This window comes from Vreelandella halophila (genome assembly GCF_009856365.1).
GTDB lineage: Bacteria > Pseudomonadota > Gammaproteobacteria > Pseudomonadales > Oleiphilaceae > Halospina > Halospina utahensis_B.
This window is the reverse complement of the sequence record NZ_WMEX01000004.1, coordinates 1-57671: the sequence shown is the minus strand read 5'-3', so window position 1 is coordinate 57671 and position 57671 is coordinate 1. Positions and strand designations below refer to the sequence as shown.

General features: G+C 62.6%; 44 protein-coding genes and 2 tRNA genes (1 of these 46 running past the window's edge). 21 read left to right on the top strand and 25 right to left on the bottom strand.

Translation table 11 applies throughout. The features are described from left to right. Positions 1-276, top strand: the final stretch of a protein-coding gene (locus GLW01_RS07945) for a sensor domain-containing diguanylate cyclase (protein ID WP_160898728.1). It extends 1026 nt beyond the left edge of the window; only the last 276 of its 1302 coding nucleotides appear in the window; its start codon lies off the left edge, out of view; the stop codon is at positions 274-276. On the opposite strand, the gene pgsA is transcribed toward GLW01_RS07945, so the two are convergent. The 5 genes from pgsA to GLW01_RS07920 form a co-directional block, all read right to left on the bottom strand. Continuing rightward, positions 237-782 carry a CDP-diacylglycerol--glycerol-3-phosphate 3-phosphatidyltransferase gene (pgsA, locus tag GLW01_RS07940; RefSeq protein ID WP_160898727.1) on the bottom strand — a complete coding sequence of 182 codons (546 nt, stop codon included), beginning with the start codon at positions 780-782 and terminating at the stop codon, positions 237-239. The genes GLW01_RS07945 and pgsA overlap by 40 nt on opposite strands. A gap of 3 nt (positions 783-785) precedes the next feature. After that, positions 786-2630, bottom strand: coding sequence for an excinuclease ABC subunit UvrC (gene uvrC / locus GLW01_RS07935; RefSeq protein ID WP_202405628.1), 1845 nt, complete (start codon positions 2628-2630; stop codon positions 786-788). After that, positions 2620-3270, bottom strand: coding sequence for a UvrY/SirA/GacA family response regulator transcription factor (gene uvrY, locus GLW01_RS07930; RefSeq protein ID WP_151439559.1), 651 nt, complete (start codon positions 3268-3270; stop codon positions 2620-2622). The genes uvrC and uvrY overlap by 11 nt, the downstream gene beginning before the upstream one ends. A 24-nt stretch (positions 3271-3294) precedes the next feature. Further along, the gene (locus tag GLW01_RS07925) at positions 3295-3876 is read right to left on the bottom strand and encodes a hypothetical protein (protein WP_160898726.1); all 582 of its coding nucleotides are present in this window, start codon (positions 3874-3876) and stop codon (positions 3295-3297) included. Between the two features lie 125 nt (positions 3877-4001). Next, positions 4002-5288, bottom strand: a complete 1287-nt coding sequence (locus tag GLW01_RS07920) for a lactate 2-monooxygenase (RefSeq protein WP_160898725.1) — start codon at positions 5286-5288, stop codon at positions 4002-4004. Between the two features lie 80 nt (positions 5289-5368). On the opposite strand from GLW01_RS07920, the gene GLW01_RS07915 reads away from it, so the two are divergent. Next, positions 5369-6784, top strand: coding sequence for an alanine/glycine:cation symporter family protein (locus GLW01_RS07915; protein WP_237416531.1), 1416 nt, complete (start codon positions 5369-5371; stop codon positions 6782-6784). Here GLW01_RS07915 and GLW01_RS07910 read toward each other — a convergent pair whose 3' ends face one another. Both GLW01_RS07910 and GLW01_RS07905 read right to left on the bottom strand, forming a co-directional pair. Beyond that, a complete protein-coding gene (locus GLW01_RS07910; protein WP_095616828.1) occupies positions 6785-7537 on the bottom strand; it encodes a sulfite exporter TauE/SafE family protein in 753 nt (250 codons plus the stop codon). Between the two features lie 9 nt (positions 7538-7546). Further along, positions 7547-8677, bottom strand: coding sequence for an aminotransferase class V-fold PLP-dependent enzyme (locus GLW01_RS07905; RefSeq protein WP_160898724.1), 1131 nt, complete (start codon positions 8675-8677; stop codon positions 7547-7549). A 155-nt stretch (positions 8678-8832) separates the two neighbouring features. On the opposite strand from GLW01_RS07905, the gene GLW01_RS07900 reads away from it, so the two are divergent. Both GLW01_RS07900 and GLW01_RS07895 read left to right on the top strand, forming a co-directional pair. Next, a tRNA-Ser gene (locus tag GLW01_RS07900) sits at positions 8833-8922 on the top strand. Between the two features lie 282 nt (positions 8923-9204). After that, positions 9205-10395: an MFS transporter gene (locus GLW01_RS07895; protein ID WP_151439563.1), complete on the top strand. Its 1191-nt coding sequence runs from the start codon at positions 9205-9207 to the stop codon at positions 10393-10395. An 8-nt stretch (positions 10396-10403) separates the two neighbouring features. Here the strand turns inward: GLW01_RS07895 and GLW01_RS07890 are convergent, their stop codons facing one another. Beyond that, positions 10404-10820: a DUF6691 family protein gene (locus GLW01_RS07890; protein ID WP_151439564.1), complete on the bottom strand. Its 417-nt coding sequence runs from the start codon at positions 10818-10820 to the stop codon at positions 10404-10406. After that, positions 10817-11278, bottom strand: coding sequence for a YeeE/YedE family protein (locus tag GLW01_RS07885; protein ID WP_151439565.1), 462 nt, complete (start codon positions 11276-11278; stop codon positions 10817-10819). Before GLW01_RS07885 ends, GLW01_RS07890 begins: the two co-directional genes overlap by 4 nt. A gap of 123 nt (positions 11279-11401) precedes the next feature. On the opposite strand from GLW01_RS07885, the gene GLW01_RS07880 reads away from it, so the two are divergent. Continuing rightward, the gene (locus GLW01_RS07880) at positions 11402-11818 is read left to right on the top strand and encodes a group III truncated hemoglobin (protein WP_237416530.1); all 417 of its coding nucleotides are present in this window, start codon (positions 11402-11404) and stop codon (positions 11816-11818) included. On the opposite strand, the gene GLW01_RS07875 is transcribed toward GLW01_RS07880, so the two are convergent. Continuing rightward, positions 11806-12648: a histone deacetylase family protein gene (locus GLW01_RS07875; protein ID WP_151439566.1), complete on the bottom strand. Its 843-nt coding sequence runs from the start codon at positions 12646-12648 to the stop codon at positions 11806-11808. The two genes, GLW01_RS07880 and GLW01_RS07875, sit on opposite strands and share 13 nt — an antisense overlap. Positions 12649-12787: 139 nt before the next feature. Here GLW01_RS07875 and GLW01_RS07870 point away from each other — a divergent pair, with 139 nt between their 5' ends. Then, a complete protein-coding gene (locus tag GLW01_RS07870) occupies positions 12788-13672 on the top strand; it encodes a LysR family transcriptional regulator (RefSeq protein WP_340162443.1) in 885 nt (294 codons plus the stop codon). A gap of 97 nt (positions 13673-13769) precedes the next feature. Then, entirely contained in the window at positions 13770-14096 is a 327-nt protein-coding gene (locus GLW01_RS07865; RefSeq protein WP_151439568.1) for a DUF7352 domain-containing protein, read from the top strand. Between the two features lie 29 nt (positions 14097-14125). Here the strand turns inward: GLW01_RS07865 and GLW01_RS07860 are convergent, their stop codons facing one another. Then, on the bottom strand, positions 14126-14752 hold the full coding sequence (locus tag GLW01_RS07860) for a YceI family protein (RefSeq protein WP_151439569.1): 627 nt from the start codon (positions 14750-14752) through the stop codon (positions 14126-14128). Further along, positions 14721-15467, bottom strand: coding sequence for a CDP-alcohol phosphatidyltransferase family protein (locus GLW01_RS07855; RefSeq protein ID WP_160898722.1), 747 nt, complete (start codon positions 15465-15467; stop codon positions 14721-14723). Before GLW01_RS07855 ends, GLW01_RS07860 begins: the two co-directional genes overlap by 32 nt. 68 nt (positions 15468-15535) lie before the next feature. Between GLW01_RS07855 and GLW01_RS07850 the strand changes: the two genes are divergently transcribed. Genes GLW01_RS07850 through GLW01_RS07835 form a run of 4 tightly spaced genes read left to right on the top strand, consistent with a single transcriptional unit; the run spans position 15536 to position 19727 of the window. Next, complete coding sequence (locus GLW01_RS07850; RefSeq protein WP_160898721.1) at positions 15536-16537, top strand: zinc-dependent alcohol dehydrogenase; 1002 nt, start codon at positions 15536-15538, stop codon at positions 16535-16537. Positions 16538-16550: 13 nt separating this feature from the next. Then, positions 16551-16949, top strand: a complete 399-nt coding sequence (locus tag GLW01_RS07845) for a 6-pyruvoyl trahydropterin synthase family protein (protein WP_151439572.1) — start codon at positions 16551-16553, stop codon at positions 16947-16949. After that, positions 16936-18840 (top strand): glycosyltransferase, encoded by a 1905-nt coding sequence (locus GLW01_RS07840; RefSeq protein WP_160898720.1) that lies wholly within the window; start codon positions 16936-16938, stop codon positions 18838-18840. Before GLW01_RS07845 ends, GLW01_RS07840 begins: the two co-directional genes overlap by 14 nt. Then, a complete protein-coding gene (locus GLW01_RS07835) occupies positions 18837-19727 on the top strand; it encodes a lysylphosphatidylglycerol synthase transmembrane domain-containing protein (RefSeq protein ID WP_160898719.1) in 891 nt (296 codons plus the stop codon). Before GLW01_RS07840 ends, GLW01_RS07835 begins: the two co-directional genes overlap by 4 nt. Here the strand turns inward: GLW01_RS07835 and GLW01_RS07830 are convergent. Next, a complete protein-coding gene (locus tag GLW01_RS07830; protein WP_160898718.1) occupies positions 19690-20505 on the bottom strand; it encodes a RibD family protein in 816 nt (271 codons plus the stop codon). The genes GLW01_RS07835 and GLW01_RS07830 overlap by 38 nt on opposite strands. 139 nt (positions 20506-20644) lie before the next feature. Here GLW01_RS07830 and GLW01_RS07825 point away from each other — a divergent pair, with 139 nt between their 5' ends. Together GLW01_RS07825 and GLW01_RS07820 are read left to right on the top strand one after the other, a co-directional pair. Further along, positions 20645-21007 (top strand): thiol-disulfide oxidoreductase DCC family protein, encoded by a 363-nt coding sequence (locus GLW01_RS07825; RefSeq protein WP_151439576.1) that lies wholly within the window; start codon positions 20645-20647, stop codon positions 21005-21007. A gap of 20 nt (positions 21008-21027) precedes the next feature. Beyond that, positions 21028-22098, top strand: coding sequence for an MBL fold metallo-hydrolase (locus GLW01_RS07820; protein ID WP_160898717.1), 1071 nt, complete (start codon positions 21028-21030; stop codon positions 22096-22098). A 42-nt stretch (positions 22099-22140) separates the two neighbouring features. Here the strand turns inward: GLW01_RS07820 and GLW01_RS07815 are convergent, their stop codons facing one another. The 5 genes from GLW01_RS07815 to GLW01_RS07795 all read right to left on the bottom strand — a co-directional run bounded on the left by GLW01_RS07815 (position 22141) and on the right by GLW01_RS07795 (position 30754). Next, positions 22141-23811 carry an ectoine synthase gene (locus GLW01_RS07815; RefSeq protein WP_160898716.1) on the bottom strand — a complete coding sequence of 557 codons (1671 nt, stop codon included), beginning with the start codon at positions 23809-23811 and terminating at the stop codon, positions 22141-22143. Positions 23812-23843: 32 nt separating this feature from the next. After that, positions 23844-25865 (bottom strand): CocE/NonD family hydrolase, encoded by a 2022-nt coding sequence (locus GLW01_RS07810; RefSeq protein ID WP_151439579.1) that lies wholly within the window; start codon positions 25863-25865, stop codon positions 23844-23846. A 114-nt stretch (positions 25866-25979) separates the two neighbouring features. Further along, positions 25980-27293, bottom strand: a complete 1314-nt coding sequence (locus GLW01_RS07805; RefSeq protein WP_160898715.1) for a M20 family metallopeptidase — start codon at positions 27291-27293, stop codon at positions 25980-25982. Between the two features lie 48 nt (positions 27294-27341). Continuing rightward, positions 27342-29363 carry a CocE/NonD family hydrolase gene (locus tag GLW01_RS07800; protein ID WP_160898714.1) on the bottom strand — a complete coding sequence of 674 codons (2022 nt, stop codon included), beginning with the start codon at positions 29361-29363 and terminating at the stop codon, positions 27342-27344. A 74-nt stretch (positions 29364-29437) separates the two neighbouring features. Next, positions 29438-30754, bottom strand: a complete 1317-nt coding sequence (locus tag GLW01_RS07795; protein ID WP_160898713.1) for an ATP-grasp domain-containing protein — start codon at positions 30752-30754, stop codon at positions 29438-29440. Positions 30755-30886: 132 nt separating this feature from the next. Here GLW01_RS07795 and GLW01_RS07790 point away from each other — a divergent pair, with 132 nt between their 5' ends. Continuing rightward, complete coding sequence (locus tag GLW01_RS07790; RefSeq protein ID WP_160898712.1) at positions 30887-31921, top strand: D-alanine--D-alanine ligase family protein; 1035 nt, start codon at positions 30887-30889, stop codon at positions 31919-31921. Between the two features lie 29 nt (positions 31922-31950). Here GLW01_RS07790 and GLW01_RS07785 read toward each other — a convergent pair whose 3' ends face one another. The 4 genes from GLW01_RS07785 to GLW01_RS07770 form a co-directional block, all read right to left on the bottom strand. Then, positions 31951-33984 carry a CocE/NonD family hydrolase gene (locus tag GLW01_RS07785; RefSeq protein ID WP_160898711.1) on the bottom strand — a complete coding sequence of 678 codons (2034 nt, stop codon included), beginning with the start codon at positions 33982-33984 and terminating at the stop codon, positions 31951-31953. Between the two features lie 175 nt (positions 33985-34159). Further along, entirely contained in the window at positions 34160-39715 is a 5556-nt protein-coding gene (gene uvrA / locus GLW01_RS07780; protein ID WP_160898710.1) for an excinuclease ABC subunit UvrA, read from the bottom strand. Positions 39716-39791: 76 nt separating this feature from the next. Then, positions 39792-43202, bottom strand: coding sequence for a hypothetical protein (locus GLW01_RS07775; protein ID WP_160898709.1), 3411 nt, complete (start codon positions 43200-43202; stop codon positions 39792-39794). Beyond that, positions 43199-44479, bottom strand: coding sequence for a metallophosphoesterase family protein (locus GLW01_RS07770; protein ID WP_160898708.1), 1281 nt, complete (start codon positions 44477-44479; stop codon positions 43199-43201). Before GLW01_RS07770 ends, GLW01_RS07775 begins: the two co-directional genes overlap by 4 nt. A 295-nt stretch (positions 44480-44774) precedes the next feature. On the opposite strand from GLW01_RS07770, the gene GLW01_RS07765 reads away from it, so the two are divergent. Further along, entirely contained in the window at positions 44775-45551 is a 777-nt protein-coding gene (locus GLW01_RS07765; RefSeq protein WP_160898707.1) for a CLCA_X family protein, read from the top strand. Here the strand turns inward: GLW01_RS07765 and GLW01_RS07760 are convergent. After that, on the bottom strand, positions 45537-47471 hold the full coding sequence (locus GLW01_RS07760; protein WP_160898706.1) for a putative bifunctional diguanylate cyclase/phosphodiesterase: 1935 nt from the start codon (positions 47469-47471) through the stop codon (positions 45537-45539). The two genes, GLW01_RS07765 and GLW01_RS07760, sit on opposite strands and share 15 nt — an antisense overlap. 96 nt (positions 47472-47567) lie before the next feature. On the opposite strand from GLW01_RS07760, the gene GLW01_RS07755 reads away from it, so the two are divergent. After that, positions 47568-48095: a carboxymuconolactone decarboxylase family protein gene (locus tag GLW01_RS07755; RefSeq protein ID WP_151439590.1), complete on the top strand. Its 528-nt coding sequence runs from the start codon at positions 47568-47570 to the stop codon at positions 48093-48095. A 35-nt stretch (positions 48096-48130) separates the two neighbouring features. On the opposite strand, the gene GLW01_RS07750 is transcribed toward GLW01_RS07755, so the two are convergent. Both GLW01_RS07750 and GLW01_RS07745 read right to left on the bottom strand, forming a co-directional pair. Continuing rightward, positions 48131-49558, bottom strand: coding sequence for a peroxidase family protein (locus tag GLW01_RS07750; protein WP_160898705.1), 1428 nt, complete (start codon positions 49556-49558; stop codon positions 48131-48133). Between the two features lie 257 nt (positions 49559-49815). Then, positions 49816-49892, bottom strand: a tRNA-Pro gene (locus GLW01_RS07745). Between the two features lie 160 nt (positions 49893-50052). Here GLW01_RS07745 and GLW01_RS07740 point away from each other — a divergent pair. From GLW01_RS07740 to GLW01_RS07720, 5 genes are all read left to right on the top strand, one after another. Next, positions 50053-51507 (top strand): protein adenylyltransferase SelO, encoded by a 1455-nt coding sequence (locus GLW01_RS07740; RefSeq protein ID WP_160898704.1) that lies wholly within the window; start codon positions 50053-50055, stop codon positions 51505-51507. 226 nt (positions 51508-51733) lie between these two features. Next, a complete protein-coding gene (locus tag GLW01_RS07735) occupies positions 51734-52762 on the top strand; it encodes a helix-turn-helix transcriptional regulator (RefSeq protein ID WP_160898703.1) in 1029 nt (342 codons plus the stop codon). A gap of 304 nt (positions 52763-53066) precedes the next feature. Beyond that, the gene (locus GLW01_RS07730; RefSeq protein WP_160898702.1) at positions 53067-54986 is read left to right on the top strand and encodes a choice-of-anchor D domain-containing protein; all 1920 of its coding nucleotides are present in this window, start codon (positions 53067-53069) and stop codon (positions 54984-54986) included. Between the two features lie 65 nt (positions 54987-55051). Next, the gene (locus GLW01_RS07725; RefSeq protein ID WP_160898701.1) at positions 55052-55990 is read left to right on the top strand and encodes a DUF6160 family protein; all 939 of its coding nucleotides are present in this window, start codon (positions 55052-55054) and stop codon (positions 55988-55990) included. Between the two features lie 748 nt (positions 55991-56738). Beyond that, positions 56739-57473, top strand: a complete 735-nt coding sequence (locus GLW01_RS07720; RefSeq protein WP_160898700.1) for a DUF7662 domain-containing protein — start codon at positions 56739-56741, stop codon at positions 57471-57473. Positions 57474-57671 lie beyond the last annotated feature (198 nt).

The following is a 57671-nucleotide window of genomic DNA, read 5'->3' as shown; positions in this document are numbered from 1 at the left end:
ACCCTGGGCCGCTGGGGCGGTGAGGAATTCTTTGTGATCCTGCCGGATACCGATCTGGAGGGTGCACAACAGGTGGCGGAAACCCTGCGCCAGACCACCGAGACCAGCATCCATGCCGGTGATACCCCGGTAACAGTGAGCATCGGCGTTACCCAGTACGACCACAGCCAGACTCTCAGAGCCTTTATCCAGCATGCGGACGGGCTGTTGTACCGCGCCAAACACTCCGGCCGTAATCAGGTCGCGTTGATCTCCTCCCAGGCGGCTTTCAGGTAGACGCACATTGACCAGAGCGTGAGCGCTGCTGCTATCGCCAGCATCGCAAGCCCGGCCATGGCAACAGGCTCACCGGGCGGATAGGCCAGCAGCATCACAATGGCAACCATCTGAAAGCCCGTCTTGACCTTGCCGACGAGCGAGACGGCCACACTGGCGCGCTTGCCCATTTCCGCCATCCATTCGCGCAATGCCGAGATGACGATCTCACGGCCTATGATCACAATGCCCGGGATGGTCAGGAACAGGGAGCCGTAATCGTGGATCAGCACCGCCAGCGCCCCGGCCACCATGAGCTTGTCCGCCACCGGGTCCAGAAAGGCACCCAGCGGTGTTGACTGGTCCCAGCGCCGGGCCAGGAAACCATCCAGCCAGTCGGTTACCGCCGCCACCGCGAAAATGACGGCGCTCGCCATGTAGGCCCACTGGAACGGCATGAAGAAGACCAGCAGGAACAGCGGGATCATGGCGATCCGCGAAAAGGTGAGGATGTTGGGTAGATTCATGCGCTACTCGTTGTGCAGTGCTGAGTGAATGGATTCGGCCAGGGTCTCACTGATCCCCCGAACCTTGGCAATCTCACCAACGCTGGCCTTACGCAGCTCCTGCAGGCCACCGAAGTAGTTTATCAGGTCCCGGCGCCGGCGCGGCCCCACGCCAGGGATTCCCTCCAGGGTGGAGCTGCTGCGCTTCTTGTCACGTCGCTGCCGGTGGCCGGTGATCGCGAACCGGTGAGCCTCGTCCCGAATGTGCTGGATCAGGTGCAGCGCCGGCGAGTCCGGTGGTACCCGGAAACGGTTCTCGGTCAACGCCTCGATCAACTCTTCCATACCGGCGCGGCGCGCCTCGCCCTTGGCCACGCCGATCAGGGTAATGTCGTCAATTCCCAGTTCATCAAAGACCGTGCGCGCCACATTGAGCTGGCCGAGACCCCCGTCGATGAACACCAGGTCCGGGCGCTTGCCGTCGCCCGCCTTGATGCGGCGATAGCGGCGGCGCAGAACCTGCCCCATGGCCGCATAGTCATCCCCGGCCGTTTCGCCTTCAATATTATAGAGCCGGTAGTCACTCTTCAGGGGTCCATTCTCGTCAAAAACCACGCAGGATGCGACCGTGTTCTCGCCCTGGCTGTGGCTGATGTCGAAGCATTCCATGCGGGCCGGGATCTCGTCCATTTCCAGCAGCTCCCGCAGCGCCAGCAGCCGCCGGTAGACGGTCTCCTTGTTCGATAGATGGCTGCGCAGGGTCTCCTCGGCGTTGGTGCGGGCCATCTGCAGCCATCGCCGGCGCTCATCGCGCACCCGATGGCGCACACGGGTATCCCGGCCGGCCTGGTTGGACAGTGCCTGATCCAGCACTTCCCGGTCCGGAATCTCCTCCGCCACGATGATCTCGCGGGGAATCTCCCTTGGGTTGTCTTCCCCCAGATAGAACTGGCCAATGAAAGCGGTGATGAGCTCGCTCTCCTCCTGGTCCATGGACAGCCGGGGGAAGAAATGCTGGGTGCCAACGATCCGGCCACCGCGCACGGACAGCACCACCACACAGACCACGCCCGCCTCCTGGCTGAGGCCGATCACGTCCAGCTCCGCGCTGCCGCCCTCGATGGCCTGCTGCTCCTGCACGTGGCGCAGGTAATTGATCTGGTCCCGGAACTGGGCCGCCCTTTCAAAATCGAGGCTGGTCGACGCCTGCTCCATGGCGTCCATCAGCTCCTGGATGATCTCCGGGTTCTTACCCTGCAGGAAGAGCCGGGCACGGCGGACATCCTGCTGGTAGTCCTCTGGGGAAATCATGCCCACACAGGGCGCGGTACAGCGGTTGATCTGGTACTGCAGGCAGGGGCGTGTGCGGTTACGGAAGTAGCTTTCGCTGCAGTTGCGGATGCGGAACACCTTCTGGAGGATGTTCAGGCTCTCCCGGACCGCCCCGCCGGACGGAAAGGGACCGAAAAAGGTCCCTTTATCCCGCTTGCTCTTGCCACGCCGGAAGGTGAGCGACGGATAGTCGCTGTGATTCGAGAGGTAGATGTAGGGATAGGACTTGTCGTCGCGCAGCAGGATATTGTACGGCGGGCGCTGCGATTTGATGAGGTTCTGCTCCAGCAGCAGCGCCTCGGTTTCACTGGCGGTGACCGTGACCTGGATGTCAGCGATCCGGCTGACCAGTGACTGGGTCTTGATCGCCTGCCCCTGCTTGCGGAAGTAGCTGGCCAGGCGCTTGCGCAGGTTGGAGGCCTTGCCCACGTAGAGAATGTCGCCATTGGCGTCGTACATCTGGTAGACGCCGGGCTTCTCGGTTACCTGCTTGAGAAAAGCAGCGGAATCAAAAGCTTCAGCGGTTTCAGACTTCATCGGCATCCAGCAGGCCGTATTTCACCGCCTTCAGGGTCAGCTCCACGTCACTGTCGATACCGAGCTTCTCGAAGATCCGGTAGCGGTAGGTGTTCACAGTCTTGGGGCTCACACAGAGTTTGTCCGAGATGACCTGTACCTTCTGGCCCTGCACGATCATGGTGGCGATCTGGAGCTCACGCTCCGAGAGTTCGTCGAAGGCGCTGAACTCCTCCGAGCCCCCGTTGACCCGGCCCAGCGCCATCTTCTGGGCGATCTCCGGGCTGATGTAACGCTGACCGAGCGAGGCACGGCGCACCGCCTGCAGCATCTCCTGAAGATCCGCGCCCTTGGTGATATAGGCATGGGCGCCGCCCTGCATCACCCGCGTCGGGTAGGGATCGTCGGCACAGGCGGTCACGGCAATCACCCGCACGTCGTCATTGATCCGGTGAATCTGCCGCATGGCTTCCAGTCCACCAATGCCGGGCATCCGAAGGTCCATCAGAACCACGTCCGGTGGGTCCTGCCGGACCTGGTCCACGGCTGCTTCACCGGAGTCGGCCTCACCCATGATCTCGATTTCTTCATCGTCCGCCAGCATCCGTGTTATGCCGGTACGCACGAGCTCATGATCATCCACAACCAGAATCCGGATCACGCTGTTTCCTCCCGCTGACTGGATTCAGTCGTTCATCGCGCCACGGATCCGGTCACGATAGGGCCGGACGGCCTCAATGTCCTCCTCGGGCGCATCGGCCATCGCCTTCATCCCTGCCATGGCCTGCTCCATCTGCTGGCGCATGCGCTTGCGCTGCTGCTCGGAGATATTGGGGTTGTTCTCCATCTGCTCCATCATGGCGCCCATTTCCGCCTGCATGTCGCCACGATTGTGCTTTTTCAGCTCCATTGCCGCCATGGCGCGCATAATGCGGTCGCCTGTATCCGCCCAGTCCTCGGGACGCTGGAACCCATGATCGGAGACCGCGGCCGCGAACTCATCGTGCATCTCATGGTCACGCATCTTCTCAACCATCATGCGCATGGGCCGGAATTCGCCCTTGCGCATGGCCTGTTCCTGGATCTCCTGGCCCATGTCCCCGAACATGTCCGTGTTCTCAACCTGCTCGCCCAGGCTTTCCAGATCCTCGAGGCTTGCAAGAAAGCGCTCAATCCGATCATCAGAAAGTGGCTGCGCCATTGCCGGCAGAGCCACCAGAAGCAGCACAAGTGCTGCGCAGAAAGTGTTCAGAGCCCTGATCATCATCCGTTTCTCCCAAAAGGATCCGTGGTGCTGAATTGTGAAACCTAAACCGGAAGACGGCAACAGCACCTGGCCGGATTGTTGGTCACACCCGCCGGCCATAGCGCATCACGGGCAGCCGCCGCGTGTCAGGCCAACCGTTCCGGCGATATCTCCGCTGTGGAGGAACAACCCGCAAGCCCCATGGTCAGCTCGAAATCCGTTTTCAGGTTGCGCAGGACCTCACGCACACCCTCTTCGCCATTGAGCGCCAGCCCGTAGACCCAGGGGCGGCCCAGCCCCACGGCCGTAGCGCCCAGCGCCAGTGCCTTGAATACGTCCGCCCCGCCACGGATGCCGCTGTCGAGAATCACGGGCACGCGGCCCTGCACCGCCTCCACAACGCCGGGCAGCATCTCGAAGCTTGAGACTGCCCCGTCCACCTGACGCCCGCCGTGATTGGAGACGATGACGCCATCCATGCCGTAATCCACTGCCATACGGGCGTCTTCCGGATGCAGGATGCCCTTGAGCAGGATGGGAAGACGGGTATGCTCGCGCAGCATGGCGAGATCGTCCCAGGTCAGCGAGGGCCTTGAGTAGGTGTTGATGAACTCCTGGACCGCCGCCCTCGCCTTGCCGGAGCGAAGTCCCTCCAGAGTACTTCCGGGCCAGGACTGGGCCACGTCCCGGAGGACTTTCAGCGTTTCCATGGTCACTCTTGGCTTGGGGGCAGCGTCACCACCCTCCTGGATCGCCTGTTCGAGGCGCCTCAGAAAGACCGGGTCACTGGTGTACTGGGCAATGCCCTTGCCGCGCAGAAATGGCAGGTAGGCCAGGTCCAGGTCACGGGTGCGCCAGCCCAGCATGGTGGTGTCCAGGGTCACCACAATGGCCTCAGACCCTGCTTCCTCGGCCCGGCTCACCAGACTTTTCACAAGGTCGTCGGACTTGCTCCAGTAGAGCTGGAACCAGCGCGGGCCGTCGCCCATGGCGCCGGCAACATGCTCCATGGGCTGGGAAGCCTGGTTCGAGAAGATCATGGGCACGCCTTCCGAGGCCGCGGCCCGGCCCACAAGCTCATCCCCCTTCGGATCAACCATTTCCATCACACCGATGGGGCTCAGGAGGAAGGGACTGGGCAGGCGCCTTCCAAAGAGCGTTACGCTGGTATCACGCTCGGAGACATCGTTGAGCATGCGCGGCAGGATGCGACGCTGGCCGAATGCTTCACGGTTGCTGTCCATGGTGTGCTCATGCCCGGCGCCACCCGCGATGTAGGCAAACGCCTCCGGCGCAAGCGCCCGCTCCGCGCGCACCTCAAGCTCATCGTAATCCACGGGGACCGTCGGGCGGTCACCACTGAGTCCATTGAGATAGATCTCACGCTGGCGATCCAGGGTCGGACTGACCGTTTCCTTGTTCTTGTCATTCATATAAGGGCTGCTCAGCTGGTATGGTTTCGCGGTAAACCTTCAAAATACCACCTGACCAGCCACCTGCAAGAGGCCCCGTTTTGCTGGAATCCACTGTCGGCTTTCTGAATACCATCTTCTGGAACTACATCCTCGTGTACGGGCTGCTGGGCGTGGGCGTGTTTTTCACGATCCGCCTTGGCTTCCTGCAGTTCGTCAACTTCGGTGAGATGATCCGCGCCATCCGCGGCTCCCGCCAGAGCGACAAGTCCGGCATATCGCCCTTCCAGGCCGTCTGTACGAGTCTTGCCTCGCGCGTGGGCACAGGCAACCTGGCCGGTGTTGCGGTGGCGCTCTACCTGGGCGGTGCCGGCGCTATTTTCTGGATGTGGATGGTGGCGCTGGTCGGCATGGCCACAGGCTATGCCGAGAGCACCCTCGCCCAGCTTTACAAGGTTCGGGATGAGCAGGGCCAGTACCGCGGTGGCCCGGCGTTCTACATGGCCCGTGGTCTGAACGCCCCCTGGGCCGGAGTGATCTTCGCGCTCTGCCTGATCCTGTCCTTCGGGCTGGTGTTCAATGCCGTGCAGTCCAATGCCATCGCCACGGCGGTTGAGGGTGCCTTCGGGATCAACCAGGGTCTGGTCGGCATCATTGTCGCTGTGGTCGCTGGCCTGGTGATCTTCGGCGGACTGCGCTCAATCGCCCGCTTCGCCGAGCTGATCGTGCCCATTATGGCCGGCCTCTACGTTCTCCTGGCCATAGGGATCATGATCATGAACATCTCCGAGGTGCCCGGCATCCTGGCGGGCATCGTCCAGAACGCCTTCGGCTTCGGCGAAGCTGCCGGCGGCGCGGCCGGCTCCATCACCGCCGCCATGCTCAACGGCATCAAGCGTGGCCTGTTCTCCAATGAAGCCGGCATGGGCTCGGCGCCGAACATTGCTGCCACCGCCACACCGGTTCCTCACCACCCCTCGTCCCAGGGGCTGATCCAGGGTTTTGCGGTCTTTGTGGACACAATCGTGATCTGCACCGCCACCGCGGTCATGATCCTGCTTTCGGGGGTTATGGAAGGCGGTGCTGATGTCACCGGGGCGGAGCTCACCCAGGTTGCCATGGAGAGTCATCTCGGTGATCTGGGCGGTGAATTCATCGCCATCGCCATCATGTTCTTCGCATTCACCTCCATTGTCGCCAACTACTCCTACGCCGAGAACGCGCTGGTGTACCTGGGCGCCCAGTCACGCGCCTGGCTCTACGCCCTGCGCGGTGCAGCACTGGCGATGGTGATCTGGGGTGGCTACCAGGCGGTGATCACTGTATTCAACACGGCGGACGCCTCCATGGGCCTGATGGCCACGGTGAACCTCATCGCCATCGTCTTCCTCTCGGGCACCGTGGTGAAGCTGACCAGGGACTATCTCGCCCAGCGGAAGCAGGGGCGGATACCCCACTTCCAGCTCAGTGACTATCCGGAACTCCAGGATCGTGTGGACGGGGAAATCTGGAAGTAATCAGGAGGCCAGCGCCTGCCACAGCAGGCGCAGTGCCAGCAGCGTCAGGATGATGCTGAACAGTCGCTGGAACGTATGATCGCCCATGCGGTGAACCAGGTGCAGCCCCAGCCGGGTACCCACGAGGCCGCAGGCGATCATTCCGCCCACCCAGGGTAACCATTCGGGAAAGTGGAAACCGGCCAAACCGAACACCAGCGCCTTGGGGAGGTGCTGCATCGTCATGGCGCCGGAGAAGGTCGCAATGGTGCGGAAACGGTCCTCATGGAGCTGCTTGATGAACGCAGCCACAAGCGGACCTGTGGCACCAACGAACAGCGTGATGAAACTGGTGACCGTGGATGCCAGCAGTATGCCCGTGCGCCCGAGGGCGGCAGCGGGCAGTGACGGCCCCCAGCACAGGAACAGGATGAACCCTGCGATGGTTACCTGCCATAGCTGCTCCGGCAGGCGCACCAGCACCAGGGCGCCAGCGAGCATGCCGAGGATGACCCCGGGGGCGAAGGCGGCCAGAGCCCCCCAATCCGCCCGGCGCCATGTCATGGCGAAGCGCCCGGTATTGGAGCCGAGCTGAACCAGTCCATGCACCGGTATGATTGCCACCGGTGGCAACCACAGGGCCATCAGGGCAAGCAGCAGCACACCACCGCCGGCCCCCAGGGCCGCTGTGATCATCGAGGTCACCAGGGAGGCGGCCAGCAGCAGACCCGCGGTCAGCGGATCCAGCGCTGCCGGCAGAAAAACGTCGATCATGCCCGTCCGTCAGGCGCCAAGACCGTCCAGTGCTTCGGCGAGCCAGTCAACCGTGCGATCGATGTTACGCAGCTTATCCAGCCCGAACAGGCCGATCCGGAAGGTCTTGTAATCCTCGGGCTCATCACAGGCCAGCGGCACACCGGCTGCTGTCTGCAGGCCCTGCTCGATAAAACCGCTGCCTTTATGCAGGTCATCACGCTGCGTATAGAGCACCACAACACCCGGCGCCTCGAACCCCTCGGCGGCAACACTCACGAACCCGCGCTCGGAGAACAGTGCCCGGACGCGGCGTCCCAGTTCTTCCTGGCGTTCGCGCGTGACATCCAGACCGTCGTTGACGGTTTCGTTCATAGCGTCCCGGAAATCCTTGAGCGCATCCGTGGGCATGGTGGCGTGATAGGCGTGGCCACCGCCCTCATACGCCTGCATGATCTGGTGCCATTTCTTCAGGTCACAGGCGAAGCTGCTGCTGGTGGTCGCCTCAAGGCGCTCCAGGCCTTTATCACTGAGCATGACCAGGGCCGCACAGGGCGAGGCACTCCACCCCTTCTGGGGCGCACTGATGAGCACATCCACGCCGATGGCCTGCATATCCACCCAGAGCGCACCGGAGGCCACGCAGTCCAGCACGAAGATTGCGCCAACCTCATGCGCCGCGCCCGCAACCTGCTTCAGGTAATCCTCGGGCAGGCGCATGCCGGCGGCTGTCTCCACGTGAGGAGCGAACACCACCTCGGGTTTCTTTTCACGGATGGAGGCAACCACTTCCTCCAGGGGCGCCGGACGGAACGGAACCTGACTGCCCGGCTCCAGCTGACGGGCCTTGTGGACGGTCGTTTCCGAGGCAATACGCCCCGCGTCCAGAATCTGGCTCCAACGGTAGCTGAACCAGCCGTTGCGCACGACCAGGCAGCGCGCATCGTTGGCGAACTGGCGTGCCACCGCCTCCATGCCGTAGCTCCCGCCACCAGGCACCACGATGGTGGCACTGGCGTTGTAGACGCTTTTCAGAGTACCTGAAATGTCATTCATAACTCCCTGAAATTCCTTACTCATATGATTCAGGGAACGGTCGTTGAACACAACGGAATATTCCAGAAGCCCTTCGGGATCAACGATCGGGATCTGCTTTGACATGGTTCAGACACTCCTCAGTCCAGTTTGGAAAGGGCCTATTTCTAACATCTTCCGGCATCGGCCTCCACCAATCGCGGCCAATGGCCGCTCCCACAGGGACAGACTCCGGCTTTTACGAAAGGGTCGGAGCCGTTAGAATGCGCGCTGTCCGCTGCGGAGAGGTGGCAGAGTGGACGATTGCACCGGTCTCGAAAACCGGCGACCGTGTAAGCGGTCCGAGGGTTCGAATCCCTCCCTCTCCGCCATTACCAGAGCCCACCTTGGGTGGGCTCTGGTAATGGCTTAGCGGGCGGACGAGACCCCTCATGGGTTCGACCGAAGCCTGCCTCCCGGCAGGCTGAGGAACACCTTCGCACCGCGAAGGTGGCCCCGAAGGGGTGAGGCCCGCAGGGCCCATAATCCCTCCCTCGGTCAGCCCCAACCACGCCAGCTCCCCAGGTTCTATCGGTTCCTTTCGTGAACCAACCCCCAACACCAGCTACCCTTTGGAGCATGTAGTCCGTTACCCGCCAAAGGCCCTGACACTCATGCTCCACTCCCTGCTCACCCGCACCCCACTCGCGGTCATCGTCATCGCCCAACTGTTCGGCACTTCCCTCTGGTTCAGCGTCAACAGCGTCGCGCCCGCACTGGCGGGGGCCGTGGGCCTCAGTGAAAGCGAACTCGGAATCCTGACCATGGCCGTTCAGGCCGGTTTTGTGACGGGCACCCTGATCATCGCAATCAGCGGCCTCGCGGACCGCATCCGGGCCAGCCGGCTCTTTGCCATCGCCGGGGTTACGGGGGCCCTTATCAACGCCGCCTTTATCCTGGTTGCCGCAGACCTCTACCTGGCGACGGCGGCACGTTTCATCACGGGGCTGTGCCTCGCCGGTATCTATCCCATGGGCATGAAGCTGGTGGTCAGTTGGACACCCCGCTATGCCGGTGCGGCCCTGGGGTGGCTTGTGGGCATGCTGACACTGGGTACCGCCCTTCCCCATCTGCTCCGGGGTGCGACCTTTGAACTCCCCTGGCAATGGCCCCTGCTTCTGGCTTCCGCGCTGGCCATGGTGGCCGCAGCCCTGATCCACAGTCTTGGAGATGGCCCGCATCTGCCCGCCGCGTCCCCTGGCATCCGCCCTGGTGCTGGCGTAAAAGCCTTCGTCCAGCGCAATTTCCGGGCCTCGGCTTTCGGTTACTTCGGTCACTGCTGGGAACTCTACGCCTTCTGGACCCTGACGCCGTTCCTCGTAAGCAGGGAACTCGAGCGCCTCGGTTCCGACCCGGCGCTCACGCCCTGGGTCGCGTTCCTGATCATCGGGCTCGGATTACCGGGCTGCGTCCAGGGTGGCCGCATGAGCCGATGGCTGGAAAGTTTCAACGTAGCGCGGGGGGCGTTAGCGGTATCCGGCGCCCTCTGCCTGGTCTATCCGCTTCTCGGCGCCGCGCCCCCACTGCTTCTTCTGGCGCTGCTGGCCGTCTGGGGCACCACGGTGATCGCTGACTCACCGCAGTTCTCAGCGCTGGCCTCGGCAACCGCGCCCAGGGAAAACGTGGGCGCAGCGCTGGCGATCATGAACGCCGTTGGTTTCGCGGTCACGATCCCCGCCATCGCGCTCACCACCAGCCTCTGGGCAAGCCAGTCCCTGCATGTACTGTGGTGGCTGCTGCCCGGGCCGGTACTCGGACTGCTGACCCTGCATCGCATGAACCGTAGGGAACTCCACGAAATCTAGATTCTGCCCTACCCCTGACGATTACTCAGTCGGCGTGCCATCCACCAGCCAGCCGCCATGGCAGCCACGAACGCCGCCAAAGGCCCGGTCAGGCCGCTGATCGACGCAACCGCTGGCCCGGGGCAGTAGCCGGAGAGCCCCCAACCAATACCAAAGAGGGCAGCGCCGCCCAGCAGCCGCGCGTCCAGGTCCTGGCGAGTCGGAATGAAGAAGTGCGGTTCCAGTCTGGGTGCGCCCATCCGCCAGACCAGGCGATAGCCAATGAAGCTGGTCACCACGGCACCCCCCATGACACCGATCAGCGTCGGATCCCAGGCACCGGCAACATCCAGAAAACCGAGAACGCGCTGGGGATCGGTCATACCGCCAACAGCAAGCCCGAGACCGAACAGAAGCCCCGCGACAAGACCCGCCAGTACCTTCATGCGCCACCTCCAAGCAGGTGCCTTACAACGAACACTGTTGCCATGCCGCAGGCCAGGAACACCAGGGTCGCCATGATCGAGCGGGTGGAAAGGCGTGCCATGCCACAGACACCATGACCACTGGTACAGCCCGCACCAAGCCCTGTGCCCAGGCCCACAAGCAGCCCGGCCACGACCATAACGGGCACGCTGGCCATCGGCGCACCGATCGCCCCTTCAGCTACGCCCGCCACGTTGCCCCATTGGGGAGCGAGCTGGGTAAGCATGAACGGCCCAAGAACCAGCCCCAGCACAAAGGCACCCTTCCAGATGCGTTCACTGTTTACGGGCTCGTAGAGCATTCCGGAAACGATGCCACTGATCCCGGCGATGCGGCCCATCATCCCCATGAGAAAAACGGCGGAGGCGCCGATGAGAACGCCTCCGGCGACACCATTGAGAAGACTTGCTGTGTCCATCAAGAGTACCCCGTCGGTTTCTATGACTTTTTATATTAGAATATAATAATATAAAAGAGCCCGATACGGGAAGGCTCTTGCCTGGATAGCCTCTCGCCATTGCAGGGAGACCAGCTGGTGTGGATGATTCAGGCATATTCCGTCACAAACCCCGGTTACATGGATCTCGACACCCCGGAAGCCATCCACCAGTTTGTTCACGCGTTCTATGGGCGCCTGCTTCAGGACCCCGTCATGGCACCCGTCTTCCTGGAAACCGCGGGCATCGATCTGGATCATCACCTGCCGACCATCGAAGCCTACTGGCGCAAGATGCTGCTGGGCGAGCGTGGGGCGTACACGCGGAACATGGTTGCCAAACATGAGGCTGTTCACGCGAAGCAGCCGCTGGAACCCGAACACTTCGAGCGCTGGGGCGCTCACTTCCATGCAACCCTGAATGAGCGCTTCGACGGACCCTATGCGGATCGGGCACACCGGATTGCCGACCGGATCCTCTCCAACCTCAGGGCCTGGCTTCTGGAACCTCAGGAAGCGTAGAGCCGGGCCGCCTCCTCCGTGACCATGGCGTGGCGCCGTGCGAGCGCTTGACGATCGTCGTCATAGCCGCCAGCGATCACGGTCGCCACTGGGATCCCGCGCTGTTTCAGGGTTTCCAGTACCAACGCCTCCCGCTGGCGGATGCCTTCAAGGCTGACACCCAGGCGCCCCAACGGGTCGCCGGCATAGATATCCACCCCTGCGGCGTACAGCACCAGGTCGGGCTGCCACCGATCCAGCTGCGCGTGCAGGCAGTTGGATACCTCGTTCAGGTAGTCATCGTCCTCCAGTCCGTCCGGCAAAGCTACATCCACGTCGCTCAGGGCCTTGGTGAAGGGGAAGTTGCGGCCACAGTGGATGGAACAGGTGATGGCTCGGGGCTCATCCGCCAACAGGCGGGCAGTGCCATCGCCCTGATGCACATCGCAATCAAAGATCAGGATCCGTTCCAGCCGATTCCGTTCAAGCAGTACATGGGATGTTACAGCCAGGTCATTGATAATGCAGAACCCAGCTGCGACGTCGTACTGGGCATGATGGGTCCCCCCTGCCTGATGGCAGGCAACGCCGTAATGCAGTGCCAGCTGCGCTGCCAGGACCGTGCCCGCCGGTGAGGTAACGGTTCGCCGCACCAGCCCTTCGCTCCAGGGCAGGTTCACACGCTTGAGTTCCCGGGGAGTCAGGCCATTGTTACGGAACCGTTCGATGTAATCCGGACTGTGCACCGCATGCAGCCACTCCTGCCGGCACCGCCCCGGCCGGAAACGGTTCCCGGAGCAGGCGATCCCGGCTTCATTGAGGTGGTCCATGAGCAGGCCGAACTTGCTCATGGGAAACCGATGCGAGCCCGGGAAGGGGAAGCTGTAGCATGGGTGGTGGATGATCGGAATCAAAGGACGACCTTTCAAATCGGGACCGTCTAACTGTATAAGGGGACCGGTATCCTGCCAACCTGAAAGAGGACCGGACGTGAGCCGACGGCTGAATTACCGGCATCTGCACCATTTCTGGGTCGTGGCCCGGGAGGGCTCGGTCGCACGCGCCGCCGAAGCGCTGGATCTCGCACCCCAGACACTCAGCAGTCAGATCAGCACGTTCGAGGCGGACCTTGGAACCCGCCTGTTTGAACGCCGGGGCCGCCGTCTGGTCATGACGGACACCGGGCACAGGGTCTTCCAGTATGCTGACCCGATGTTCCGCACTGCGGAGGAACTGGAGGCATGGCTGGACGACGCGCAGGCGGCACCGGCCCGTAAGCTGCGGGTTGGCATTGTGGCCTCAATCCACAAGCTGTTTGCATACCGGGTTATCGCACCAGCGCTGGAAACCACCACACCCGTCAAGCTCAGGTGCCGCACCGGAACCCCGGAGGACCTCACCAGCGCTCTCGCACGCCACGAGTTGGACGTGGTGATCACCGACAGACCGCCGGCGGGCGACGAGGATTTCCGGTGGTACCTGAACCCCCTGAGCCAGTCCGCCATCAGCCTGTTTGCGGAACCGGCGCTGGCGCAGCGCCTGGCCCCCGGATTCCCCAACAGCCTGGAGGGTTTTCCCTTCCTTGCCAGTGCCCTGGAAGCGCCCTATTACCAGCAGCTGATGCAGTGGTTCCGGGACCAGGGAATCCGTGTCCATGAGGCCGCTGAGATTGATGACAGTGCGCTGATCAAGGTGTTCGGCCGTGCGGGGCTTGGGGTGTTCGCGGCACCAACGGTGATCCGTGAGGAAGTCTGTCGCCAGTACCAGGTCGAGGAGATTGCCAGCATTGAAGCAGTCCGCGATCAGATCTACGCCCTCTATGGCGTGGAGGGAATGCGTCATCCCGGGATACAGGCAATCTGCTCCGAAAGCTGACTATCAGATTTTTTCGTCTCCGAAACTCATAAAACCTTATTTATTCGATTCGTTGAGGCACGGATACTGTGGCTGTCATCAACAGAGGAGACCGGCCATGAAAACCATCCTCAAGTACCGCCTCGACGCCTCAGGCAACGATACCTCTCTGACACTGACCGATGGCTTCCGGGTTGTGCGTACCGAGTACATCCCCGCCGAGAAGCGGGTTCACCTGTGGGTGGAGGTCCCATTGAAGGCGGGAACACCCGAGACGAGGGTGGACTTCCGGGTCATCGCCTCGGGGCACCCCATCGGGGATGACTTCGGATACGTCGGCACCGCACTGGACACCCATGCCCCTGAGGCCTACCACGTGTTCAACCGTGTCGCGGAACAGGTCGCCCAGTCTTCCGGGGGTGAGCGTCTGGTGAGAGTTGCCTGAAAGGATCTGCGGGCCGCCCGGCGCGGCCCTCAGAACCAGCCGCCATCGTCGCGGTTGGCCTCGAACTCAAACTGCAGCCTCACTTCATCCCCTACCAGGTCATCCGCAACCCCATAGGTCATCCCCCAGTCACTGCGCTCAATCACAGCGTGTGCTGACAGCCCCAGCGTATAGTCACCGTGTCCGATGGGGTACTCTGCGGCCTTGTTCAGCACCACATCCAGCGTGACCGGGTTGGTCTCGCCCAGCATCGACAGATCCCCGGTCAGTTTCCCGGTGGATTCCCCGGTCATCTCAAAATCCGTAACCTCAAAGCGGATCTCCGGGTACTCGGAAACATTCAGGAAGTCTTCGCCCCGCAGGTGCTCGTCCCGTTCCTCATGATTGGTAAACACGCTGTTCGCCTGGAAGACGACTTCGCCATCGCTGACAGTCTGTGTCTCCGGGTCATAGACAAACTGCCCCTCCACATCGCGGAACATCCCGATCACCCGGGCATAGCCGATGTGCATGACCTTGAAGGTCATGGTGAAGTGTTCATCATCGATGGTGTATTGTTGAGGTTCCGCAACCGCATTGCCACCGGTCACAAGTCCCACTGTAAGGATGCCCGCAACAAGTGCGTTACGTTTCAGCGCCATGCCTTTGCGTTTCATGCTGTCCTCCCGCCCGGTAGAGCCAGGCCAGATCCACGGTGAATGAGTACGCCAGCAGCATCAGTGCTGGCGCCAGTATCCAGACCGCAAGCCAGGACGGCGTGATCGGCACCAGGACGATCACCAGGCTGGCAATCTGCCATACACAGATGGTCTTACGCCGGAAGCTTTCGGGCAAGGGGCAATTGACCCAGGGCCAGATCCAGCCGGCGGCCACAAAGAGGTAGCGCATCAGCCCCAGCAGCAGAACCCAGGGCCCGGTGATGCCGCCCCCCCAGACCGCCAGGCTGAGCGTCAGTATCAGCGCTGCGTCCACTTCCATGTCAAAACGTGCCCCGAAATCCGTACTCACCTTGAAACGGCGCGCCAGGTAGCCGTCGAGGCCATCCAGAATGAGGACTGCCAGCGCCAGCATAACCCAGGCCCACTGGGCGTGGGCCGGCAGCTGCGGTTCAAGCAGAATGCCGGCGAGAATGACCACACCCAGCGCACGGTAGAAAGTCACCCTGTTGGCGGGACCGATCCCCTGCTGCCCTGTGACGCCCGTCACGACCACCCAGGCAAGCAGGGCATACCCCGACAATGGCAGGGCGAGAGAAACCAGCGAAATGCCTATCCACCACCAGATCCCGCCCGTAACCACAGTGAATGGCAACGCCGTCAACAGCAGTTCCCGACTGGCACCGGTTCGATCCGGAATTTTCTCACTGACCATTTCTTCCCCTTTGTCGTGACCCCCGGCAGGGTCAATAATGGTCCCGAACCAATCCCAAGGCGCCCATCATGACCGCTGATCACACTCCAAGAGTACGCGCATTCTGGATCACTGGCCCAGCCCATGGGGAGATCCAGCCCACCAACCCGGACCTGGACGCCCCTGACAGCGAACCAACGGTGGAGATCGCCACTCTGTACACCGGCATCAGCCGTGGCACGGAGTCGCTGGTGTTCAATGGCCGCATTCCCCGCTCCGAGCATGGACGCATGCGGGCCCCCTTCCAGGCGGGTGATTTCCCTTGGCCCGTACGCCATGGCTACAGCAACGTTGGCCGTGTGGTTCAGGGGCCCGCCGAACTGCAGGGCCGTACTGTCTTCAGCCTGTTCCCCCACCAGACGCGGTTCCGGGTACCCGCTTCCGCGGTTGTACCGGTACCCGACAATGTGCCGGCAGAGCGCGCCATCCTTGCTGCCAACATGGAAACAGCCATCAACGGTGTCTGGGACGCACAGGCCGCGGTTGGGGAGCGCATCGCGGTGGTTGGCTGTGGTGTTGTGGGGGCCCTCATGGCCTGGCTCTGCCAGCGCCTGCCGGGTGCACGGGTAACAGCCGTGGATACAGAACCTGCCCGCCACGGCATCCTCTCGGAACTGGGCGTATGCTTTGATCCGGATCTCCAGAGTGATGACCATGACCTGGTGATCCATGCCAGCGGCAATCCGGCAGGCCTCGACCACGCCATCGCCCTTGCGGGCACCGAGGGCCGGATCGTCGAGATGAGCTGGTACGGCGACCAGCCGGTCAGTGTCCCGCTGGGGGGCGCCTTCCATTCCCGCCGCCTGACTCTCAGGGCCAGCCAGGTTGGCCGCGTCAGCCCGGAACGCCGCCCCGCGTGGACCCACCGGGACCGCCTGGAACTGGCGCTGTCGCTGCTCGCAAGTCCGGAGCTGGACGTACTCATTGATGGTGAAAGCGACTTCGAGGCGCTGCCCGAGACCATGACGGCGCTCTGCCGCGACGACAGCACCGCCCTGTGCCACCGGGTGCGCTACCCGGAAAACCACTGACCCCGAGGATGCCATGTACCGACTGACCGTCCGACAGCACATGATGATCGCCCACAGTTTCACTGGTGAAGCCTTCGGCCCTGCCCAGGCCCTGCACGGGGCAACCTACGTGGTGGATGCCACCTTTGAGCGGCCGCGGCTCGATGACAATGATCTGGTTGTGGACATTGGCCTGGCAACCCAGGTGCTCGGCGAGGTGCTGGGTGAGTTCAATATGTGCAATCTGGACGACCACCCGGATCTCAAGGGCCGCAACACCACCACCGAATTCATGGCGGGCATGGTGTTCCAGCGAATGGCCGACGCCATAAAGGCCGGCCGCCTGGGTGAGTCCGCCCACGGCATCAGTGGCCTGGCGATCACCCTCAGCGAATCCCACATCGCCTGGGCCAGCTACCGTGGCGAACTCTGAGCACGCACTGACCTTCATCGTGCCGGGGGATCCCGGCCAGCGTACCGGCGGCTACGGCTATGTGCGGGAACTAGCGGGTGCACTGGAGGCCCGCGGCTGGTCCGTGCGGATCGAGGGCCTCTCCGGCCGGTTCCCGATAGCCGACGACAGAGCCCGCAAGGCCATGGAGCAGTGCCTTCAGCGCCTGCCCGAAGGGGCCAGCGTGGTGATTGACGGACTCGCGCTCGGTGGTCTGCCGGAAACGATAGCCCGCCACGCGCAGCGGCTCCGCCTGACGGCGCTCATCCATCACCCTCTGGCCCTGGAGACAGGGCTGCCGGATGAGAGCCGGGCCCACCTGTTCGACAGCGAGCGGCGCGCACTTGCAAGCATGGCCTCCGTCGTCACCACGAGCCAGAGCACGGCCCGCGAACTGGCAGCCTACGGTGTCCAGGAAGCCAGCGTGACGGTCGCGCCCCCAGGCGTTGCCATGGCGCAGTTGCCGGAGCCCTGCAAGCCCCGCAACCGGGGGACCACGCTTGAACTGCTCTGCGTTGCCCACCTGGCACCGCGCAAGGGGCAGGACATTCTTGCTGCCGCCCTTGCCCCATTTGCAGGCGAAAACTGGCACCTGACCCTGGCGGGAAGCACCACACGGAACCCCGACTTCACTGCCCGCCTTCATGGGATGCTGGCCCAGTACGGGCTCACGGATCGGGTCACACTCACCGGGGAGCTGGAGGGCGAGACCCTGACCCGCCTATGGCAACACGCCCACGGTTTCATACTGCCCGCGCGTTACGAAGGCTATGGCATGGTGATCGCTGAAGCGCTCGCGGCCGGGCTTCCAGTGTTGAGTTCTGATGGCGGCGCCCTTGCCGAAACCGCCAATCGCCCCGGCATACGCCTGCATCCAGCCGGCGATCATACGGCACTAAGGGACCATATCCACGCGTGGCTTAACCACCCTGATCAGCTTCACAGCCAGGCCCGTGCAGCCTGTGGGTCAGCCCGCAGTCTCCGGAGCTGGTCCATGACTGCCCGGGAATTCGAGGGCGCCCTGAAAACCAGGCGTCCGGAACAAGGCAGCGCCGTCTTCGAGGCCGACTGGCTTGGGCTGCGTGAGCGGGCCGACCACAAAGCCCGCAGTGAGCGGTTAACCACCAGACTCCGGGATCGGATCGCGACACGCCCGACGCCCCTCGCAATCTGCGATCTCGGCGCGGGTACCGGATCCAACCAGCGCTACCTGGCTCCCCGACTCCCTGATCCCCAGCAGTGGTTGATGGTGGAACCGGATCCCGCGCTGGCCCCCACGATCCACCAGCCCCAAGTGGGCAAAGGCACAACCACCCATTGGTGGCAGAAGCAGATCACTGCGACGAATCTGAATGAGGTCATTCCGGGGGAAGTGGACCTGATCACCGCCTCAGCCCTGCTCGACCTGATGAGCCGCGAGTGGCTTGAGGCCCTGGCGGCGACTGCCGCCCACCGCCATAAGCCCCTCCTGATGGCCCTCAACTACTGCGGCAACTTTGAGCTTCAACCTTCTGATTCATACGATCAATTGCTTCGAAAGACCGTCAATGAGCACCAGCACCGTGACAAGGGCACCGGCAGCGCTGCCGGCCCTGACGCCACCAGGATCCTGTCCCAAGCCCTGACAGCACATGGCTTTGAGGTCCTAACCGATCCCAGCCCCTGGGAGCTGGATCACCGTGACCCCCACCTCCAGCAGGTTCTCATGGCGGGATGGTGCCAGGCTGCCCGTGAACAGGCGCCCGGGGACCAATCCGCCATTGACCGATGGCAGGGCCAGCGCAATGCCCAGGCGCGGAGCGGACAGCTGCGGATTCGGGTGGATCACCTGGACCTCCTTGCGCTTCCACCCTCAGAAGCGCGGCAACCGTGAAGCGTTACGGTCGACTGCTGGTAAGCCTGGCATTGCTGGGGGTGGTGGCGATGACCATCAAGCCCGCGGAGGTGGTTACGGTTCTGCAGCGCCTGCCCGCCTGGAGCCTGGTTGCCGCCCTTGCCCTTTCCATACCCCAGGTGGTGCTTTCCGCCCTGCGCTGGCGTTACACAGCCTATCGCCTGGACCTTCCGCTGGGCGCCGGAGAGAGCGTTGCCGCCTATTACCGGGCAACGCTGGTCAACCAGATCATGCCGGGCGGAGTGGTCGGGGATGTGGAACGCGCCTGGCGTGCCCGGCATCCGGAAGCACGTACCAGCGCGGCTGCCCACAGTGTGATGATTGAGCGCCTCTCCGGTCAGCTGGCCCTTGTGCTCACCATTACAGCGCTCCTGGTCATTGCCCCACCTTTCGCCCTCCCTGGCCCGCAACTCAGCGGGCAATGGCTCTGGGGCGCTGCCCTGGTGCTGTTGCTGGCGATCGCCGCAGGTCGTCTGCCCAGGGTCCGGGATTACAGCGCCCTGCTCCGTGCGGATGTTCATACCGCCCTCTTTCGCTGGCCAGCACCGGTCATCCAGCTGGCTCTCTCGCTGGCGGTAGTGGCCACCTATTTCGCGACCCTGGCACTGCTGGATGCCAGTATCGCCACGCAACCGCTCACACTGGAAAAACTCGCTCTTCACGCCTGCCTGTTGCTCAGTATGGTACTGCCTGTGAGCATCGCCGGATGGGGGGTTCGCGAGGGCGTTGCCGCAGCCCTGTGGCCTCTGGCCGGCTTGCCCGCCAACGAGGGGGTGGCACTCAGCATTGCCTACGGGGTGGTCATCCTTCTGGGCGGCCTGCCGGGCCTTATTCCTGTGCCCGGTGGGAAGCCCCGGAGCGCCTGAGATTCAGGTCAAAGAGCACGTCACTGCCCAGATTCACCACCTGAGCCTCAGGCCAGATGGCATCAGACAGACGGTCTACTTCAGGCAGCGTAAAGGCAGGATAGCCGCTGCCTATAATCATGGGGGCGACCATCACATGAAGCCGGTCAAGCCGGCCGGCTGCCAGGAACGCTGAAACCGTACGACCGCCGCCTTCCACGAAGACACGCCCAAGGCCGAAACACGCCAGCACTGCCAGAACCCGGTCCGGATCAATGGTCTCGCGTTCCGGATCCAGGCAGGGCACGCGGATGACGCCGGCTTCCGGGCAGGGCCGATCACACTCCGGAATGGCATCCCCGGCCACCAGGTGGAGGGTGGGTGCATCTCCATCCGTGAGCAGGTGGTGGTCCCCGGGCAGGCGGTCCCTGCGGTCCACCACCACGCGCACTGGCTGGTATCCGGCCACACGCCTCACAGTAAGACGGGGATTATCCTCAAGTGCAGTGCCAGCACCCACCACCACGGCATCGGCGACCGCCCGCAGCCGGTGCAGATGGGTCAGCCCATCATCCCCATTAATGTAACGGGATGCGCCCGAAGCCGTGGCAATGCGGCCATCCAGGCTCTGCCCCAGCTGCCCGATAACCCAGCCGTTTTCTCCGGGACACAGGGGCCGGAACACGCGCAGCAGCTGCTCTCCCGGCGATGGTTCCGAATCGGTTGAGGGCTCGGGCAGACTCTGCCCCCTGGCTCTTGCCTCCAGTATCTTGCCCCAGACTGTTTCGATGCTCTGCATAAAAATCCCAGCCAGCCCATCTACGCTTTGGCGAATCTGTCCTGATTACGCTTGAAACCTCTTTGTGGACCCCTGCTGGTCCGTACGGTGCCCCTGACCGTATAACACCGCACGTCCACTGTCTGCATGGGGAAACCGCATGGATACACTGTTCTACGATGGCCAGTGCCCGCTCTGCATGAAGGAAATCCGTCTGCTGCGCCGCATTGGCGATGATCACCTTAGACTTATTGATGTTCACGGCCTCGAGGATTCGGAGGTCTGGCCCGGTATCCCCCGTGAACATCTGCTCCAGCGGCTGCACCTGCTCGATGATGAAGGCATCTACTGGACGGGACTCCGCGCAACGGTCCAGACCTGGCGTCATACGCCTTTCGGATTCCTTTTCCGGCTGATGCTCATCCCTGGCCTCCGGCCACTCGCCGAAGCCGCCTACAACCGCTGGGCGGAGCGGCGCTATTGCCAGCGTTACGGGTGTGCGATCATACCGGGCAGCCATTGAATCCAAAGGACGCTGGCGCCATGCTGCGACAACTCACGCTGGCACTGGTTGGGCTGATGGCCCTGAGCATGGGATGCAGCAACGTGAACCCATACTACGACCCGGACAAACCGCACCACACCCAGTCGGGCTTCACCAACCACTACAACCCGGACAAACCCGGGGGTGGCGATTTCCTGCGCTGGCAGTGGAATCGCTGGTGGAACGACCTCCCCAAACCGCCGACCGAGCCCATCAGGGGCATTGATCCGGATCTGTCATTCATCCAGAACAACGACGATGAGGTGGCCGTCACCTGGATCGGCCACGCGACCGTCCTTCTGCAGGTGGGTGGGTTGAACATTCTCACCGATCCCCAGTTCTCCGACCGTGCATCCCCGCTTTCCTTCGCCGGCCCACCCCGGCACCAACCACCCGGGGTGGCACTTGAAAACCTGCCGCACATTGACGCTGTGGTGATCTCCCACGCCCATTACGACCATCTGGACCTGGCCTCCGTAACGGCGCTCTATCAGCAGGAGGGCGGACCGCCGCGGTTCTTTCTCCCGCTGGGCATGGACCAGTGGTTCCTCGACAACGTCACGGACGGCGACGAGTCCCACCTGACCCCTATGGATTGGTGGCAGACCCACGACTTCCGGGGTGTCACCCTGCGCTTCCTGCCGGTCCAGCACTGGAGCTCGCGCACGCCCTGGGACGAGAACGAGATGCTGTGGGGGGCCTGGGCGGTGGAACACCCGGATTTCGATTTCCTGTTCGGCGGGGACTTCGGCTATTCGAAGGACCTGCGAGACATTGGCGAGCGCACGAACGGGTATGACCTGGCCGCCCTGCCCATCGGCGCCTACGAGCCACGCTGGTTCATGAAGAGCAACCACGTGAACCCGGAGGAATCCGTACAGGCCATGCAGGACGTTGGCGCCCGCCGGGCCATCGCCATCCACTGGGGCACCTTTGAGGGGCTGACCGATGAACCCCTCGACGAACCCCCGAAAAAGCTCGCCGAGGCGCGGGAACGGGCTGGCATCCCGGAAGCGGAGTTCCGTGTCCTCAGCCATGGGGAAACCGTCCGCCCCATGAAGGAAGAGTGAGTTCTCGGGGCGGATGAACGTCAACGGGCAGAGCCGGTGGGGCTAGCGCTCGAACACGAACTCCTGGTACAGCAATTCCTCGCACTGGCGGCGCTTCTTCTCAAGGTCCTGCTTGGAGGAACCCCCAAGGAACAATAGCGCCACCCGGTAACTGTAACTGTCCTGGTCCATCAGGTCTGACAGGCGTTGGCCGGGCTCGGCAACGATCTGGATGGTGGAGTCGGGGATGATTTCCTGTTCGATACGGCGGACCGTTTCCTCGCTGGGAACCTGCGCCACATAGGCATCCTCCCACTCGCGCAGGAAGAATTTACCCGAGACCTCGAACCTGCCCTGACGATGCGGAAAGGTCGGTCGACGCCCGGCGGCCAGCTCCACGGCCACCTGATGGTGGGAACGGCCATCCACCTTCTGGAAAAGCCGACAGTGGGACTCTGATATGCGGGTATTGATTTCCAGCAGCCAGATCTGGTCCTTTTCCCGGTCCCAGAAATATTCGATGTTGAACGGCGCGTTGTCGTAACCGATACGCCTGACCACCTTCTGGGTGATCTCTGTCATCCGGTCCTGCACCTCGTCCGGGAGAATGGTCGGGTACTGGTAACTGGAGAACGTGGTGAGGTTGGCCTCACGGAAGGAATCCACGGTGCCGTACACCTCCACTTCGCCCTTGCAGGAGAAGCCTTCCTGGGTGCACTGCATGCCGCCGATGATGCTCTCGGCGATGCAGTACTCACCGCCAATCTCATCGAATTCCGGCGGCATGGTGACCATGTCGAGCAGGTAGTTGAAGGGGCCCGAGAAACGGCCGATGTTGTCCCGCACTTCCTTCATGGCCTCGTGGAACTGGCTGGCCTCGTCAATCCGGAACCCGAGGTACGAGGAGAAGGATTTCACCGGCTTGATCCAGAACGGGAAGTCCATGACTTCAAGCACCCTGTCCAGGGCCTGCTCGTCAAACGGATTGAAGGCGGTGAACGTCGGGATGTTATCCGGAACAACGGCGCGCTGTTCAATCCGGCTCCAGTATTTGTGCTCGCATTTCAGCACGGACTCCAGGCTTGCGGAAGCCAGGTCAAAGGCGTCACAGATGATGGGTACAATGGTGCTGACAGGGAAATCAATGTAGTGGATAACGCCGTCCACCGCCCCTTTGTGCTCCCGGATCTGTTTCTTGGCCTGCTGGATGATGTCCTGGATCTCGTATTTTTGCTGCTCCAGAATCTGCCGCGAGTTGAGCAGTGGCACGAAGTTGTAGTGGTCCGCCATGTCGATGGTGGCCAGCATTTCCCGGTTGAAGTCGTTCAGCCCGATAACGAAAACCGTCTCCTCGCCGAACTGGCTGAATGAGCCATTCTCGTCCTCAACCTCATCACCGGCCAGTGCCGGATAATAGACGCAAAGGAGCTGTAGCTCGGTATGCGCCCTTACAACGTACTCCTCGTTCTGACTGAGTGCGTAAACCGCTCCGGGGTTGAGGGAGTGGCGGGTACCATCCCGGATGGTTTCCACCTCCCCCTCACCGCGGATGCAGTAGACGGTTTCCATGTGATGCCTGTGCCAGAAACGGTTCTCGGTTCCGGCCTGCATGATGGTGTCATGCAACGAATAACCCATACGGTCATCGCGGCGGATCAGGCGCCGGCTTGAATAGTTGGGTCCTGATACAACCCGGTTGGTATCAGCAAGCTCATTAACGTGACGATAGATCATGGGTTCCTTCCTTCAGATGCAGGCCTCGTGGCTCAAAGATGATCCCGTGGCACATGGGTGTTCCAGTTCCTGGCAACGACGCGTTCGTCGCCCTCGTAGGCATCGAGTTCCGCATAGACGTGGAAATGGCTCCGGCTGGCGGTAAGCACCGTGCGCGTTGTTACTTCTATGGACCAGTCGCCACGGGCCATTCCACTGACGCAATGGGTTTCCCCGCGCATGGATTCAAAATCCTCACCCACATGGGTATACCACTCACGGGTATCGCTCCACATGGTGAGACCGATCTCCTCGATGGTGAATGTCCCGTCGTTCTTGATCACTTCCAGTATGGACTCGTCTCTGGACAGATCGCGGATCACCCGCCAGTTCTGCTCGGGCGCCTGCGTGTAGGGCGTAGCAATGGCGGCCGCTGATTCCGGCTCGCCAAACTCGGGCAACGCCGCGTCCGAATCACGTGATGGCCGCACCGGAAGACGCAGCCGACTCCCCGTGGGATGGACGGTCAGGCAGGCGAGCTCCGGGGCCGGCCAGGCAAGCGGCCAGTAAGACGTGGAGATCGAGATCCGCAGGCGATGACCCGCAGGGAAACGCTGGGCGATGTCGTTCAGTTGCACCGCCACCCGGTAGCGTTCGCCGGGCACCATCGGGCTGGGCTCGGCGTGGCTGTCCCGATGGCTGAGATTGAGCATGCCATAGGTGCTCCGGGTGGCCTTGTTGTCCGGGGCCAGATCCGAGAGGCGGACACAGATCATTGCCTGGGGCTTGTTCGCCTCCAGCTCCAGCTCGATGACCGGCGCGCCCATGATCTCCAGGGGTTCACTCAGGGGCTCGGTGTCGAACACCAGCGCACCGCCATCTTCCTCGCGCTGGTCATGGGGCAGGTCCGGCGTGGCGCTGTAGGAGCACCACTTGCCCGCGAACAGGCCCAGGCTCAGCGGCGACTGGATCCATAAGGGCGTGTCACTGACCGGCGTACCGGGATCGACGAGGTGGCCCTCACTCAGACCATAGACGGTTTCATGGACATTGGACGATGGCCAGCCCGGCTCGGCAATCCAGCGCCCCGGCCGCCGCGTGTACTCCGTCGCAGGGGGCACGCTGTCCTGCATCCAGACGCGGAAATCCGGCTCATCCATGATGCCCGTGTCCTTTCCCTTGAGCCAGTGATCCCACCAGCGCACGGATTCCTGCAGGAACCCGATGGCGGGCCCTGGCTTACCCATGTGCGGGTACATGTGGCTCCAGGGTCCGATCAGCCCTTTGGTGGGCACATCGAGATTGCTCAGCAGTCGGAATACGCTGTTGGAGTAACCATCGGCCCAGCCGCTGACCGCCATCACCGGGCACTGCACCGCCGAGAAGTCCTCGCAGATGGAGCCGTGACGCCAGAAGTCGTCCCGGCGCTGGTGCTCGAGCCAGTTTTCCAGCCAGAGGCCACTGTGCTCCAGCCGGTCCAGCCACATATCGCGCCACTTCTCCCCCACCAGTTCGGGATCCGGCGGAAGGCTGGTGTAGGCGAACATTGTTGACGCCCAGGAAAGGTTATCCGTCAGCATGCAGCCGCCCATGTAGTGGACGTCGTCCGCGTAACGGTCATCGGTGGAGCAGACACTGATGACGGCCTTGAGTTCGGGCGGTCTAAGGGCGGCGATCTGCAGGCCGTTGAAACCACCCCAGGAAATGCCGATCATGCCTACTGAACCGCTGCACCAGTCCTGCTGCGCGATCCAGCGGATGATTTCCACCCCGTCATCCAGTTCCCGCTGCAGGTATTCATCCTGCAGGACACCTTCGGAATCGCCGCTGCCGCGTATATCCACCCGGATGCTGGCATAGCCGTGCCCGGCAAAATAGGGATGGTTCAGCGCGTCCCTGGAACGGGTATTGTCCCGCTTGCGATAGGGGATGTATTCGAGGATTGCCGGCACCGGATTGTTCTCGGCATCCTCCGGCATCCAGATGCGCGCCGCCAGACGGGTACCATCGGAGATCGGGATCCATACATGTTCAAGGTGCTTGGTCGCGTGGGGAAAGGACGTAACGGTTTTCAATTAGGTTGTTTTCCTTATAGCCCGGGTTTCGGGGTCATGTTGCACATGATTGTTGCAACTATCTGCATAATAGGGCGTGGCTCGCGCCAGCGCCATCGATAAGGGGTAAAGCCATCACCCTCCTCCAGTCACGCCTTCTCCATAATCCTGCAGGCGCAGTTCCTCGGGCCTGAAGGTCAGCAGCTTCTCCGTCGCCTGGACGAGCACGTGCGCCACCTTCTCCGTGGCCTCCAGGGACACCCGTTCGTCCGCGGAATGGGCCCAGTCGATATCGCCGGGACCATAGACGACGGTGGAAGCCCCGGTGAGCCGTACCCAGGCCGACATGTCGCAACCATAGGGCGCTCCCGTGATGCGCGCCGGACGCCCGAAAACCGAGGCCGCCGCATCCGCCATTGTGGTGACCAGTGGATGCTCCATGGGAGTATGCGCCGACCCGAAGCCAGACGCCATGAGCCGCGCCTGGGGCGGGTTCTGTTCCAGCCAGGGATCGCCCGCGCAGGCCTCAGCGATCACCCGCTGAATCCGCGCCTTCGCCTGCTCCACGGTTTCGTCGAGCGTCACCCCGACGCGGATCTCCGCCGTGAGCCGGTCCATCACGCTGGACGACCAGTTACCCCCATTGATCAGACCCACGTTGGTGGCGTACGGCAGGTGCAGGGCCCGCATCAGCGGGTGGTCCTCCGCGTCATTGATGCGCTTTTCGTCCTCGCGCAGGGCCTTGTGGATCGCCAGGTAATGATCCAGAGCGCTCTCCCCCAGGTGCCGACGGCTGGCGTGGGCCGCCAGTCCCATCACTTCCAGGAAGAACGACATGGCGCCGGCATGGGCAACCACCAGCTTGGGCGAACCCTCGTCGTCCAGAGTGGGTTCCGGCACCACCACGGCATCCGGTTGCCACCCCCTGCGGATGGCTGCGAGCGTGCCGAGGCCGCTGTCCTCTTCCGCCGGCACGCCCACGAATACAACCCGGCCGGCAAAGTCCCGTGGGCCCAGGGCAAAGGCCTCGAAGGCTTCCAGAGCCGACACTACGCCGGATTTCATATCACTGGCGCCACGCCCATAGACGGTATCGCCGTCCATATACCCGGAATACGGATCCATCGTCCACTGGTTGATATCGCCCGGTGGAACAACGTCCAGGTGCCCGGTCAGCACCACCGTGGGGCCCGGCTTGCGCCCCCGCACCACGCCGACCACAACCGGCAGCCAGGCACGCTCCACCTCATGGCCCGGGTAATTGGGATCCGTAAGGACATCCGCAATACCCTCGTTCCAGTGGTCAACCTCCACACCCAGCTCATTGAGCCACTCGGCAAGCCGGGCGATCACCGCATCCTCCTGCCCGGTCACCGACGGGATCCGGATCAGGTCCACCAGCCGCCGCCGAACCCGGGTGGCATCAATGTATTCGCAATGGTCCGTCATAATAGGTCATTTCCTGCTGCTTACAGGGGGCGTCCCGGACGCCCGCTCCTAGAGGTTCCGGCGTGGAATCAACCGATCCCAGTCATGCTCATAGACCAGTTCTCCGTGCTCATACGCCCTGAGCGTGGCCTCAATCCGGAACGCCTCGGAGGTGCAACTCATCCGCGTCCAGGTTTCAGTGTTCACTCGCCAGTCATCGCGGAAAAAGCCCATGCGCCAGAACGTTTCAGCCTGGGCCGAGTTAACATCGTCACCCTCGATCCGGTAGCGCTCGTAACCGCTCTTCTGGACATCCGTACCGGTGGCATCGATGTGGAATATCCCCTCGGAATCATCGACTTCCAGCGTATGGGCGTTGGCATCAAAATCGTAATGCAGTGACCAGTTGGTTGCCTCGGCCTCGATTTCGGTCATCGACACGTGGGGTGCGCCCTCGGGCGGCGCAAACCCGGGGAGTTGCCGATCAACCTCACTGGGCGGGCGTACCGGCAGTGTCAGGGTGCTGACCTCCGACCAGAGGCTCAGTGCTGTGGCGTCCGGGGAAGGCCAGATCAGGGGCCAGTAATTTGAGCTTACACTGACGCGAATACGATGGCCGGCCGGGAAATTCTGGGCGATTTCATTGAGCTGGACGCGCACGCGATAGGCCTCACCGGGCACCAGGGACGCCGGCTCGGTGTGGCTGTCCCGGTGGCTGAGGTTCAGAACCCCGTAGGTTACCCGGGTTGAGGCACCGTCCGGGGCCACGTCACACAGCCGAACCGCGACCTGGGCCTCAGGCTGGTCGCTGGCCAGAACCAGCTCCACCACGGGCGGGCCGAAGATCTCAACCGCTTCCGACAGCGGCTCCGTATCAAAGCACAGGGAATCCCCATCCGCCTCGCGCTGGTCCCCCGGCATGTCCGGCCCGGCGGAATAGGAACACCACTTGCCAGCACTCAGGCCGGTGCGCAGCGGCGACTGGCACAGAAGTGGCTCACTGGTGCCTGCCGTGCCGCCGTCCTCCAGACCGTTGCGGGTCAGCCGAAGCTGCCGGTCCTCAATGCGCGGGCTGGGCCACTCATTCTCCCCGATCCAGCGCCCGGGACGCTCCGCATAACGGGTCGCGGGCCGGATACTGTCCTGCATCCACACTCTGACCTGCGGCTCATCCATGATGCCGGTCGCCTCATTCTTGAGCCAGTGATCCCACCAGCGCAGCGTGTCCTGAAGGAAGCCAATGGCGGGACCGGGCTGACCCAGGTGCGGGTACTTATGGCTCCAGGGACCCACAAGGCCCTTGCGGGGGACATCCAGATGCTGCATCAGGCGGAAGACGCTGTTGGAATAGCCGTCGGCCCAGCCGCTCACCGCATAGACCGGGCAACGGATGGCACTGAAATCCTCACACACGGACCCGTGGCGCCAGAAATCATCGCGCGCCTGGTGACTGCTCCAGGTCTCCAGCCAGAGCCCGCTGTCCCGCAGGCGCTGGAACCAGTCGTCGCGCCAGCCATCCCCGAAGAGGCGCGGATCCGGTGGGCAGCTGTTGTGGGCGAACATAACTCCGGCCCAGGAGACATTGTCGATCAGCATGCAGCCGCCCATGTAATGCACATCGTCGGCATAGCGATCATCCGTGGAGCACACTGTCAGCACCGCATACAGCTCGGGTGGCTGGAGCGCGGCGATCTGGAGGCCGTTAAAACCACCCCAGGAGATCCCCATGATGCCGACACGGCCGGTACACCAGGGCTGCGCGGCGATCCAGCTCAGAATCGCCAGTCCGTCGTCGAGCTCCTGTTGCGTGTATTCATCCGTGAGCACACCCTCGGACTCGCCGCTGCCACGGATGTCCACCCGCACACCGGCATAGCCATGGCCCGCGTAATAAGGGTGATTGATGGAATCTTCCTTGGTGCGCAGGTCGGCCTTGCGGTAGGGAATGTATTCCAGGATGGCCGGCACCGGATGCGCCTCGGCATCCTCGGGCAGCCATATCCGCGCGGCAAGATGGCAGCCGTCCGGCATGGGAATCCATACGTTTTCCAGTTCCCGAACCGCCCTGGGCCAATCGCTCCTTGTGTGCATTCACATCTCCTCGAACGACAAGGCAATAGTAGAGCCGAACCGGGCAACCGCCCGGGTCAGCGAACACGGCGGCATCAGCGGTCAGGACCGTCTCTGAGGTCAAAGCTGAGCCGCTCAACAATGGCACTATGGTTGGCCATCAACTGCTCATGGGTATCAGCGCCCACATAGATCAGCGCCAGCACGTAGCTGTAGCTGTCCTGATCGTGCAACTCGGACAGCCACATGCCCGGATGCACATCCAGCTCCACGTAGGTACCGGGGTACTCCTCGGCAATCGCCGCCAGTGTCTGCCCGGAGGGCACATCGGCCACCCAGGCGTCCTCATGCCGGCGCAGCCAGAAGGCGGCGGCACAATTGAACCTGCCCCGGGCAGCAGGGAATTTGGGGTTGTGACCGAGCGCCAGCTCGACCGCGACCTGATGATTGGAGACCCCGTGCACCTTGTCGAACAGGTCGCTGTGGTGCTGGGCGATCCGGGTGTTGATCTCCAGCAGGCTGACTTTATCCGTGCTGCTGTCCCAGAAGAACTCGATGTTGAACGCGGAGCCATCGAAGCCAATGCGCTGCAGTGTTTTGCGCGCCACCTCCTCCATCCGCTCGGTGACCGACTGCGGCATCTGGGACGGGTACTGGTAGCGGGCGAAGGAAGAGCTGTTGGCTTCCCGCACCGAGTCCACCACCCCGTGCACATGGACTTCGCCCTGATGGACATAGCCCTCAAGGGTGCACATATCGCCCGTGAGCAACGCTTCCGCCAGACAGTAATGACCACCGACCGCCGCGATATTGTCGGGCAGCTCAATGTATTCAAGGATCCTGTCGAAAGGCTCTGCAATACGGTTGATGTGCTCCCGGATCTCAGCCACCGCCCGGTGGAAGGCGGCTTCGTCGTCAATACGGAACCCGAGATAGGAGCCTGCCGATTTCACCGGCTTCAACCAGAACGGATACTCAAGTTCGAGCTGGGTCTCGGGCGAGTCGAGAAAGGGATCCACCAGCTGGAAGCGGGGAATGAAATCCGGCACAACCGCTTGCTGTTCCAACCGGCTCCAGTACTTGTGCTCACACTTGAGCATGGCCCGCAGATCCAGCCCGGGAAGCCCCAGGCGCCCGGTCAGAATGGGCAGGATGGTGCTCACCGGAAAGTCCATGTAGCCAACGATGGCATCCGGGGCGGGATCCGCCTCCTGGAGCTGTTTCTCGGCCCGGCTGAGCATCGATTCAATCGGGAAGTCATCCGCGTAAAGGATCTCTTCAGGCGTCAGCACACCATGGAAACGGTAGTGTTCCGCGCCCGGCAGGGACTCCAGCTTGGCCCGGTTGAACTCGTTCATGCCGAGCACATACACCTGCTTGACGGCGTTATCTCTTGGGGATTCGGAACTCATCTCGGTTTCAACCTTCGACAGAGCGGTACAGGAGGAGCATCGGTTAAAGCACGACGCCACGCAAGGGTTTTGATACGCTGGATCAAGAGGTCTGTATAAGCACTTTCCCCCGACCAGAGGACGGAGACCGCAATGGCCCAATCGAGCAACCCCCCTGAAATCGGTGTCGTCCTGGGTGATCCCCGACTGCCCTACCCCTACGCCGTGGAAAACAGGTTCGGTTACGAGGAAATCGAGGCGGTTCGCCAGCTGAAGACCTCACTGGGAGAGCTGATGGGCTATCACTTCACCTACTACGACGACCACGAACGCCTGATCGACGACCTGCGCAGCGACAGGCCGGACCTGGTATTCAACCTCTGTGACACCGGCTTCCGCAACGACTGGGACCTGGAGCGCAACATTCCCGCATTTCTGGAAATGCTGGGCATTCCCTACACCGGCGCCGACCCCATGGGCATCAGCCTGGGCACCGACAAGGCCATCGTACGGGCGCTGGCGGTGAGCCTGGACATCCCCGTGCCCAACGAGACCTTTGTGGATCTCACCGCCGACCCGCTGACCCTGCCCACCTCCTTTCCGTCGCTGATCAAGCCCAATGGCGGCGGCGGCAGTTTCGGCATCACCGAAAACTGCGTTGTGCACGACGCCGCCGAGGCGCACGTCTATCTGCAGTGGCTCGCGAGGCAGGACCTGTATCCACCGGAAGCCATCTGCCAGGATTTCCTCACTGGCGATGAGTACACCGTGGGCATGATCGGCAACCCGGCCAGCGGCTTTACCGTGCTGCCTCCCCTGGTGATCGACTACAGCAAGCTGGACTCCGACCTTCCGCCCATCCTCACCCACGGCTCCAAGGCGGATCCGGACTCGCCCTACTGGGACAAACTCAGTTTCCAACAGGCGGAGCTGGACGACGTCACACGGGGGCAGATGGTCGACGCCTGCGCCAAGCTGTTCAAGCGACTGGGTTTCCGGGACTACTCGCGCATTGACTTCCGCTGCGGCGCCGACGGCGTGCCACGGCTGATTGACGCCAATACCAACCCCACCTGGTACTGGGACGGCAAGATGGCGATGATGGCCTCCTGGGCGGGCTACAATTATGCGGACATGCTGCGCATGATCCTGGAAGCCGCCCTCGCGCGCAGCGGCGCCCATCGATAGGCGGGCGGGGAAGCCCCCGTTCCCACCTGCTAGATGAGATGGCGGGGAATCCGCTCGTCCCACTCGCGCTCGAAAAAAAGCGCATCGCCATCGTAGGCATGGAGCGTGGCGCGTAACCGGAAATGCTGCGGATCGGCCGTCAGCCGGGTCACACACTCCACCCGTGCTGACCAGTCATCGCGCTGAAGAACGCAGCTCTGGTCAATCCGGGCCTCGGCCCCGCTGGCGTCGTATTCATGAATGCGGAACCACTTGCCCAGGCTGTACCCGGCAGTGAGATCAATATCCTCAATATAGGCCAGGGAGGCACCGCCGAAATCACCACCCTCGTTGTAGATGCGGTAGGTGGTTTCGTTATTGATCAGGTTACGCTCCACGGTGCGACGAAAATCCCCGGAGCTGAGCGCTTCCGGCTCGGACTGTGGGCCGCGCTCCGGAGGTTCGAAGGGGCGCAGCTGCTCATCCTCCGCGCGCGGAGGGCGCACGGGCAGCTGCAGCGAACTGACCCCGGTATGGAGCGTCAGGCGAACGGGCTCCGGTGACGGCCAGATCATGGGCCAGTAACTGGTGGATACCGCCAGGCGCATGGTGTGTCCCGGGGCGAAGGCGTAGGCAACATCCTTCATCTGCACACGCACGCGGTAGCGCTTGCCGGCCTCCAGCGGCTCCGGGTGTTCGCGGCTTTCACGCTGGGTGAGGTTGAGCACGCCCCAGGTGACCCGCGTCGACGCCCCGTCCGGTGCCACGTCATTGAGGCGCACGATCACGTACGCAACCGGCCGGTCCACCGTTACCTCCAGTTCCGCCACGGGTGCGCCCAGGATCTCGATGCGTTCCAAAACCGTATCGGCGTCAAAGACCAGGGATTTGCCGTCATCTTCCCGCTGGTCGATGGCCATTTCCCCTTCACCACCGAAGCCGTACCAGTCACCACCGGCCAGCCCCGTGGTCTCGGGGGAGGTAATCCGCATCCGGTCCTCCGGCTCCGCCCTGCGCCCCATTGACAGCACATTGAGATACAGGGTTTCGTTCTGGATGCGCTCAGAGGGCCAGGCCGGTTCCGCCACCCAGCGCCCTGGACGGTATTCGTAGAGCGGTGCCGGCGGCACATGCTCTTCCATCCAGACGCGCATCGGCGGTTCGTCCATAATGCCGTTGTCGATATCCTTCAGCCAGTAGTCCCACCAGCGCAGCATCTCCTGGAAGAAGCCGATGGCCGGTCCCGGCAGCGCGTTATGCGGAAACGCGTGGGACCAGGGCCCGATCAGCGCCTTACGCGGCGCACTCAGGCCTTCCATCATGCGGGGAATGGCATTGGGATAGCCGTCCGCCCAGCCGCCCACGGCATAGACGGCACACTGGATGTCGTCGAAGTTCTCGCAGACCGAGCCATGTTTCCAGTAGTCATCACGCTGCTGGTGGCGCATCCAGACCGCCGGATACAGGACCTGGTTCTCCAGCCGGTAACGCCACTGTTCGCGCCAGTCGTCCCCGTAGAGCGCCGGATCCGGCGGAAAGGCCGCCGTGGCGAAAAACACCGAGCCCCAGTTGAGGTTCTCGTTCAGCAGACAGCCCCCCATGTAGTGGGCATCATCCGCATAGCGATCGTCTGTGGAGCACATCGTGATGATCGCCTTCAGGCATTCCGGCTGGTGCGCAGCCACCTGCAGCGCGTTGAAGCCACCCCAGGAGATGCCGAACATGCCTATCGGCCCGGAGCACCAGGGTTGGCTGGTGATCCAGTCCAGCACCGCGAGGCAGTCGTCCTGTTCCTGCTGCAGGTACTCATCCAGGATAAGCCCGTCCGAATCCCCTGAGCCCCGCAGGTCCAGTCGAATCGAGGCGTAGCCATGCCCGGCCAGATAATGGTGCAGGGGCTCATCCCTTAACCGGGTGAAATCGCGCTTGCGATACGGCATGCATTCCAGGATGGCCGGCACCGGATGCTCCCCGGCGTCTTCCGGCAACCAGATGCGGGCGGCCAGACGGCAACCGTCGGGCATGGTGATCCAGGTGTTCTCGATTTCACGGACGGTGCGAGGGAACGAATCAACAACCTTCATAGAGCATGCCTCACTGGCAAATGACGACCCTGGCCCGGGCGGAGCGGCTGTCGCGTATAATGCGATTGTGAACGCTGCGAGTATAGCAGAACCAGCATGGAGCCAGAGGCCGTAAAACGCTCACGGGCAACGAAATTTCCGTTCCTTCCCCGCCGCTGGACGCTCCCGGTACAGGTCAGCTGCCATGACGGCGCCGCTGGTCCAGAAACGCCTTCAATACCCGCCCTGTCTCGCTCTCCTTGCCCGCTCCCGCAAGGGCTTCCGGCGGGCCTTCAGCAACCACCCGGCCGCCCCCGTCACCGCCGTCCGGGCCCATGTCCAGTACCCAGTCGGACTCAGCAATAAGATCCAGGTTGTGCTCGATCAGCACCACGCTGTTGCCGGCGTCCACCAACCGGTGCAGCACATGGATCAGCCGCTCGACATCCGCCATGTGCAGCCCAACCGTGGGCTCATCCAGGATGTACAGGGTATGGGGCTGGTTCTGGCGGCGCACGTCCGGTCTTGCGCGGGCCAGTTCGGTGACCAGCTTCAGGCGCTGGGCCTCGCCGCCGGAGAGCGTCGGGCTGGGCTGCCCCAGGCTCAGGTAGCCCAGGCCCACGGCCTGCATCAGCTCCAGCGCATGGTGGATCTTTGAGTGCGCCCGGAAGAACTCGACGCCTTCGTCCACGCTCATGCGCAGCACTTCGCCGATATGCTTGCCGCCGTAGGTGACCGCGAGGGTCTCCGGGGTGAAACGGTCGCCCCCGCAGACCTCGCAGGGCACGGACACGTCCGGCAGGAAGTTCATCTCTACCCGCTTCAGGCCCTGGCCGTCACACCCCGGGCAGCGCCCCTCCTTCGTGTTGAACGAGAAACGACCCGCGTTGTAGCCACGCAGGCGGGCTTCCTCGGTGCCGGCGAACAGCTTGCGGATGTTGTCCCAGATGCCCACGTAGGTGGCCGGGCAGGAACGCGGGGTCTTACCGATGGGTGTCTGATCCACCTCGAACACCCGGTCCAGGTTCTGCCACCCTTCGATTCGCCGACACCCCCGGGTTGTGGGCTTCCTATCCCGTCCTGCCCCGTTCAGAACACGCAGGTTATCGTGCAGGATGCCCCGCACCAGTGAGCTCTTGCCGGAGCCGGAAACGCCGGTGACACACACCAGCCGCTCCAGCGGCAGGCGCACGTCCACCCCGCGCAGGTTGTGCAGGCTTGCCTCGCTGACATAGAGCCAGTGTTCCGCCTCGGCCGGCCGCCGTTCCTCGGCGATCAGCGGGTGGCGGATGGGATCGGCCAGGCAGCGGCCCGTGGTGGATTCCGGGTTGGCCTCCAGCTCCGCGACGGTGCCTTCCGCCACCACGCGCCCGCCATTAACCCCAGCCCCTGGGCCCAGGTCGATTACGTGTTCCGCCCGGCGGATGGTGTCCTCGTCGTGCTCGACCACCAGGATGGTGTTGCCCTTGCCTTCCAGCCGGCCAAGGGTGTCCAGCAGCATGCGGTTATCGCGCGGGTGCAGGCCGATGGTGGGCTCGTCCAGGATGTAGCACACGCCCTGGAGGTTGGAGCCCAGCTGGGCGGCGATGCGGATGCGCTGGGCTTCACCGCCGGAGAGCGTGGGCGCGGCCCGATCCAGGTTCAGATAGGCCAGCCCCACCTGCTGGAGAAAGTCCAGTCGGGCCCGGATCTCGGGCATGATGTCCTGGGCTACCTCCGCATCCCTGCCCGTCAGCGCCAGGGCCTCGAAGCGCCCGGCTGCCTCGGCCACCGAGAGCGCTGTGTATTCGGCGATGTTGCGATCACGGAAGTAGACCGACAGCGCCTCCGGCTTGAGCCGGCGCCCGGAACAGGCGCGGCAGACGCCAGGCTCATGGTCGTCGTCCGCTTCCAGCCAGACGGATTCCTCGCCGGTCTGCTCCTCGTCGAATCCGCTCAGCGCGAGCCCCGTGCCGTAGCAGGACGGGCACCAGCCGTGCTTGGAATTGTAGGAGAACAGGCGCGGATCCAGCTCCGGAAAACTCTGCCCGCAGCCGGGGCAGGCACGCTCGGTGGAGAAGATGGTCTCACCGGCGTCGCTCAGGAGCTTCATGGTGCCGTGGCCGTAGGCCAGTGCCTCGCCAATAAGCCGGTCCAGCATCGCCTCGTTGCCCGGCGTGACGGTGACCGTGCCCATGGGCAGGTCAATGTCGTGCTCCTGGTGGCGTGCCAGGCGCGGCCAGTTGCCCGTGGGCTGGTACTCGCCGTCCACCCGCAGGTACTCGAAGCCTTTCTTGCCGGCCCAGGTGGCCAGGTCCGTGTAGTAGCCCTTGCGCGCCACCACCATGGGCGCCAGCAGCGTCGCCTCCTGGCCTCGCGCATCGCGCAGGATGCGGGCCCGGATCGCCTCCGGCGTCTGTTCGTCAATGGGAATCATACAGTCCGGGCAGTACTGGGTGCCCAGCTTGACGAACAGCAGGCGCAGGAAGTGATAGAGCTCGGTCATGGTGGCCACCGTGCTCTTGCGCCCACCCCGGCTGGTGCGCTGTTCAATGGCGACGGTGGGCGGAATGCCGAAGACTGCATCCACGTCCGGCCGCGAGGCGGGCTGGACGAACTGGCGCGCATACGCGTTCAGGGATTCCAGGTAACGCCGCTGGCCCTCGTTGAAGACGATGTCGAAGGCCACGGTGCTCTTGCCGGAGCCGGAGAGCCCTGTGAGCACCGTCATCTGGTTACGCGGGATGCGGATGTCCACGTTCTTGAGGTTGTGCTCGCGGGCATGGTGAATGGTGATCGCATCCGGATCACCGCTGTACGGCGCCGGTGCCTCGGCCACCGCGGGCTGGGGTTCGGCTTCCGTGCCCTGCCCCAGATAGTCCCAGAGTGCTTTCCCGGTATGACTGCCGGGCACCGCCATGACCTGCTCCGGTGTGCCGCTGGCGATCAGTGCCCCGCCCCGGTCACCACCCTCGGGCCCAAGATCAATCAGCCAGTCCGCCGCCGCCATCAGGTCCTGGTTGTGCTCGATCACGGCCAGAGAATGCCCTTCGGCCAGCAGCCGGCGGAAAGCTCCGAGAAGCGTGGCCACGTCGTCCATGTGCAGGCCGGTCGTGGGCTCGTCGAACAGGAACAGGAGGTGATCACTGGCGCCCTTGCGCCCGGCTGCCTTCGCCAGGTGCCCGGCCAGCTTGAGGCGCTGGGCTTCACCGCCGGAAAGGGTCGGCACCGGCTGCCCCAGGCTCATGTACCCCAGGCCCACCGCCTGCAACGGCTCCAGGCCCTGAAGCACTTTCGGGTAGTCCGCAAAGAAGCTGACCGCCTGGTTCACGGACATCTCCAGAACATCCGCGATGGACTGCGGCGGCACAGGGCTTTCCGTGGACGGTGGCAGCGTTATCTCCAGAATTTCGGGGCGGAAGCGCCGGCCATCGCAGTCCGGGCAGCGCAGGTAGACGTCGCTCAGGAACTGCATCTCCACGTGCTCGAAACCGTTGCCGCCACAGGTGGGGCAACGCCCGTTACCGGCATTGAAGCTGAACGTCCCCAGGGTGTAACCGCGCTCCTTCGCCTCCGGCAGGCCCACGAAGACCTTGCGGATGGCATCGAAGGCGCCCACGTAACTGGCCGGTGTCGAGCGCGTGGTCCGCCCGATGGGCGACTGGTCGATGAGCACAGCATCATCGATGCGCTCATGCCCCTCAATGGCGTCATGAACGCCGGGTACCTCGCCGGGACGGCCCTTCAGTTCAGCAACGGCGCGGTAGAGTACGCTTTCCATCAGGGTGGACTTACCGGAGCCGCTGACGCCCGTGAGCACGACCAGGGCGTTCAGGGGAAGATCAACGTCCAGGTTCTTGAGGTTGTGTTCGCGAGCGCCGCGGATGCCGATGGCATTCCCCGGATCGACAGGGTGGGCGCCAGCGGCCTGTTCGCCTGCGTTCACCCGGCGGCGACCGGTCAGGTAATCCGCCGTCAGTGACTGGCTGTCCGCCATGAGCGCATCCGGCGAGCCTTCGAACACGATCCGCCCGCCCTGCTCGCCCGGCCCCGGCCCCATGTCGATGATGCGGTCGGCGGCGTGCATCACCTGCGGGTCGTGCTCGACCACCAGCAGGGAGTTGCCAGCATCACGCAGGCGGTGCATGACGCCGATGATCCGATCCATGTCCCGTGGGTGCAGACCGATGCTGGGCTCGTCCAGCACGAACAGGGTATTCACCAGCGAGGTGCCCAGCGCCGTGGTCAGGTTGATGCGCTGGACTTCGCCGCCGGAAAGCGTGCGCGACTGGCGGTCCAGGGTCAGGTAATCCAGCCCCACGGCTACGAGGTACCCGATGCGCGCCCGGATCGCATCCAAAAGCAGGTCCGCGGCCTCGTCCAGGGGCGCGGGCAGTTGAATACGCTCAAACAGCGCCGCGACCCGCCCCAGCGGCAGGTTCATCAGATCCGCCAGGTTCAGGCCCGGCTGCTGTTCCAGCGTGGATTCCGGCAGGGTGACGCCAACGGGCCGGAAGCGCTCAGCCGGATCGACAACCGTGTCCGCATCCGCTTTCGAGCCCAGGCGCCAGAGCAGCGATTCCGTCTTCAGACGGGCGCCATCACAGGTGGGGCAGCGGTCGTAGGAGCGGTAACGCGAGAGCAGCACCCGGATGTGCATCTTGTAGGACTTGCTCTCCAGGTAGTCGAAGAAGCGCCGCACGCCGTACCAGCCGCCACGGCTGACGTTCCAGCGCCAGTTCTTATCGCCGTCGATCACCCACTTCCGGTCAGCTTCGGGCAGGTCCCGCCAGGGAATGTCCGTGGCCACGCCTTCCATGCGGCACTTCGTCATCAGATCCTGTTGACACTCGGAATAACTCTCCGTCTGCCAGGGCTTTACAGCGCCTTCTTCAATTGATTTCGAATCATCCGGAATCACCAGGCGGTAGTCGATACCCATGACGCGCCCGAAGCCCCGGCATTCCTCGCAGGCCCCCATGGGCGAGTTGAAGGAGAAGCTGTTGGGGATGGGATCGGTGTAGTCCCGGTCGCAGTCCGGGCAGTGGAGCCCCCGGGAATAGAGCCATTCCGCCTCGGCTTCACGGTTATCGTCCAGCGGCTGCACGATGAGCCTGCCCTGGCCGGCCCTGAGGGCGCCCTCAATAGCCTCGGTGAGGCGATCCCGCCGGTCCTCGGAGAGCCGCACTCGATCCTGTGTGACGCGCAGTGTGCCGTCGTCGAGCGTTTCCACGCGGGTGTAACCCTGGCGTTCCAGTTCCGTACGCACCCGGTCCTCGCCAACATCCCCCGAAAGCGCCATATCGAAGGCGATCACCGCACGACGCCCTGCGCCGCGTTCCAGCACGTCGGCGACGATGCTGTCCTCGCTGTCCCGCCGGACCTCGCGTCCGCAGCCGCCGCAGTAGAGCAGCGCGGCCCGGGCGAACAACAGCTTCAGGTGATCGTTGAGCTCGGTCATGGTGCCAACCGTGGAACGCGAATTGCGCACCGGGTTGGTCTGGTCGATGGCGATGGATGGCGGGATGCCCTCAATCGAATCCACCGCCGGCTTGTCCATCCGGTCCAGGAACTGCCGCGCGTAGGGGGAGAAGGTCTCGACGTAGCGGCGCTGGCCCTCGGCGTAGACGGTGTCGAAGGCCAGCGAGGACTTGCCGGAACCGCTGGGCCCGGTGACAACGGTCAGCTCGCCCACGCGCAGGTCGACGTCAAAGTTGCGCAGGTTGTTCTGGCGGGCACCGCGGACGCGGATGACGTTCTGGTTTCGACTCATGGACGACACAGCTCAAACGTTGGAAAGACATTAAACCTAGGGCGGTACGCGTGCGGAATGCAAGGGGATTGCCAGTTCAGGCAAGCCCTGCCTCAAGCCAGGCCACCCATTGGCGGATGGCGGCGGCATCCGCCTCGTGCCCGGCTTCCAGAAGGACGGTTCGCTCCCGTTGCGCCGCGTCCAGGGGGTCGCGGGTGTCCAGGTAGCCCTCATTCTCGAGATAGGCTTCCAGCTCCCGCAGCTTGTTCGTCTGGAAGCGGGCCACACCGCCGTTCTCAAGGGATGCCAGGAGGGCACCGGGATCGCCGTCCAGGCGCTCCGCGAGTTCCGCAACCGGATCGATGAACTTGGGCGTCACCGCCCCTGACGCTTCCAGAACATTACGATCGACCGGCCGCCCCCGGCCTCTTTGCCAGACATCCACCCAGACGCGGGCAACGCGAATTCGGGCGTTGAGTGTCTGCGCGTACGCCGGAGCGGGAACGGCACTGGCGCCCGCCGGCTGCTGCAGCAGGGTTTCCAGGCGGCCGAGCCGGTCCACACGCCAGTCCTGGATCAGATGGTGCGCCAGGGACAGGTCATCCCTGAGCAGGTGGAAGAGATGGATGGCGCCAGCGCCCCGGCCCGGTTGAACCGGGGGCACACCGATCCGTGCCGCCCATTCGTCAGGCGCCTCATTCGATGGAAAGGGAAGCGCCGCCTGCTCCGGCAGCCTGTAATCCCCCGTTTCCGGAACCTCCGCGCCCCGCCGGAGCACCTCGAGATCGATGTGCGTGACGGGAGCGCCGAACGCTTCTTCCCAGCGTGCCCGGTCCAAGGGCTCAGCGGAGAGATAGATCACCTGCCGCCCCTCATCCTGCACAAGGGTGCGCAGGCTGGCCGCAATGGCTCGGAACCGTTCCGGGTCGGAGGTGGTCAGAACCTCATCCAGAAAAATGGGCAGGGGCTCACTGCCCTGCTCCAGCGCACGGACCCAGGCCAGCCGCAGGGCCATCAGCAGCTGCATGTGCGTGCCGGTGGACAGTTCAATCAGGTCCTGGTCCCGCTCCTGGAGCCTGTCCCGGACGCGAATCTGGCCGCGCTCATCCATCCACAGGTCATAGCGGTGATGGGTGAACCGGGCGAAGCGGTCACGGGTATCAGCCAGGACGGCCGGTTCGCGCTCGGTCCGATGGGCAGCGTCGACCTGCCCGAGCAGGAACTGGCCGGCCTCGGCCACCATGGTGTCGTCAAAGACGTTCTGCAGCGCTTCACGGGCACGGTCCCTCTCGAAGCGGGCCTGTTCCAGCGCCCGGTCACGACCCGCCTGATCCAGCTTTGTTGCGAGCTGGCTGCGCTCTTCGAGCCATTGGTCGTAATACGCCGCTTCTTCCCGAAGCGTGGCGAGACGTTCCTCCAGACCGGCCTGGTCACTGGCCTCAACCAGGGCGACCAGGTCCGGATCCTCCTCTAGCCCTTCGGCCCTGGCCTTCTCAGCGCGGCGTTCCGCCTCCCGGGTTGTGACCAGCTCGCGATAGCGCGGCAGCTGATCGCAAAGCGACGCCAGCGCAACGCGATCGTCCTCCGGCAGGTCGAGACTGTGATAGAGCGCCTTGATGGCTTCCTGCTGCTGGTGATGATCCGCTTCCAGTTCCTCGCGCCGGGCCTGAAGTCGGGAAAGCGCCTGCTCCGCTTCGGTGACGGTCTCGGAGCGTTGCTTCAGGTCCTCAAACGCAGCGCGCAGGCCGGTCGCGGTGTCATCAACGGGGGCCAGATGCTGACGCGCAAGCAGGCTGCGCACCGGTTCCAGCTCGCCCTCGATCTGCGAGTCCTGGCTCGCCAGCCGCGCTTCCAACTGGCGGCGATCCGATCGCGCCTGATCCAGGTCCGCCGCCAGCTTAAGGAAGCGCGCCGCCCCCTCGCCGCTCAACGCAGGGTCAAAGCCAACCGCTTCCGCCAGGGCCTGGCGGTTACCTTCCAGCTGGGACTGCTGTTTCTCGAGTGATTCGATTTCCGAGGCATGGGCCCGCGCCTGCTGGGCCTGCTCCTGCTGGTACACCGCCGCAGCCAGCTCAGTTTCCAGCTCCTCCAGGTGGCTGGTCACGCTTTCCAGTTGCCATTCGGACAGCGTGACACCCGCCTCTTCGGCACGCTCCCGCGCCTGACGGGCCCTCAGGACCAGTTGCAGGCTCTGCACCGTGGACCAGCCGGCGGCCACCACGGCGACCAGCGCCGGTGCCCAGTGCAGCTGCAGGCCATAGAAAAGGCCCATGTAGACGCCGGCGATTGAGGCACCAAGCGCCACGGCACTGCCCGCCAGAAGACCGTAACGGCGGGCTGGTTCTAGCTGCCGGAGCCAGCGCCGCAACGCGTTGATGCGGGTGCGGATCGACTCCGGGTCCTCCTGGTCACCCTCCGTGTTCTCCAGCCGGGCTTCCAGTTCCTGCATTCGGAGCCGGACCCGCCGCAGTGACTCGGCCATTTCGCCGGCCTGATTGACGGCTTCCGGGGTTGGTTCAGGCGTCCGCCCTTCCGGCGGCTGCAGGGCGGCGGCCGCATTCGCTTCGCGCGCCCGGGCCTCATCCAGCCGCTCCCGCAGGCTGGCGCGGTCCGCTATCCGGCGATCCGCTTCCGCAAGGTGCTGTTCGCAGCCTGCCAGATCAGCCGCCTCTGGAGCCCTCTCTTCAAGCCCTGAATCGCGCCGCTTCTGGCGTTCGTCGTCCTGTTGGCGTTCGTTGTCGCGGATCTGCTGGACCAGTCGGTCGCGCTGCGCCTCCAGCTCATCCAGGCGTTCCCGCTCCTGACCGTTCAGGTGCGCTACGGCTGCCGGGAAGGCCGCCAGCTCTTCGTCGGCACCGCGTCGCCGCTGCCGGGCCGCCAGCCATTCAAGGGCCTGTTCGGTACGCGTGACACCGGTACGCGCCGCCCGCGCCGCCTCAATGCGCTCATCAAGTTCCGTCAGCCTGTGCCGCTGTTGATCCAGATGCGCGTAATCACGCTGGCATTTCGCCAGTGCCTGTTCCTTCTCGCGGAGAGCCCTGGCCTCCCGCTGCCCCTGCTGGGGCTTCACCTGGAACAGCGGATCCTGGCGCAGCGAGTCCAGATCAAACCCGCCAGCCAGTTCCCGCTGCAGGCGTGCCACTATCGAGGCTTCGGTATCGCCGGCCTGAAGCAGGTCGTTCATGGAAAGCCAGTAGCAGCGCAGGAAGTCCCCGGCAGGGAGCTCGGGCGCATCCGTGGGCTGGCCGTTGCGCTGCCAGACCACCTGCTCCCCGCTGCGGCTCACCGTGAGGCCATCATCGCCACTGCTGAAACGGGCCTCGAGCGTGATCGCCCCGTTCGCACTTTCAGAACCGGGGGATACAAGATGACGCAGGGCGCGCACCAGGCTGCTCTTGCCGGATGCGTTGGGCCCGGTAACCAGGGTGAAGCCCGGGGCCAGCCCTTCAACCCTCAACCCCTCCCCAAAGCCCGGAAGCTGGGTGATGATCAGTTCCTGCAGTTTCATGACGCCGCCCTCCCCTGAGCCAGGAGGCGTTCCAGAACGGCCATGCCACTGCGCTGGAGCCAATCCACTACCTCGGCCTCCGAGATGCCCTGGCCGGGCAATGCCTGCCAGTGCGAGCGACCGGCCTGCTCCCTGAGTTGCTGACGGGCCTCCCGGATCAATGCCTGGCGTTCGGGATCGTCGTCCCCTCTTTCAAGCAGCTGGAGTCGCTGGGCGAGCAGCCCTGCCGGGTCCGCCCGGCGGGCCAGCTCCGCGAGATCAATAACCGGCCGGGTGGCATAGCGCAGTGTCTCCACGAAGTAGTGAATACGGCCACTGCCGGCGTGAAGTGCGCTCAGGGATTCGCGATCCATTAACCGGGCAACCTCAGCTCCCAGATCCGTGGATCCCGTGAACCCAACCCGCAGCGCGGCCGCTTCGGGCGGCACCAGATGAGCGGCAAGGGATTCGTCCAGTTCCTGAACGGCGACCTGAAGGCGTTCGCGAGCATCCTCGGGGGTGGTGATCCCGGTAAGATCCACCGGCAAACGAGCCCAGTGCATTGTGGCAATCCGCCACTGGGTCACACTCCGTATGCCGCCTGTGTCCAGATCAAACAGCCAGGGCCCACGCGGCCCGGACTCGCCCGGGTCCAGGCCCGTTGCGGACCCCAGGTAGCCATTGGGTGATGCCACACTGAGCGCGTCGGGCTTATGGATGTGGCCCAGAAGCCAGCCATCCGGGCCGGCATCCCTCAGCTCAGAGCTGCTCACCGGCGCATAGGGGCTGGCAGGCTGGTCCCGGTCCGCGTGCAGGACGCCAAGATTGATACCCGGGCCCCGTTCCAGATTCGCACCCTGCAATGGGCTTTCCCGGAAATGCGGTGAGGGGAAGGACCAGCCGTGCAGGGTCAGTTGCGTCCCGGCGGCTTCCAGGGTCACCGATTCCCAGGTGCCCCCTCGGCCCAGCAGTTCAAAACCCGCAAGCTGGTCCGCCAGTCTCGGCAGCACCCGCACGTCATGGTTACCCACCACGCCGAGAACCCGGATATCCGCCGCAATCAGGCGCTCCAGACCGGTTGCCAGCTCCCGGTAGGCTTCGAAGAAATCGTCCTCGTCCTCGACCACGTCCCCCGCCAGGACCACGGCGTTAACCCCCTGTTCAAGGGCCTGGTCCACGATCCGTCGCCAGACGCCGGTGGTGCCAAGCTCGGCGGAGCGCCCGGTGAGCTCGTCCGGCAGGCGGCTAGGGCGGGCACCGAGGTGAAGGTCGCCAACGGCGAGAAGGGAAAAAGTCATGCAGTGGCGGCTCCGGGCTGGTCCTCTGATTCATTCACCTTGAATGTGACCGGCGACACGCGATGTCGTGGCCATCCGCCTTGCCGGCGGCCTTCATCCTGCTAATCTCGATGCAACAAATCAATGATTTTCAGGGACGACTATGAACACAGAGCGCTTCGCCTACTCGCCAACCGCCCTGCGCGCTTTTTACAACTGGCTGCTCATGGGCCTTCCCATTCTGATGTGCCTGGAGGACTGACACAGGTTCACACCACCTCTTCAGTTACCCGCCCACCGCCTTTAGAGTACCGGCATGGGTAACAATGGCTTTGCAGCAATCCGGCGCCAGTATGATTTCCGCAGTATCGGCATCGGCAACTGGGTGACCAGAGATGAGCAGCAGCGCGCGGCCCACCGGTTTGCCGCCGCCCTCGAAGACCTCAAGACCATTCTGGGCGGGCCGGAATCACTCGTTTCGCTGCGTGGCAGCCTGTCGCTGGAGTACGGTATTGGTGGCCAGAGAGGTGTCTCCGCGCACTACACCCCCGCCAAACGCAGTCTTTCTCTGGCCAAGAATGCCGGCGCGGGCAGTCTGGCTCACGAATGGTTTCATGCCCTCGACCATTACCTTGCGACCCACGCCTTCAGGAGCGCGCCCCCGGACTGTTTCGCCAGCGCCGCCTGGCTGAAGGAGGTCCCCCCTGTGGATCACCCATTGAACGCGCTGCTCTTCCAGTGCTTCAGGGCCATAATGGTAAGCGACGATGGCGGCGAGCCCAGTGCCCTGTTCCGGGCATCCGCACGCATGGATGAGAGGCTCGGCACCTATTACTACAGCCGCCCTGAGGAAATGGGCGCGCGGGCCTTTGAGGCCTTCGTGCAGGACGCCCCGGTCAAAAGCCCCTTTCTGGTCCGGGGCACCCGCCAGTCGGACGAGGCACATGCCGGACTCTACCCACAGGAACCACAGAGAAAGGCCATCAACCAGGCTTTCGGAACCTATTTCCTCAGTCTTGGCAGGGCCCTTTTCCGGGAGCCCCGGAAAACCGGAACCACCTCAGTACGAGGACGGCAGTCAGACGCCGTCTGAAACAGAACGCCCGGTGTCCGTGATCAACCATTGCCGCTCATAGATTGGCGCGGGCACCGGACGACCCCGCAGGAATCCCTGGTAAAGGTCCGCGCCCAATGCACTGAGCACAGTAAGCTGTTCCCTGGTCTCCACGCCTTCAGCCTGGGTGCGGAGACCGAGAGCACGTGCCATTGCCACAACACCTTCAACAATCGAACGCGCCTCCGGAGAATCCTCCACGCCTTCCACAAAGCCCCGATCGATTTTGAGCTTCTCCACGGGAAACCGGCGAAGGTAGGCCAACGACGAGTACCCCGTACCGAAGTCATCAATGGCGATATCAACACCCGTGCCCCTGATCCGGTTAAGAAGTCCGATGGTCTCCTCTGCCATCAGACCACTCTCGGTCAGCTCCACCTCCAAAGACCCGGCAGGCACCCCCGATGACCGCAGCGTCTCCTCGAGCAGATCAACGAAGGGCGCATTATGCAGCTGCTGGCTGGATACGTTGAATGACACCCTGCCAGGATCCAGTCCCTGATCGAGCCAGGCGCGGACCTGCCGGGCGACCTCTGTCATCACCCAGCAACCAACAGGCAGTATCAGCCCGGTATCCTCGGCCAGAGGTATAAAGGTGCCCGGACTGATCATACCCCTGTCGGGATGCTCCCACCGCACCAACGCCTCGGCGCCGACGCACTGACCGGTCTCCACATCGAATACCGGTTGGTAGAAAAGCACCAGCTCATCGCGATCAATTCCTTCTTTGAGCGCCTGTTCCAGCTCCAGCCTGCGGGTGGATCCCTCGGTCAGGGCCTGGGTGTAGAAGGCGTAGGTGTATCTGCCCCGCCGCTTGGCTTCGTTGAGAGCCGAATCCGCACAGCTGAACAGGAAGCTGATCTCGTCATCCGAACCGGTTTCGGTCCCGTGAGTGAGTGCAATGCCAATACTGGCCCGCACCGACAGTTGCCGATGAGGTTCGAGGTGAAAACTCTGATCAAAACAAGCGAGCACGGTCCGGGCGAGGACGCCTGCACGCTCAACCGGCTTCACCCAGGAACAGACCACAAAAACATCACCGGCAAAGCGCCCTATGAACCCGTCCGCCCCGAGCGCCTCACGAAGCCTGGTCGCAACCTCACGCAGCAGCTGGTCACCGGCTTCGTGACCCAGACTTTCATTAATAACCTTGAAGTTGTCCAGATCCACGAACATGAGGCACAGGCGGTAATCCGTCCCCGAGGACCTTGTCAGAAGACGCCGCACCTCCTCATGCGAGAAGGCCCGATTGGGAAGCTCGGTAAGCGGGTCATAATAGGCCATGTAGCGGAGCCTTTCCTGCCCCGCTTTCTGCTCACTGATGTCGCTGAGAATGCTGAGGTAACGCGCCTTATCCACCGATGAATCCGCCACCCGGGTAATCGTGATCCATTCCGTAAACAGACTGCCGTCCGCTTTGCGATTCACGATTTCACCCTGCCAGACCCCTTCATTCTCGAGTTCAGTCCAGAGTTTCCGATAGAAATCCGAGTCGTGGAATCCCGAACTGAGTATGCGGGGAGTCCGCCCCACCGCATAGTCCGCGCTGAAGCCGGTAATCCGTGTGAATGCCTCGTTCACATAGAGAATGGTCTGGTCCTCGTCCGCAATGATGACACCGTTGTGGGTCTTCGAGATGATCGCATCGCGCAGCCGCAGCTCAGACTGCGCCTGGCTCAGGTCGCGAACAAGCTGCCGGATCAGATAACCTATCAGCACAGCCGAGCCGGCAATGAAGAACCAGCCTTTCAGGGTCTGGGCAAGGGTAAGTGTCTCGCCCGTTGCCTCCGGCATGAGCAGAATGATTACCCAGTCCGAGAAGAGCACCCAGAGCACACTGACCGTCAGGTAGATCAGCGATATCCGAAGTGGAGAGAGTGGGCAGGATCCTGTTGGCATGAAAGGTCATCGACTCCGGCGGGCAAAGCGAGACGCTACCACCATAATCCAACTTCACCTTTTGAGGAAAATCAACTTCACGAGAAGGAAAAACCAATGGCTCGAATCCCCTACGCCGAAAAAGGCCAGGAAGCGCAAGGCGCCACGCACGTCTATCAGCAGTTGGAACAGGGTATGGGCCTGGTTCCCAATGTGGTCAAGCTGCTTGGCCACTCCGGCCCGGCAACCCAGGGCATCGGCACCCTGCTCGACATCTACTTCGGCCAGCTCTCGATCACCGACCGCGTGCGCGAGATCGCCTACCTGACCGTGGCGCGCCTGAATGGGTGTGACTACTGCCAGGGGCATCACGTGCCGGCAGCACGCCAGGCCGGGCTTCTGGACATGCAGATTGAGGATCTGGGTGAAGACGGTTTCGACAGCGGTGAATTCTCGGAGCCAGAGCGGGCGGTGATCCGCTTCGCCTATGAGACCACCCGGGACGTGAAAGCTTCCGATGAAGCCGTGGAGGAGCTTAAAACGCACTTCTCAGACGCAGCGATTGCGGAAATCACCTTCGTGGTGGCCTCCGGCAACTTCATTCAGCGTGTGGGCAAAAACCTTGGCGTTGAACTGGAAAGCTGAGAACAGGGGCAGGCCCTGACCTGCCCCTGAACCACTCAGAGTGCGCTGGAATTGACCGAGGCAAGCATCTTCCCGACGGCGTCATGGGCAGGGTCCGGCCGCCAGTTCCGGTTCGAGCCAAGATAGCTCCGGGGATCCAGTTCAATGAGACCGATCAGCACTTCCGCGACGATCCGTGCACCCACTGGCCCGAGTCCCTCTCCGGCGTCCGCCTGCCCACCGTAACGACCGCGACCAATCACCTCCGCTTCCATCAGAACGTAGAACCAGAGCGGTACACCGGCGGTTATGGCATCGTTCGAGCGCTCGCGGACCCTGTCCATCACATGCTCGATCTCCGACTCAGGACGCTCCATGGCCTGTGCGACGGCCTCGCCCGCGGGTAGCCGGAAGCTGTTGCCCCGGAGCAGGTTACGGGTCGCCAGCGAGCGCACACCATCTGCGGGAACAAACGGAAGTTCCAGCAGTTCCGGGGCCATGCTGGTGTTGAGTCGGTCGGCGCGCTGGACCTGGCGGCCTTCGGGCGTGTCGAAGAGTTCATGCCAGTCCACAATGGCCCGCTGATCCGCCAGTGGTGAAAAACCGCCACCCAGCACAGTGCCGAAGAACTCAAACGCCGTACCGCCCTTCTGGGTCTGGATCGTCATGGGCACCATGGAATGCCCGAAGCGGTACGCCGCAACGGCGAACTCGACCGGGATATAGGGGAACCCGCAACGATAGAACCGGCGACCGTGGGCGAGGATATCCGCCACCACGGTATCACCGCACATAAGCGGAAGAAACTCATTCACCACCGCCCACTGGTAGTGCCAGACGACAGATTGCCGGGCCGCCTCGAGCAGCGATTCATGAACAAGCTCCGGGTTCTCAGCGTGCAACGCCTCACACTGCTGGTTATGGAACCGGATGAAGGCCAGCTGCATCTGGCTGATGATCCGGTTTTCGTCGTTTCTCGGATCCCCGATGGTCGCCGCGCCGGACGCTACACGCGCCAGGTCATCGGCACGGAGCGGATCACCTCCCGCACTGTCGGCACCGGTAACCAGCTTCGCATTGAGGAATGGATCGGACTGGGCTCCCTGGTGGTACAGGTAGGGCTGAACTTCAGGTCCGGCGCCGTAAACGGAGTCCAGATCAAGCGTGGGCGAGCGCGTGTTCTCGGTCGACGCAGCCTGATTCACTCTGTCGAAACTGGATTCCGTGTCCAGCGTGATGTCGTGGTCAATGAACTGGCCAAAAATCACCATCCCTGCGGGGACGGAATGGGTACGTACGGCATTGCCACCCGAGTCCATCGGACCACCCGCAGCGCCGAGACCCTCCAGAACGCCGGGGTCCGTATAGGCACCGGAAAGGTCGGGAAACAGTCGCCCGAAACGATCCTCACTGATAGGGTGATTGGGGGATTGGCAATGCTCTGACAGCCCCTTCAGAGGCTGCAGGCCGTGATGATGGGTCATGGCGTTCCTTCCCTGATGTGGAACATGAATGAGTCAGTTCCGCGACTCCCTTCACCGATACCGGCACTTCCAACCACAGCCGGGACTACCCCGTACTCAAGGGGACACCCACGGGAACAACCGATTGCATTCTACAACCGTTAAGAGAGCGTAGCGCGAACAGGGGAACGCAACAACCGTCTCGCAGGGCGAGCAGCTTTGCAGGCTCAAAAGGCTGGACTATGCCAGTGCGACTGGCTGGTTCTGGAGGATAAAAATGGTCGGCGTGGCAGGATTCGAACCTGCGACCCCTTCCTCCCGAAGGAAGTGCGCTACCAAACTGCGCCACACGCCGTTATTCAGGGCTGGGATGCGGACTCGCCGCAACGGGGGCGAATTATCAGGATTGTGACGTACTTCTGTCAAGCTGGACTGGCCAATAAGTCCGATCCCGAATGCAAAACGTAGTGTTCCGCATCTAGAATGGATTATGTGTTCAACCGCCAGAGGATTGCATGCCCCTACCCCCCTTCCCTTTTGACAACAGCTATGTACGGCTACCCGAACACTTCCACCGGCCTGCTCAGCCGGCCCAGGCTCCTGACCCGGAGCTGATCCGTTTCAATAGTCAGCTCGCCGAGGAGCTGGGCATTGACGTTAACGAGTCCGATGAACACGAGCTTGCCGCGGTTTTCTCCGGTAACAGCCTGCCTGAGAACGCCGAGCCCACTGCCCTTGCCTATGCCGGTCATCAGTTCGGCAACTTCGTGCCCCAGCTGGGCGACGGCCGCGCCATTCTGATCGGTGAGGTCATCGACCAGTACCAGAAACGTCGCGACATCCAGCTCAAGGGCGCAGGGCGTACCGAATTCTCCCGTGGCGGTGACGGGCGGGCTCCCATAGGCCCGGTGATCCGCGAATACATCATCAGCGAAGCCATGCACGCACTGGGCATTCCCACGACGCGTGCGCTCGCGGCTGTCACTACGGGCAATGCGGTCATGCGTGAGCGCCCCGAACCCGCCGCAGTACTGACCCGGGTGGCTGCCAGCCATATCCGGGTGGGCACCTTTGAATACTTCGCCTACCGGCAGGATACCGATGCCATCCGCACCCTGGCCGACTACGCCATTTCCCGGCACTACCCGTCCCTGATGTTCGAGGATCAGCCCTACCAGGCACTGTTCAGGGCCGTGGCGCAACGCCAGGCCGAGCTGATTGCGGACTGGATGAGCATTGGCTTCATCCACGGCGTCATGAATACGGACAACGTGGCCATCAGTGGTGAAACCATCGACTACGGCCCCTGTGCTTTCATGGACCAGTACCACGCCAACACGGTATTCAGCTCCATAGATGCCATGGGGCGCTACGCCTACAGCAACCAGCCCGAGATCGGATACTGGAACCTTGCCCGCTTTGCCGAATGCCTGCTCCCACTGTTCGATGGGAACAAGGAAGAGGTTGTCGAAACCGCAAAAGCCATCCTTGGTGAATACCGGGAACACTACAACAGCGCCTGGCGTGAACGTTTCGGCCGCAAGCTCGGCATCAGGAGCCTTGCCCAGGAAGATGAAACAGTGGTGCACGAACTGCTGGAGCTCATGCAGCAGACCGGCAGTGACTTCACCGCTACTTTCCGAGAGCTGACCCGGCTTGCCCATCAGGGCGACGCGCAGGAGGCCGCAGCCGCGCTTTTGGGCGACACACAGCAGGCGCGAGACTGGAGTGCACGCTGGATCGCGCTGCTCGACACCCCCGAAGCGATGTGGCAGGCAAATCCCGCCATCATCCCCCGCAACCATCAGGTAGAGGCGGCCATCAGCGCTGCCCGCCAGGGGGATCTGCGGCATTTCCATGATCTAATGGCAGCACTGGAATCACCCTTCTCAGCTAACGCTGACGCCTCCGCATACCGGCACCCGCCTGCACCGGAAGAACAGGTTGCGAGAACCTTCTGTGGAACCTGAGTTGCACAGTTCACATTCCTGAATGGCCGTTATTATCAAAGCGGCCATTCTTTCTCATTTCCGGCCAAGGCACTTGGCGCGCACGCGTGCCTCTGTATAGTGCCCACAGCTGTACGCCGGGTCTCGATTCGTCAATTTGACATTAATTAACGAATAACCGGCCAATCCCATAGGATTGCCAAACAATTACATTATCGGGAATAACGGACTCCGGAGGGCTCTCAGCATGGATGTGCCTACTCACTCAGTTCAGGATGCTCAGGCCTACGATGTTCCCATACTGCCCACGCGGTATGTGACACACTTCCTGCGCTTCATGGAACAGTACGGGATCCGTCCTCCCGCTCTCCTGGAGGGCACAGGGCTTGACGCTTCCGAGCTGGAAACCAGCGAGGAAGGCATGACCATGAATGAGCTTCTCATACTGCTTCGGCACGCCAGCGAACTCTCCGAGGACGAGCGCCTCCCCTTTGAGTTCGGCAAACAGCTCGACATCAATGCACACGGCCTGGTCGGTGCCGCTGTCCTCTGGCAGAACGACTATTTCCGCCTCGTGGAGATGATCATCGAGTATGAGCGTGTCTGCCTGCCGATCCATGATCTGCGCCTGACACTGAAGGACGAAACCGTACAGATAAGGCTCCATGACATCTGGGATCTGGGCAGCCTGCGCTCGTTCATGATCCGGATCTATATGGGCAGCATCTATGAACTCTCCCGCCACATCTGCAGGGACATGCTGCTTGAGTTCGATACCTCCACGAACCTTGCCCCCGAGGAATGGCAGGCGGTGGCCCCCGAGGCGGTAATCCGCTTCAATGCCGGCGCTGCCTGCGCGACACTGCACCCGGCCCAGCATACGACCGCCAACATGGGGCAGGAGCTGTCCTCGTTCCTTGCACGGCACCGGTCGCGCCAGGATCTGAAGGCATCCGATGACAACAGCAGCGTCACCGAACGGGTACGCCGCCAGATCCTCGACGATCCCGGTCTGAACTGCACACTGGAGCGCGTCGCCCAGAATCTCCAGATGACGCCCCGTTCACTACGCCGCCATCTGCAAGCCGAAGACTGCTCCTTCCGGGATTTACGCAACGAGATCCGCTGCCACTACGCAGATCGTTACCTCGCCGATACCCGGATGCCTCTGAGCACCATCGCCTACAAGCTCGGCTTCAGTGACCAGGCCAGCTTCACCCGCGCCTACCGTTCCTGGACTGGCCGGACCCCCGGGCAGACACGCCGCCGTATCTGACCACCACCTCTCCTGAATTCCCGGCCACCCTGCTGTCGCCCCCCTTTGCGTGGCCGAGCCTGCAATCTCCCCTCGCGCTTCCGGAAATGAACAACCGCTCACTCTGTGTTCACAGGCGCCAATTGACGTTCATCACGAATTCGACAACCAACCGCCTCAATAACCGTTTTTAACAATCCTGTTTCCTTTTTGAGCAATGACCCCAGACCAGAAGACACGCGAGTGTTGGAGGTGCCGGGACCGTTACAGGATGCGTCTTCTGGTCCCGACACCATGAACACAACAAACAATGAGGATGACGTTGATGAACGCCATAACCGAAAAGCCTATAAGTAAGCCCGGGCGCCTGCTGCTCAGCAGTGCCGTTGCCGCGCTGCTTGCAACGGGCGCAACCACAGCCAACGCGGAACAGGTCTCGCTGACCGTCGAGCACACCTGCCCGCTGCCCATCATCGGTGAGCAGCCCCTGGTGTCCGAGATCAGCGCCGACCTGCCCTCCGAGGTGACCGTCGGTGAGTCAACCGGCGAGTTGAACATCAGCGCGGTTACCACCATCAACAACAATTCCCGGCAGGGGCTCTATATCGCCGGTGGACGCAGCCTCGAAGGCACCGCTACCGCAGCGAACAACATTGCCCTTCCAGAAAGTGACCAGCCGCTTTCGGTAACCCTGGAAATTCCGCAACAGCCAATTCCAGGCGAAAGCGGCTCCTTCACAGTGGATTCCAGTGCCACTGTCGATCCGCTCACTTTTGACAATCCCGGACAGGGCACTATCACCGTCGGCGACCTGCAACTGAACCAGGTTGTGCGTGATGGCAGCGGTAATATCGCTCCGGATCCGGTGGGCGAGTTCACCTCCGACTGTACCCTCGTGGGCAACCAGGAGGACATGGTGCTGCATACCTTCGAGGTGGTTCCGGACCAGACACAACCGGCCAATATCACGGTTGACCCGGAATCCCTGGATCTTGGCAGTGCCATGGCCGGCAGCCCCCTCAATGGCAGCATCACCGTTGGCAACGACGGCGGCGAGGCGCTGAACATCAACAGTGTGACCATCGCCGGGGCCAATGCCGACCTGTTCACACAGAGCAACGACTGCACCACGCTTGATCCGGGTCAGAGCTGCTCCGTGGATGTGAACTTCCAGGCAAGCCAGGCCGGCACTTACAGTGCCAGTGTCCAGATCGACTCCACAGATCCGGATGCCGAAGACTCACCCAAGGTGGTTAACCTCAGTGCCGAGGCGACAGAGCAGCCCGAGCCCGCGCTTGAGCTCAGCGCCCCGGAAGTTGATTTCGGCACCATTGACCTTGCCAATACCAGCAGTGCTGAACAGACCCTGGATCTGACCAACACGGGTGAGGCAACCCTTGAGGTCAATGGTCTCAGCATTACCAACAACCCTGACGGTGCCTTTACCCAGACCAATGATTGCCCGAGCGGCCTTGCTCCGGAGCAATCCTGCACGGTTACCGCCACTTTCCAGACCAACCAGGTCGGTGACTACAGCGCGAACCTTGAGGTTGCCACCAATCTTGAAGACTCCCCCAGGACTGTAACGCTTTCCGGCACAGCCGAAGACACCAGCGGTGGTGACGACGGCGACAACGGTGATGGTGACAACGGCGACGGCGACAATGGCAACGGGGGTTCCGAGCCTATCGACGTGACCTTTGACCTGGAAGGCGTCACCAATGTCGCGGCCAATGGCTCCGACGTACCGCTGAACGGCCAGATCGACAGCCAGATCAACCTGGGCACCGGTGATTTCACTGCGGACCTGCAGCTCGATCCCACCCAGGCGCAGTTCCAGATCTCCGAGCTGTTCCACAAGATCCAGGGTCGTGCGGACATCGAGTTCGAGCCGGTTGGTGAAACCACTGGAACCCTTGACCTCGAGACCGGCCAGCTGACCGCGGAAAGTGAACTGACGATCAAGATTCCCGAGGCACGGGTTTCCATCATCGGCTTCGGCTTCGGCTCGGATGGCATCCGGATCGGCGGCGGCCACTCCTGCCAGACCGCAGAGCCGGCCACCATCAACCTCTCAAGCCCGGAAGGCGAAGAGTTTGATCCGCTCCAGGGCGGCACCGTTACTGGTACCTATGTTGCTCCGGAACTTGAAGGCTGCGGTCTGCTGACCGGGATCCTCAACGAGTTCTTCGAAGGTCCGGGCAACACCATCGAGCTTGAACTGTCGCCCCGTTTCGAGGAGTAACGGGGAAACAGAAGGGGCGGCCCGCTCATGGCGGGTCGTCCAAACAACAAAGAGGAGAAATCACAATGATGACAATGAAGAAAAGCCTGTTGGCCCTTTCAGTCGCTTCACTGCCGATGGCAGCGTCTGCTGACCTGCAACCCATGAACGAGCAGGACATGGGCAATGTTACCGGTCAGCAGGGTGTAACCATCGAGCTGTCCACCGCTGCAACCATTGATCAGGTGGAGTACAGCCAGAGCACCGCAGATGCGGACACTGGCTCCGTACTTATGAACGGTATCCGTATCGGCGGTCATGACGAAGGCGAATCACTTGATATCGACGTCAATGTTGACCTGATCACGGAAAACGACGATCTCGGTCGTTCCCCCTATGGTTATCCGGCCGGCCCTGTAGAGGATGGCGATGCCTATATTTCGGTGCGCAACCTGGGTAACCAGCCGGCGCCCGTTCAGGCTGGGGTGGACATGGACTCCCTGGGCATCGCTTCAAGTGATGGGGACAGCTCAGCAACTCTGATCTCGAACTTCACGGCGGATTTCTGGGTCACGCGGCTTGATATCACTGCCCGCGTAAACAACCAGATTGCCAATGGTAACCCCGATACCGGCTCAATCCGCATCCGGAATGTGTTCCATGCGGATATTGGTGCAGACTTCGACGTTGCTGCGGTAAGCATCCCCAGTATCCGGATGGCCGGTGCAGACCAGCTGGAGAACCTCAAGGGTGCTGAAGGCGACCTGAACCGCGCCACTCTTGCCATCAACGGTGTAACCGTCAATGCGGAAGTTGGTGCGGGTCCCGCTATCTCCACAAACGCTGGTATTGATGGCGCGCCGGATGAAACCCTGCGCGTGGACATCAATGAGCTGACCACCAGCATCTGGATGCCCACGGTTAACGTTGGCAGCGGAGACGGCACCACCGCCAGCATTGGTAATGTTGGTATCTCCAACCTCAGCATCGCAGATACTCAGATGGCCATCTACGGTCGCGAGTAAGTGCGATTCAGAGGGCCGGTTCTGCCGGCCCTCTTTTCCTCTCCCTACCCGCTCACGTAAAGCCGCTCCCTTCGCTGTCCCTGGATAAAGGCAGGGAACCCCATCCTTTCAACATGACCAGCCGCAGAACTGACGGAAAAAAGGACACGATACCGTCCACACAGCCGCGGATGCGATGTGAAAACGTCGGGGAATTATATATACAACTGTCTATTATTCGGGAACGACAGGCTCAGAAAAGACGTGCAGAGAAGCGGGTAACATACTGAAAAGTGGCGGTGGGCCAGGGATTCGAACCCCGTTACGTATAACACTGTAATTTCCCTTACAGGCCCTGGAGGACACTTAATGACCTCGTATTATCAGCGTCTTACACAGCCATCTTACGCTCACCCAAGGGTCCCTAGGAGAATATAAGGGTCAACCTTTTGCCCCATTTTTGTCCCATCTGTGCCCCACTCACAACCTCCGCATCTGAGTACTGGTGACCAACAGCAGCTTAACCAGGACAGGCTCCTTTCCCTGCCCCGCAGGGCCACTCAATCCATACAGTCTCATTGAATCCGTAAAACCGGGAATTAAAACGATTCCATGGCGCCATGCCATCACATGCGCTAAAGTGCCGTTCTAAAAGAGGTTTAAAGTCACCTTGGACACGCCGAAAAGCAGCGCTATCTAGAATTCACGAATATCAATATCAGTGAATTCTCGCGATTGTCTGGTAGGGCAAAGTAGCGGGGGGAGTCGCGTGGAATCGATAACGATCGAGCTATCCGACAATGAGTTAGAACAACTCGACGAGGAATTTCCCGAAGGCCAGAGTAGTGGCGTGATTGGGAAGCGCGCGGAAAGAATTGTGGAAATTTACTTGCGTCAGGAATACCCGGGTTGCGAGGTCACACGCCTTGCGGCCGGGGCCGACCTGAGCGTGCGGGTACCCGGCGGTGAGGAGTTCCTTGTCGAGGTCAAGGGCGCGGCCTCATCGCGAATAGAGTGGGGGCAGCTGAAAGTCTCAAGCCAGTCCTCGTACAATTCTCTGTCCGAGGAGGGAACGCCAATCTATAGGGTGTGTTCGGTTTTTGACGCTAATCCCCGACTGTACGTATTGAGGTTTGGCGAGGACTTTCGGCTGGAGGCCGAGCCGCGTTGGGCGGTGAAGCCAGAGAAGTCCGAACTAGTAGAGTTAGATGAAGCGTATGGCGAGCCGGGACCCGCGACGAAAAGGGTCAGAACTTCCAAGTACGCCGCGCTGCGAGATTTCTTGGAAAGGCAGACCTCAGCTGATGTGACAATACGGTTCGATCAATTCCCAGAACTCGTCGGTATAGACCTCCCGCGATCGGCATTCGAGTACCAGGCATATTGGGCGAATCAGAAAGATACTATCAACCGTCCATGGGCCAAAGCCTGGAGGGAAGCTGGCTTTGCAGTGCGGCAATTCAAATTGGGGCAGGACGGATGGGTGCAATTCCGGCGTGAGTGAAATATGCCCTAACACGACGCTCAACCTGACTGTGGGGTTCCGCTTCGCTCCACCCAGCAGGTTAGCTCGGCGTTGAGACTGTAGAAAAACCCCCGATTTGGTAGGCTGGCACCGAGCAACAGGGAGTCGTTGGCATGCCCCGCTTCAAGCCCTACAACTACGATCAGGACGCGATGGTGGTGATCAACTACCGCCACC

What these genes read in the sequence shown, in the direction of transcription:
- pgsA (WP_160898727.1), bottom strand. Translation starts at nt 782, where the DNA reads ATGAATCTACCCAACATCCTCACCTTTTCGCGGATCGCCATGATCCCG.
- uvrC (WP_202405628.1), bottom strand. Translation starts at nt 2,630, where the DNA reads ATGAAGTCTGAAACCGCTGAAGCTTTTGATTCCGCTGCTTTTCTCAAG.
- GLW01_RS07925 (WP_160898726.1), bottom strand. Translation starts at nt 3,876, where the DNA reads ATGATGATCAGGGCTCTGAACACTTTCTGCGCAGCACTTGTGCTGCTT.
- GLW01_RS07920 (WP_160898725.1), bottom strand. Translation starts at nt 5,288, where the DNA reads ATGAATGACAAGAACAAGGAAACGGTCAGTCCGACCCTGGATCGCCAG.
- GLW01_RS07910 (WP_095616828.1), bottom strand. Translation starts at nt 7,537, where the DNA reads ATGATCGACGTTTTTCTGCCGGCAGCGCTGGATCCGCTGACCGCGGGT.
- GLW01_RS07905 (WP_160898724.1), bottom strand. Translation starts at nt 8,677, where the DNA reads ATGTCAAAGCAGATCCCGATCGTTGATCCCGAAGGGCTTCTGGAATAT.
- GLW01_RS07895 (WP_151439563.1), top strand. Translation starts at nt 9,205, where the DNA reads ATGCTCCACTCCCTGCTCACCCGCACCCCACTCGCGGTCATCGTCATC.
- GLW01_RS07890 (WP_151439564.1), bottom strand. Translation starts at nt 10,820, where the DNA reads ATGAAGGTACTGGCGGGTCTTGTCGCGGGGCTTCTGTTCGGTCTCGGG.
- GLW01_RS07885 (WP_151439565.1), bottom strand. Translation starts at nt 11,278, where the DNA reads ATGGACACAGCAAGTCTTCTCAATGGTGTCGCCGGAGGCGTTCTCATC.
- GLW01_RS07880 (WP_237416530.1), top strand. Translation starts at nt 11,402, where the DNA reads ATGATTCAGGCATATTCCGTCACAAACCCCGGTTACATGGATCTCGAC.
- GLW01_RS07875 (WP_151439566.1), bottom strand. Translation starts at nt 12,648, where the DNA reads ATGAGCAAGTTCGGCCTGCTCATGGACCACCTCAATGAAGCCGGGATC.
- GLW01_RS07865 (WP_151439568.1), top strand. Translation starts at nt 13,770, where the DNA reads ATGAAAACCATCCTCAAGTACCGCCTCGACGCCTCAGGCAACGATACC.
- GLW01_RS07860 (WP_151439569.1), bottom strand. Translation starts at nt 14,752, where the DNA reads ATGAAACGCAAAGGCATGGCGCTGAAACGTAACGCACTTGTTGCGGGC.
- GLW01_RS07855 (WP_160898722.1), bottom strand. Translation starts at nt 15,467, where the DNA reads ATGGTCAGTGAGAAAATTCCGGATCGAACCGGTGCCAGTCGGGAACTG.
- GLW01_RS07850 (WP_160898721.1), top strand. Translation starts at nt 15,536, where the DNA reads ATGACCGCTGATCACACTCCAAGAGTACGCGCATTCTGGATCACTGGC.
- GLW01_RS07845 (WP_151439572.1), top strand. Translation starts at nt 16,551, where the DNA reads ATGTACCGACTGACCGTCCGACAGCACATGATGATCGCCCACAGTTTC.
- GLW01_RS07830 (WP_160898718.1), bottom strand. Translation starts at nt 20,505, where the DNA reads ATGCAGAGCATCGAAACAGTCTGGGGCAAGATACTGGAGGCAAGAGCC.
- GLW01_RS07825 (WP_151439576.1), top strand. Translation starts at nt 20,645, where the DNA reads ATGGATACACTGTTCTACGATGGCCAGTGCCCGCTCTGCATGAAGGAA.
- GLW01_RS07820 (WP_160898717.1), top strand. Translation starts at nt 21,028, where the DNA reads ATGCTGCGACAACTCACGCTGGCACTGGTTGGGCTGATGGCCCTGAGC.
- GLW01_RS07815 (WP_160898716.1), bottom strand. Translation starts at nt 23,811, where the DNA reads ATGATCTATCGTCACGTTAATGAGCTTGCTGATACCAACCGGGTTGTA.
- GLW01_RS07805 (WP_160898715.1), bottom strand. Translation starts at nt 27,293, where the DNA reads ATGACGGACCATTGCGAATACATTGATGCCACCCGGGTTCGGCGGCGG.
- GLW01_RS07800 (WP_160898714.1), bottom strand. Translation starts at nt 29,363, where the DNA reads ATGCACACAAGGAGCGATTGGCCCAGGGCGGTTCGGGAACTGGAAAAC.
- GLW01_RS07795 (WP_160898713.1), bottom strand. Translation starts at nt 30,754, where the DNA reads ATGAGTTCCGAATCCCCAAGAGATAACGCCGTCAAGCAGGTGTATGTG.
- GLW01_RS07790 (WP_160898712.1), top strand. Translation starts at nt 30,887, where the DNA reads ATGGCCCAATCGAGCAACCCCCCTGAAATCGGTGTCGTCCTGGGTGAT.
- GLW01_RS07785 (WP_160898711.1), bottom strand. Translation starts at nt 33,984, where the DNA reads ATGAAGGTTGTTGATTCGTTCCCTCGCACCGTCCGTGAAATCGAGAAC.
- uvrA (WP_160898710.1), bottom strand. Translation starts at nt 39,715, where the DNA reads ATGAGTCGAAACCAGAACGTCATCCGCGTCCGCGGTGCCCGCCAGAAC.
- GLW01_RS07775 (WP_160898709.1), bottom strand. Translation starts at nt 43,202, where the DNA reads ATGAAACTGCAGGAACTGATCATCACCCAGCTTCCGGGCTTTGGGGAG.
- GLW01_RS07770 (WP_160898708.1), bottom strand. Translation starts at nt 44,479, where the DNA reads ATGACTTTTTCCCTTCTCGCCGTTGGCGACCTTCACCTCGGTGCCCGC.
- GLW01_RS07765 (WP_160898707.1), top strand. Translation starts at nt 44,775, where the DNA reads ATGGGTAACAATGGCTTTGCAGCAATCCGGCGCCAGTATGATTTCCGC.
- GLW01_RS07760 (WP_160898706.1), bottom strand. Translation starts at nt 47,471, where the DNA reads ATGCCAACAGGATCCTGCCCACTCTCTCCACTTCGGATATCGCTGATC.
- GLW01_RS07755 (WP_151439590.1), top strand. Translation starts at nt 47,568, where the DNA reads ATGGCTCGAATCCCCTACGCCGAAAAAGGCCAGGAAGCGCAAGGCGCC.
- GLW01_RS07750 (WP_160898705.1), bottom strand. Translation starts at nt 49,558, where the DNA reads ATGACCCATCATCACGGCCTGCAGCCTCTGAAGGGGCTGTCAGAGCAT.
- GLW01_RS07740 (WP_160898704.1), top strand. Translation starts at nt 50,053, where the DNA reads ATGCCCCTACCCCCCTTCCCTTTTGACAACAGCTATGTACGGCTACCC.
- GLW01_RS07735 (WP_160898703.1), top strand. Translation starts at nt 51,734, where the DNA reads ATGGATGTGCCTACTCACTCAGTTCAGGATGCTCAGGCCTACGATGTT.
- GLW01_RS07730 (WP_160898702.1), top strand. Translation starts at nt 53,067, where the DNA reads ATGAACGCCATAACCGAAAAGCCTATAAGTAAGCCCGGGCGCCTGCTG.
- GLW01_RS07725 (WP_160898701.1), top strand. Translation starts at nt 55,052, where the DNA reads ATGATGACAATGAAGAAAAGCCTGTTGGCCCTTTCAGTCGCTTCACTG.